This is a genomic window from Pseudarthrobacter sp. PS3-L1, assembly GCF_030063285.1.
GTDB lineage: Bacteria > Actinomycetota > Actinomycetes > Actinomycetales > Micrococcaceae > Arthrobacter.
On the sequence record NZ_JASISU010000003.1, the window covers coordinates 691,063 to 733,966 of the forward strand.

At 62.4% G+C, this 42,904-nt stretch carries 43 protein-coding genes and 1 riboswitch (1 of these 44 cut by a window edge); of the genes, 25 read left to right on the plus strand and 18 right to left on the minus strand.

Features of this window, described 5'->3' with window-relative positions:
* The 3 genes from QMG79_RS11105 to QMG79_RS11115 form a co-directional block, all read right to left on the minus strand.
* Positions 1-397 carry the 5' portion of a hypothetical protein gene (locus QMG79_RS11105; RefSeq protein WP_283538646.1) on the minus strand. It extends 251 nt beyond the left edge of the window, so 397 of the gene's 648 nt are visible here — the first part of the coding sequence; the start codon lies at positions 395-397; the stop codon falls past the left edge of the window.
* On the minus strand, positions 394-1,878 hold the full coding sequence (locus QMG79_RS11110; protein ID WP_283538647.1) for a WXG100 family type VII secretion target: 1,485 nt from the start codon (positions 1,876-1,878) through the stop codon (positions 394-396). Before QMG79_RS11110 ends, QMG79_RS11105 begins: the two co-directional genes overlap by 4 nt.
* 120 nt (positions 1,879-1,998) lie before the next feature.
* Complete coding sequence (locus QMG79_RS11115; protein WP_283538648.1) at positions 1,999-2,457, minus strand: Lrp/AsnC family transcriptional regulator; 459 nt, start codon at positions 2,455-2,457, stop codon at positions 1,999-2,001.
* A gap of 395 nt (positions 2,458-2,852) precedes the next feature.
* Between QMG79_RS11115 and QMG79_RS11120 the strand changes: the two genes are divergently transcribed.
* The 6 genes from QMG79_RS11120 to QMG79_RS11145 all read left to right on the plus strand — a co-directional run bounded on the left by QMG79_RS11120 (position 2,853) and on the right by QMG79_RS11145 (position 8,541).
* Positions 2,853-3,206, plus strand: coding sequence for an iron chaperone (locus QMG79_RS11120; protein WP_283538649.1), 354 nt, complete (start codon positions 2,853-2,855; stop codon positions 3,204-3,206).
* A 100-nt stretch (positions 3,207-3,306) separates the two neighbouring features.
* A riboswitch (SAM riboswitch) is annotated at positions 3,307-3,420 on the plus strand.
* Between the two features lie 39 nt (positions 3,421-3,459).
* Entirely contained in the window at positions 3,460-4,104 is a 645-nt protein-coding gene (locus QMG79_RS11125; protein ID WP_283538650.1) for an AmiS/UreI family transporter, read from the plus strand.
* Between the two features lie 64 nt (positions 4,105-4,168).
* Complete coding sequence (locus QMG79_RS11130; protein WP_283538651.1) at positions 4,169-5,416, plus strand: acyl-CoA dehydrogenase family protein; 1,248 nt, start codon at positions 4,169-4,171, stop codon at positions 5,414-5,416.
* Between the two features lie 54 nt (positions 5,417-5,470).
* A complete protein-coding gene (gluQRS, locus tag QMG79_RS11135) occupies positions 5,471-6,349 on the plus strand; it encodes a tRNA glutamyl-Q(34) synthetase GluQRS (protein ID WP_283538652.1) in 879 nt (292 codons plus the stop codon).
* A gap of 10 nt (positions 6,350-6,359) precedes the next feature.
* Positions 6,360-6,974 (plus strand): HD domain-containing protein, encoded by a 615-nt coding sequence (locus QMG79_RS11140; RefSeq protein ID WP_283538653.1) that lies wholly within the window; start codon positions 6,360-6,362, stop codon positions 6,972-6,974.
* Between the two features lie 187 nt (positions 6,975-7,161).
* Positions 7,162-8,541 carry an NAD-dependent succinate-semialdehyde dehydrogenase gene (locus QMG79_RS11145; protein WP_283538654.1) on the plus strand — a complete coding sequence of 460 codons (1,380 nt, stop codon included), beginning with the start codon at positions 7,162-7,164 and terminating at the stop codon, positions 8,539-8,541.
* 123 nt (positions 8,542-8,664) lie between these two features.
* Here QMG79_RS11145 and QMG79_RS11150 read toward each other — a convergent pair whose 3' ends face one another.
* The 5 genes from QMG79_RS11150 to QMG79_RS11170 form a co-directional block, all read right to left on the minus strand.
* Positions 8,665-10,149 carry an amino acid permease gene (locus QMG79_RS11150; protein WP_283538655.1) on the minus strand — a complete coding sequence of 495 codons (1,485 nt, stop codon included), beginning with the start codon at positions 10,147-10,149 and terminating at the stop codon, positions 8,665-8,667.
* A gap of 86 nt (positions 10,150-10,235) precedes the next feature.
* Positions 10,236-11,669 carry an aspartate ammonia-lyase gene (locus QMG79_RS11155; RefSeq protein ID WP_283538656.1) on the minus strand — a complete coding sequence of 478 codons (1,434 nt, stop codon included), beginning with the start codon at positions 11,667-11,669 and terminating at the stop codon, positions 10,236-10,238.
* Positions 11,670-11,677: 8 nt separating this feature from the next.
* Positions 11,678-12,709, minus strand: a complete 1,032-nt coding sequence (locus QMG79_RS11160; RefSeq protein WP_283538657.1) for an asparaginase — start codon at positions 12,707-12,709, stop codon at positions 11,678-11,680.
* Between the two features lie 73 nt (positions 12,710-12,782).
* Positions 12,783-13,502 (minus strand): FadR/GntR family transcriptional regulator, encoded by a 720-nt coding sequence (locus tag QMG79_RS11165; RefSeq protein ID WP_283538716.1) that lies wholly within the window; start codon positions 13,500-13,502, stop codon positions 12,783-12,785.
* A 142-nt stretch (positions 13,503-13,644) separates the two neighbouring features.
* Positions 13,645-14,775, minus strand: coding sequence for a zinc-binding alcohol dehydrogenase family protein (locus QMG79_RS11170; protein ID WP_283538658.1), 1,131 nt, complete (start codon positions 14,773-14,775; stop codon positions 13,645-13,647).
* Positions 14,776-14,850: 75 nt separating this feature from the next.
* On the opposite strand from QMG79_RS11170, the gene QMG79_RS11175 reads away from it, so the two are divergent.
* Positions 14,851-15,417 (plus strand): TetR/AcrR family transcriptional regulator, encoded by a 567-nt coding sequence (locus QMG79_RS11175; RefSeq protein ID WP_283538659.1) that lies wholly within the window; start codon positions 14,851-14,853, stop codon positions 15,415-15,417.
* Between the two features lie 155 nt (positions 15,418-15,572).
* Here QMG79_RS11175 and QMG79_RS11180 read toward each other — a convergent pair whose 3' ends face one another.
* Together QMG79_RS11180 and QMG79_RS11185 are read right to left on the minus strand one after the other, a co-directional pair.
* A complete protein-coding gene (locus QMG79_RS11180) occupies positions 15,573-16,604 on the minus strand; it encodes an aldo/keto reductase (protein WP_283538660.1) in 1,032 nt (343 codons plus the stop codon).
* Positions 16,605-16,670: 66 nt separating this feature from the next.
* On the minus strand, positions 16,671-17,516 hold the full coding sequence (locus QMG79_RS11185; RefSeq protein WP_283538661.1) for an NAD-dependent epimerase/dehydratase family protein: 846 nt from the start codon (positions 17,514-17,516) through the stop codon (positions 16,671-16,673).
* Positions 17,517-17,725: 209 nt separating this feature from the next.
* On the opposite strand from QMG79_RS11185, the gene QMG79_RS11190 reads away from it, so the two are divergent.
* Positions 17,726-18,634 carry a helix-turn-helix transcriptional regulator gene (locus tag QMG79_RS11190; protein WP_283538662.1) on the plus strand — a complete coding sequence of 303 codons (909 nt, stop codon included), beginning with the start codon at positions 17,726-17,728 and terminating at the stop codon, positions 18,632-18,634.
* A gap of 7 nt (positions 18,635-18,641) precedes the next feature.
* On the opposite strand, the gene nhaA is transcribed toward QMG79_RS11190, so the two are convergent.
* The gene (gene nhaA, locus QMG79_RS11195; RefSeq protein WP_283538663.1) at positions 18,642-19,973 is read right to left on the minus strand and encodes a Na+/H+ antiporter NhaA; all 1,332 of its coding nucleotides are present in this window, start codon (positions 19,971-19,973) and stop codon (positions 18,642-18,644) included.
* Positions 19,974-20,275: 302 nt separating this feature from the next.
* On the opposite strand from nhaA, the gene QMG79_RS11200 reads away from it, so the two are divergent.
* On the plus strand, positions 20,276-20,752 hold the full coding sequence (locus QMG79_RS11200; RefSeq protein WP_349357261.1) for a LacI family DNA-binding transcriptional regulator: 477 nt from the start codon (positions 20,276-20,278) through the stop codon (positions 20,750-20,752).
* A gap of 39 nt (positions 20,753-20,791) precedes the next feature.
* Here the strand turns inward: QMG79_RS11200 and QMG79_RS11205 are convergent, their stop codons facing one another.
* Positions 20,792-21,409: a uracil-DNA glycosylase family protein gene (locus QMG79_RS11205; RefSeq protein ID WP_283538664.1), complete on the minus strand. Its 618-nt coding sequence runs from the start codon at positions 21,407-21,409 to the stop codon at positions 20,792-20,794.
* 132 nt (positions 21,410-21,541) lie between these two features.
* Between QMG79_RS11205 and QMG79_RS11210 the strand changes: the two genes are divergently transcribed.
* A complete protein-coding gene (locus QMG79_RS11210) occupies positions 21,542-22,081 on the plus strand; it encodes a hypothetical protein (RefSeq protein ID WP_283538665.1) in 540 nt (179 codons plus the stop codon).
* 69 nt (positions 22,082-22,150) lie between these two features.
* On the opposite strand, the gene QMG79_RS11215 is transcribed toward QMG79_RS11210, so the two are convergent.
* The 5 genes from QMG79_RS11215 to QMG79_RS11235 form a co-directional block, all read right to left on the minus strand.
* The gene (locus QMG79_RS11215; protein ID WP_283538666.1) at positions 22,151-22,534 is read right to left on the minus strand and encodes an RNA-binding S4 domain-containing protein; all 384 of its coding nucleotides are present in this window, start codon (positions 22,532-22,534) and stop codon (positions 22,151-22,153) included.
* 61 nt (positions 22,535-22,595) lie between these two features.
* The gene (locus QMG79_RS11220) at positions 22,596-23,009 is read right to left on the minus strand and encodes a DUF4282 domain-containing protein (RefSeq protein ID WP_283538667.1); all 414 of its coding nucleotides are present in this window, start codon (positions 23,007-23,009) and stop codon (positions 22,596-22,598) included.
* A gap of 188 nt (positions 23,010-23,197) precedes the next feature.
* Entirely contained in the window at positions 23,198-24,049 is an 852-nt protein-coding gene (locus QMG79_RS11225) for an SDR family oxidoreductase (RefSeq protein ID WP_283538668.1), read from the minus strand.
* 2 nt (positions 24,050-24,051) lie between these two features.
* Entirely contained in the window at positions 24,052-25,053 is a 1,002-nt protein-coding gene (locus QMG79_RS11230) for an aldo/keto reductase family protein (RefSeq protein WP_283538669.1), read from the minus strand.
* An 83-nt stretch (positions 25,054-25,136) separates the two neighbouring features.
* A complete protein-coding gene (locus QMG79_RS11235) occupies positions 25,137-26,285 on the minus strand; it encodes a hypothetical protein (RefSeq protein ID WP_283538670.1) in 1,149 nt (382 codons plus the stop codon).
* A 251-nt stretch (positions 26,286-26,536) separates the two neighbouring features.
* Here QMG79_RS11235 and QMG79_RS11240 point away from each other — a divergent pair, with 251 nt between their 5' ends.
* Positions 26,537-26,971 carry a YchJ family protein gene (locus tag QMG79_RS11240; protein WP_502934729.1) on the plus strand — a complete coding sequence of 145 codons (435 nt, stop codon included), beginning with the start codon at positions 26,537-26,539 and terminating at the stop codon, positions 26,969-26,971.
* A 4-nt stretch (positions 26,972-26,975) separates the two neighbouring features.
* Here QMG79_RS11240 and QMG79_RS11245 read toward each other — a convergent pair whose 3' ends face one another.
* Positions 26,976-27,278, minus strand: coding sequence for a hypothetical protein (locus tag QMG79_RS11245; protein WP_283538671.1), 303 nt, complete (start codon positions 27,276-27,278; stop codon positions 26,976-26,978).
* A 345-nt stretch (positions 27,279-27,623) separates the two neighbouring features.
* Here QMG79_RS11245 and QMG79_RS11250 point away from each other — a divergent pair, with 345 nt between their 5' ends.
* From QMG79_RS11250 to rpsN, 14 genes are all read left to right on the plus strand, one after another.
* Positions 27,624-29,075, plus strand: coding sequence for a DUF3375 family protein (locus tag QMG79_RS11250; protein WP_283538672.1), 1,452 nt, complete (start codon positions 27,624-27,626; stop codon positions 29,073-29,075).
* Positions 29,072-29,968 (plus strand): DUF4194 domain-containing protein, encoded by an 897-nt coding sequence (locus QMG79_RS11255; RefSeq protein ID WP_283538673.1) that lies wholly within the window; start codon positions 29,072-29,074, stop codon positions 29,966-29,968. The genes QMG79_RS11250 and QMG79_RS11255 overlap by 4 nt, the downstream gene beginning before the upstream one ends.
* Positions 29,965-33,489 carry an ATP-binding protein gene (locus QMG79_RS11260; RefSeq protein ID WP_283538674.1) on the plus strand — a complete coding sequence of 1,175 codons (3,525 nt, stop codon included), beginning with the start codon at positions 29,965-29,967 and terminating at the stop codon, positions 33,487-33,489. Before QMG79_RS11255 ends, QMG79_RS11260 begins: the two co-directional genes overlap by 4 nt.
* A 134-nt stretch (positions 33,490-33,623) precedes the next feature.
* On the plus strand, positions 33,624-34,709 hold the full coding sequence (locus tag QMG79_RS11265; protein WP_283538675.1) for an iron-siderophore ABC transporter substrate-binding protein: 1,086 nt from the start codon (positions 33,624-33,626) through the stop codon (positions 34,707-34,709).
* An 11-nt stretch (positions 34,710-34,720) separates the two neighbouring features.
* Entirely contained in the window at positions 34,721-35,812 is a 1,092-nt protein-coding gene (locus tag QMG79_RS11270) for a FecCD family ABC transporter permease (RefSeq protein WP_283538676.1), read from the plus strand.
* 152 nt (positions 35,813-35,964) lie between these two features.
* A complete protein-coding gene (locus QMG79_RS11275; RefSeq protein WP_283538718.1) occupies positions 35,965-36,987 on the plus strand; it encodes a FecCD family ABC transporter permease in 1,023 nt (340 codons plus the stop codon).
* A 1-nt stretch (position 36,988) separates the two neighbouring features.
* Positions 36,989-37,840 (plus strand): ABC transporter ATP-binding protein, encoded by an 852-nt coding sequence (locus tag QMG79_RS11280; RefSeq protein ID WP_283538677.1) that lies wholly within the window; start codon positions 36,989-36,991, stop codon positions 37,838-37,840.
* Positions 37,841-37,911: 71 nt separating this feature from the next.
* Positions 37,912-38,916, plus strand: a complete 1,005-nt coding sequence (locus QMG79_RS11285) for a siderophore-interacting protein (RefSeq protein WP_283538719.1) — start codon at positions 37,912-37,914, stop codon at positions 38,914-38,916.
* 72 nt (positions 38,917-38,988) lie between these two features.
* A complete protein-coding gene (locus tag QMG79_RS11290; RefSeq protein ID WP_283538678.1) occupies positions 38,989-39,825 on the plus strand; it encodes an SGNH/GDSL hydrolase family protein in 837 nt (278 codons plus the stop codon).
* Between the two features lie 150 nt (positions 39,826-39,975).
* Positions 39,976-40,461 carry a MarR family winged helix-turn-helix transcriptional regulator gene (locus QMG79_RS11295; RefSeq protein ID WP_283538679.1) on the plus strand — a complete coding sequence of 162 codons (486 nt, stop codon included), beginning with the start codon at positions 39,976-39,978 and terminating at the stop codon, positions 40,459-40,461.
* 67 nt (positions 40,462-40,528) lie between these two features.
* Complete coding sequence (locus QMG79_RS11300) at positions 40,529-41,290, plus strand: SGNH/GDSL hydrolase family protein (protein ID WP_283538680.1); 762 nt, start codon at positions 40,529-40,531, stop codon at positions 41,288-41,290.
* Positions 41,291-41,541: 251 nt separating this feature from the next.
* Complete coding sequence (gene rpmB / locus QMG79_RS11305; RefSeq protein ID WP_283538681.1) at positions 41,542-41,778, plus strand: 50S ribosomal protein L28; 237 nt, start codon at positions 41,542-41,544, stop codon at positions 41,776-41,778.
* Positions 41,778-41,945, plus strand: coding sequence for a 50S ribosomal protein L33 (rpmG, locus tag QMG79_RS11310; RefSeq protein ID WP_013602737.1), 168 nt, complete (start codon positions 41,778-41,780; stop codon positions 41,943-41,945). The genes rpmB and rpmG overlap by 1 nt, the downstream gene beginning before the upstream one ends.
* A gap of 5 nt (positions 41,946-41,950) precedes the next feature.
* On the plus strand, positions 41,951-42,256 hold the full coding sequence (gene rpsN, locus QMG79_RS11315; RefSeq protein ID WP_283538682.1) for a 30S ribosomal protein S14: 306 nt from the start codon (positions 41,951-41,953) through the stop codon (positions 42,254-42,256).
* Positions 42,257-42,904: the final 648 nt, after the last annotated feature.

Below are 42,904 nucleotides of genomic sequence, written 5' to 3' on the forward strand. Positions count from 1 at the left end.
TCACCTCGCTGAAATCAGGCCGTGCGTCAGTGGTGTTAAAGCGGATACGGCCTGTATCTCCGGTGATCACGCCGTCGGGCCCTTTGATGGTGAGGTCGATCTTCCCTGCGTTACGGGCATTGATTTCCGGCCCGTAACTTTCCTCGGCTACCCCGACGTCAGCTTTGGCCAGGGCGCCGGAGCTCATGTCCAGTGTGGCTGTGCTGGTTGCGAGGATCTGGTCCACACCGGCTGCGTCGAGGGTGGAGAATTCGCTGGTGTTCACAGTACTGCTTCCTTGGGATGCTGGTTCGGGTGGTGTGGGGCGCTCGCTCTGGCACCCGGTCAGTGCCAAGCTGGCAAGCAGTGCGGCAAGTGCCAGGGCTGCAGGCTGGCGGAGGCGAACTGGATGCTTCACTGATGTACCTCCGCGTCGAAGCCGGACACAAAGCGGTCCATGATGCCAGGAATGTTGTTGGTGGGGCGGTACTGCTCCACCCGGCCGTTGAAGTCTGAACCGATGATCTCACGGGCCTGGTCAGGATCAGTCGCCAACAGGTTCTGGTAGACCGGCAGTGTGTCCTGCTTGATGAGTGCCCACCGTTCGTCTGCGTTGGCAATGTTGCCTGCAGGGAATCCCGTGGTGAAGTCCGTGCGGAATTGGGTGGGGTTGTCCCAGTTGGTGAATGGCACGTGGTCCGGCCCCGGACTTTCCATGCTGAAGGTGTAGGGAAAGACTTCGGGGTAGCTCTTGGCCCCCGGGATGGAGGGTTCGCCGGCAAGTGTCACCAAGTAGGTGACAGCTTCACCGCCAGGGTGTTCCCGCATGGCGTTGTAGTCATCAGCGATGATCTCGTTCTGCTCCCGGTACAGGAGCGACGTATTACCTTCCTGGACCTGTGCCGGGTCGCCAGAATCGATGAGGGCCCAGGATCGCGCCGTACCAGGGTCAAGGGCGCCGGAGTCGCGAAGCCGGTTGATCTCCTCCAGGCCACCTGTCAGGTATGCCTGGTGCTGCCGGGCCTGATCGAGGAAGATCTCCTTGTTCATGTCCAGCATGCTGGTCTCGTAGAACGTGATTTCCTCGTCTGTCATGGTGGCGAGGTCTCTGATCTGGTCCAGGAGGGGGAGGGGAATATCTGACACAGGGTTATCGGAGATCTGTTGTGCGATGTCCCGGAGCATGGCCATGTCCCTAAAGCCACCCGCAAACGACGGACCAATCATGTTGGCCATACCAGCCCACTGCAGGTCAGGGTTGGCAAGGTATGCCTCGCCGTAAAAATCGTAGACCTTCTTGATGGTTTCCCAGTTGTACTCGGTGCCCTTGCTGGTATCCCACGCCGAGGGGTCGATTCCCATGTCGCGCATTGCCTGCTGATTCCAGAAATCGTTCAGGAAGTCTTTGTACTCCGGTGAGTTCTTGGCGATCAGCCCCGAGTCTGCGGCAGCATCCATTGCCGCTTTGGCAGCCTCGGGGTTCATGCGGGCCCACTGCCTGAATTCTTCGCTTGCCAGGTATCCGGAACGTTCCGCGGAAGTCATGCCATTGAGCTTTTCCGTGAGTTCGCGCTGGGCTGCATCGGCAGAAGGGCTGCCAGCTGTGCCGGTCACACCTGGCCCACTGTTCCGAGCGCTCGCCCTGTCCTGCTCATCTGCGTCGCGCAGGGCAGTGCGGGACGCCTTTTCCATCCCGGCGGCTGCGGCTTTCAGCACGCGAAGGTGCTGTGAGCTCCAGTCGCTTCGGAACCTGTCGGCGTCGGTGCCTTTCCACGGGCTGGATGCAACGGCCCTGCTCAACTGCTGGCCCAGGTCGCTCAAGCGGGTAGAGCCCGCTGCGAGTTCCTTGGCGAGCTGACGCAACTGCGCAACGTCCGCGCCGTAAAAGTTACCCGCCACTACTGTGTCCCTTGGTTCGATGTGGTGCGTGCCGCCGTCGTGCGCGGCCCGTGAATCCTCTTTGTGAGACTAGCCGTGATGGAGCGCGACGGCGATGGGCAGAACTCCCCGCCTCCCGCTTCAGTCGCTGAGCAGACGCGTGGTCCGGTACGGGATGACCTCGCGGAGGAACATGCTGGTGGAGGTTCGCACGATCCCGGGGCAGAGCCGGATTTCCTCTGAGACCCGGTACAGATCGTCTGGACTGGTGGCCACCACACGGATCAGCAGGTCGGTATCGCCCGCCGGAGCATGGCACTCAAGGACCTCGGGGATCTGTTCAAGCGCCGCGATGGCCTCGTCGAGGTGGCTCTGGTCCAGTTCTGCGCTGACGGCTGCCGCAACTCCGCGGCCCAGGGCGGCAGGGACGACCCGGCTGCTGTTCGGACGCAGGGCACCCGACGCCGTCATCCGCTCAAGCCGCGACTGGACAGTCCCGCGCGCAATCCCCAGCCGTTGCGCCAGCACCATGATGGGAAGCCGAGGGTCCCCATCCATGGCAGCGAGAATTTTCCGGTCCAATGCATCAAGAATCTGCAATCTGACCACTTCCTGTCTGCTGAACTGTTGAGGATTAGTCAGATCGACCAATCCCACGCATCGCTGTTGTGCCAACTGTAGGACAACTGATCAAATGGTGACAACGGAGCAGGAAACTACAGTTTCCCAAACCAACGGCTACGGTCCACCGGTACACCACCCGGCACCTGATCTGACTTCCCCCAAGGAAGTTGCCGCAGGCGAATTCTTGTTCACACTTTGATCGCCAGCACCACTGTCCGTTCCGCGAATCCGTTTGCGGCCCGGCAGAGGCCCCTGAGCCACCGAGTCTCGCCTGGAGCGCAGATCCGGAGGTTGAGGGGCCTCTTTTGTTTTCCACCACCTCGTGCGTAAGCGTTCGTGACGGGGTGGGCACGGCACCGGGAGGAACAGCAGTGGAATCGACACCAGCCACAGTCCATGACTACATTGCCGCGCAGCCAGCGCACGTGCAGGGCCTGTTGACCAGCGTCCGGGCAGCCATGCTTCGAGGCGCCCCGCTCGCCACGGAAACCATCCGCTATGGAATGCCGGCCGTCATGTTTGCGGGCCGCTACGGACTGCACTTTGCCAGCTGGAAGAAGCACCTTGGGCTCTATCCCGTGGAGCGGCTCGACGAAGAACTTGAGTCCCGCGTGGCGCCTTACCGCACACACAAGGACACCCTGGCGTTCCCTTACGCCACACCTGTCCCTCTTGAGTTGATCGAGGACATCACCCGGGCGCTCGCCGTGCGCCATTCCGGCTGAGCGCCAGTGCTGGCCGCAAACTGTCCAGTAGCTTCCATCGCTTCATGTGGCGTCAATTTTCTTGTGCCGCTGATCTGCGCACCATAGTGTCCTAATCACAGATCAAGAGTTCCAGCAGATAGCCCTGGCTTGTTGGACGGCAACCCTCTTCGTGGTGGGGTGCCCCAGGTGAAGATCCGGCCGGTGCGCATAAGCGCGTCGGCAAGCATCGAGCCTCGCTCTGGCGTGGCATCCTCCCGAATGGAACTCCTCCATGTCCTATATCTGCCTGATCCTCTCCGGAGCCGCGCTCCTCATCAACGGGCTTGGCCTCCTGGGCCGGGTCTCCGCGCGTGACAGTGGGATCTTCAACGTGATCGTTGGAACCCTCCAACTGATCCTTGCCGGGTCCCTTGCTGTTTCCGCTGGTAGTGACGGTGGGCTGCTGCTCGGCGCCCTCGGCATAGTCCTGTTCGGCATTACCTACCTTTACGTGGGGCTCAACTCCCTCCTGAACCTCGGATCCACGGGTGTGGGCTGGTTCTGCGCGCTGGTGGCACTAATCGCCGTTTTCTACACCGCCGACAACATCGGCCGGGACCCCTTCCTCGCGGTCCTATGGCTGAGCTGGGCGGTCCTGTGGTCGCTGTTCGCCCTGATTCTGGCTGGCGGGAAGTCTTCGCTCTCACCTTTCACCGGATGGGCTGTTGTCCTGACCAGCCAGCTCACGACGACGGTACCCGCACTCGCGGGCCTTTCCGGTGCGTGGCCTGCGGGGCCGTTCCCCGCAAGCCTTACCGCTGTGGTCATCGCCGCCCTGTTTGGCGCCGCCCTCCTGATCAGCCGGGCCCGCCGGACCCCTGTGGTGGCCACCACTGGCCACGGTGCAGCGCCGGTGGCCGAACCGGTCTCCGCGTAACCCTGCACCACCACTGATCCAGCCCATCAAAACCCCTCCCACACGCGTGACGAAAGGCCATCCGATGACTGCAGTAACCATCACCATCCCTGAGATCGACTACGAGATTCTCGCCAACCGGTTCCGTCCCATTTTTGACCGCATAGCTGCCCGTGCCAGCGCCCGTGAGCAGGACCACGAGCTTCCCTTCGAGCAGATCCGGGAGCTTACTGCTGCAGGATTCGGCGCCCTGCGTGTTCCCGTACCTGATGGCGGACTGGGTGCCACCCTGCCCCAACTCTTCCGGCTGCTCACCGAGCTCGCTGCCGCAGACTCCAACATCCCGCAGGCCCTGCGAGGTCACTTCGCCTTCGTCGAGGACCGTCTCATTTCCACAGGAGCCCAGCGTGCCGTGTGGCTGGCCCGGTTCGTCGAAGGCCAGATTGTGGGTAATTCCTGGACTGAAGTGGGTACCGTCACGATCGGTGACGTGAACACGAAAGTCAGCCCGGACCCGGGCAGCACTACGGGCCAGTTCCGCATCAGTGGCACCAAGTACTACTCCACCGGCAGCATTTTCGCGGACTGGATCGATACGTTCTCCCAGCGCACGGACAATGGGGTCAAGGTCATTTCTGTTGTTGATGCCCACCAGCCGGGCGTGACCCACACCGACGACTGGGACGGCTTTGGGCAGCGCACCACGGGCTCGGGTACCAGCACCTTTACCGACGCGGTTGTCGAAGCCGGAAACGTCATCGACTTTGACACGCGCTTCAAGTACCAGACGGCGTTCTACCAGGCTGTCCTCCTGGCCGTCCTGGCTGGCAGTATCAGGGCCGCGGAACGGGAGATCGCCCTTGAGGTCCGCAATCGCACCCGGATTTTCTCACACGGCAACGCCGATTCCTTCGGCGCGGACCCCCAGATCCTCCAGGTGGTTGGCCAGGTATCAGCCCGCGCCTACGCTGCGGCAGCCACCCTTGAGAGCGCAGCGCGTGCCCTGCAGGGGGCCTATGATGGCGCATTCCTGGGTAACGTTGAGGAAGAAGAACGCCGCAATGACCTGGCCGAACTCGAAACCGCCCAGGCGCAGGTCATCATTACCGAACTGGCCACCCGCGCCACCTCGGATATCTTCGACGCCCTGGCCGCCTCCGGTACCAGTACCAAGAAGAACCTGGACCGGCACTGGCGCAACGCCCGCACTGCGGCCAGCCACAATCCCTGGGTCTTCAAGGCCCGCATAGTGGGGGACTATGCAGTCAACGGAACCAACCCGCCCCGGGTGTGGGCCATTGGCGCAGGGCCCAAAGGGGGCGCTGCCGAATAGGGCCGCGACTGTCACAGGCCTGGCCCACGCCCTCCCCGGCATAGTCTTGTCTGCATGAGACCTGCCGGCCGTTTTGCCCCCAGTCCCTCCGGCGAGCTGCATGTGGGCAATCTTCGCACCGCCATCCTGGCCTGGCTTTTTGCGCGCTCCACAGGACGGGACTTCCTGCTCCGGGTGGAGGACCTGGACCGCGCTCGTGCCGGAGCGGAAGAGGAGCAGGTGCGGGACCTGGCGGCCATTGGGCTGGACTGGGACGGGCCAGTGGTGCGGCAGACCAGCCGCCAGGATCTCTACCTGGATGCCCTTGCCCGGCTGGGATCCGGCGGCCTGAGCTACGAATGCTTCTGCACCCGCCGGGAGATCCTCGAGGCACCCTCCGCACCGCATGCGCCACAGGGCGCATACCCGGGGACCTGCCGTTCCTTGACCCCAGCGGAAGTTGAGGCGCGGCGCACCGTCCGGCCCCCGGCAGTGCGGCTTCGTGCCGCGGTCGCAGAATGGTCCGTCACCGATGCGCTCCACGGCGAGTTCACCGGCGTCGTTGATGACTTTGTGCTGCGCCGCAACGACGGCGTGATCGCGTACAACCTGGCTGTTGTTGTTGACGATGCAGCCCAGGGTATCGACCAGGTGGTCCGTGGCGATGACCTGTTGCCCTCAACGCCACGGCAGTCGTACCTGGCCACACTGCTGGATGTACCGGTTCCGCAGTATGCTCATGTGCCGATGGTTCTCAACGCCGACGGCGCACGGCTGGCCAAGCGCGATGGCGCGGTGACGCTGCGGGACCTGGCGGCAGCCGGCGTCGGGCCTGCCGCGGTGCGGGGAAAGATCCTCGAATCGCTGGGCCTGTCTGGCGAATCCCTTACGGCAGCGCTGGCGGACTTCGCTCCGGGGCAGCTGCCACGGGGGCCCTGGACCTGGCTCGGATAGGGTGGAACGCATGTCTGATACTCCCGAAGGTTCGACCGGTTTCACGCCAGAGACAGCCCGCATTCTTGCCGAGGTTGCCCACAACCGCCAAAAGGACAAGCTCAAGCGGCCTTACAAGGATCACGTGCTGGCCGTGGGGGACGCACTGGCGGACTTCGACGATGACATCCGGATTGCTGGCTATCTCCACGACATCGCCGAGGACACCCCCATGACCCGGCAGGCCCTCTTGGACATGGGCATCTCGGACCGGGCCGTGACCATCATTGAACGGGTGACCCGGCGGCTGCACGATGATCCGGATGACTACCAGGCTGGCATTCGCTTTGTGGCCGAGGACCACGATGCCACGCTGGTCAAGATCGCTGACAACGCGCACAACTCTCTGCCCGAACGGGTCAGGGCGCTCGCCGAAAAGTGGCCGGACAAGCCGCCTGTCACCCGCTATGACGAGGCCCGCCCGGTGCTGTATGCCGCCGTCGACGTTGAAGAGATCCGCCTGATCCTGGCCCGCGTGAACCCGTGGTTGCTGGAGGAGCTCAACGACCGCCTGGACGAAGAGGACGACACGGACTACGAAAACCTGACGTACGATCTTGATCCCGGTGCGGATACTCCACGCTGATGGAATAGGGCTCATGGAATAGACAGGGGCACCTTCCGGTTAGCGCCTAATGGGACCTGTGCTTCCTGACAAGGACAGCCTGGGCCCAAGCACGGGGCGGGAACCACCGCCGGCGCCTGATCTGGCGCCCCCGGCGGCTTTCGCCCGACCCGGCTCAAACCCAGCTAGAAACGGAGATGGTGGACCAATGACTGCCTACAAGACAGTGAACCCCGCGACCGGAGAAACACTTAAGGAATACCCCCTTGCCACGGCAGGGGAGATGGAACAGTCGCTGGCGGCCTCGCACGCCGCGTACCGGGACTGGAGCAGCACTGCTGTCGACGAGCGCGCCAAGGTGATCGGGCGCGTTGCCGAAATTTACACGGAGCGCACCGACGAACTGGCACGCCTGATTGCCACTGAGATGGGCAAGCCCCTGACGCAGGCAAAGGGCGAGGTCAAGCTTGTCGCCAGTATCTTCTCCTACTACGCCACCGAGGGCCCCGGCTTCCTCGCCGATGAACCGCTCGATGTTGCCGGTGGAGGCGACGCCTTCGTCCGGACCGCCCCGATCGGCACCCTGCTCGGCATCATGCCGTGGAACTACCCCTACTACCAGGTCGCCCGTTTCGCTGCCCCGAACCTCCTGCTGGGCAACACGATCATGCTCAAGCACGCTGGGAACTGCCCGCAGTCGGCTGTTGCGATCGAGCAGATCTTCAAGGATGCCGGGCTGCCCGATGGTGCCTACATCAACATCTTCTTGGACAACGACCAGGTTGCCGAAGTCATTGCCGATCCCCGCGTCCAGGGTGTTTCACTCACCGGAAGTGAGCGCGCCGGCGCCGCTGTTGGCGAGGTCGCAGGCCGGAACCTGAAGAAGTTTGTCCTCGAACTTGGCGGCAGCGATCCCTTTATCGTCCTCGATGCCGATGATCTGGACGCAACAGTCAAGGCTGCTGTCAACGGCCGGATCACAAATGGTGGCCAGGCGTGCACCGCGTCCAAGCGCTTCATCATCGTTGAGGACCTCTACGAGTCGTTTGTGGAGAAGTTCACCGCCGGGATGGCCGGCGTTACCCCTGGCGACCCCCTGCTGGCCGAAACCAAGCTCGGCCCGCTGTCTTCCCAGCGGGCCGTGGATGACCTGATCGAACAGATCCAGGACGCGGTGGACAAGGGTGCAACCCTACGCACCGGCGGTCACCAGGTCGAAGGCCCCGGTTCCTTCATGGAGCCGACCGTCCTGACCGATGTCACCCCCGACATGCGCGCGTTCTCCGAGGAGCTTTTCGGCCCCGCAGCAGTTGTCTACAAGGTCGCCGACGCCAAGGAAGCGATCGACCTCGCCAATGGTTCCCCCTACGGCCTCGGCGGCTCGGTGTTCAGCGCCGACGTCCAGAAGGCACAGGACACAGCTGACCAGCTGGAGACCGGCATGGTATTCATCAACTCTGTTGCCCAGACGCAGGCAGACCTGCCGTTCGGTGGCGTCAAGCGCTCTGGCGTCGGCCGTGAACTGGCCCGCTTCGGCATGGATGAGTTCGTGAACAAGAAACTGATCCGTACCCCGCGCAAAGCGTGAGTCACAGTGTAGTTAGCTGAGCTACAAAAAAGACCTCCGGGTGGAGTTGGCTTGTCTGAAGCCGGGTCCACCCGGAGGTCTTCCTGCGTGGAACTGCAGGTCAAAAATCGCTCATCCCGGCGTTCAGTGCTGGCGGGCGTCAGCTGCAGCAGCGTTGGCTTCCGTGGCGGCGATCTCGCGGATCTGATTGCGGCACAGGCGCCAGCCCACAGCCATCATGATGCACGCAACGATCGTGACAACCAGCGTCAGCGGCGACTCAATGAAGATCATCACGAGCACCGCCAGCAGGAACACCAGGGACAGGTATCCGGTGTACGGGGCCCCGATCATCCGAAATGACGGACGCTTGACCCAACCTCTGTCCGCCCAGCGCTTGAGTTGCATCTGGCAGAGGACAATGGTCGCCCAGGAAGCGATGATGCCGACGGAGGCGACGTTGAGAACGATTTCGAACGCCTCAGCCGGGACCAGGTAGTTCAGGGGGACGCCCAAGAGGGAAACTCCGGCGGTGAGCAGGATGCCGCCATACGGGACGCCGGACTTGTTCATCCGTTGGGCGAACCTGGGCGCCGATCCGGACATGGACATTGACCGCAGGATCCTGCCGGTGGAGTAGAGGCCAGCGTTCAGCGAGGACAGGGCAGCGGTGAGGACCACAAGGTTCATGATGACGTCCACGCCCTCAACGCCGATGGAGCCGAAGAACGTGACAAAGGGGCTCACGCCGTCTTCGTAGGCTGTGTAGGGCAGCAGCAGTGCCAGCAGGACAATCGAGCCTACGTAGAACACCGCAATGCGGAAGACCACCGAGTTGATGGCCCGCGGCATGATCTTTTCTGGATTCTTGGTTTCCCCGGCAGCTGTTCCCACCAGCTCAATGGAGGCATAGGCGAACAGCACACCCTGCATCAGGATGATCATCGGCAGCAATCCGTTGGGGAAGATGCCACCGTTGTCGCTGATGAGGCTGAAACCGACCTGCTGACCATCCACCGGCGTGCCAAAGATGACAAAGAATGTTCCCACCAGCAGGAACGCCACCAGCGCGGCAACTTTGATCAGAGCAAACCAGAACTCCATCTCGCCAAAGACCTTCACGGAGACCAGGTTCAGGGCCAGGACAACGATCAGGGCCGTCAATGCCCACAGCCATTGCGGCACATCGGCCATCCACGGGACATAGTTGCCGAAGAAGTTCATGTAGAGCGCGGCTGCGGTGATATCAACAATGGTGGTGGTGGCCCAGTTGATCCAGTAGAACCAGCCGGACACAAATGCTGCCTTCTCGCCAAAGAACTCCCGTGCGTAGGAGACAAAGGAGCCCGACGTCGGCCGGTGGAGGACCAGTTCGCCCAGCGCCCGCAGAATCAGGAAGGCGAAAAAGCCGCAGACGGCGTAGGCAATCACCAGGGAGGGGCCAGCTTGCGCCAGCCGGCCGCCGGCGCCGAGGAAGAGCCCTGTTCCGATGGCGCCACCAATGGCGATCATCTGGATCTGCCGCGGCTTCAGGTCCTTGTGGTAGCCGGCATCCTCTGTGTGGAGGGAGTGCTCAGTGGCATGGGACTGCGTTGGAACCGTGTGGTCCGTGATGGGGTTGTTGCTCATGCAGTAAGTCCTTTGGGGGATGTCCGGGCACGGCGTTGTGCGCGCGGTCGGGGTCAGAGCGGTGAAGCGGGCCTGGAAGGGAACGGTCAGGGGCTGACCTGAGCAACGGTTTCTTTGCTCAGGTTGGCGAGGCGCTCGGGGCTCAGGAGGCTCCGGAGCTGGTCATCGGTGAGGAGCCCATGCTCAAGCACAAGTTCTGCCACACCCTTGCCGGTTGCCAAGGCTTCCTGGGCGATGGCCGTCGCTGTTGCGTAGCCGAGGTGCGGGTTTAGTGCGGTGACCAGGCCGATCGAGCGCTCGACCGTATGCCGGAGGTGCTCGGTATTGGCTGTGATGCCAACAATGCACCGCGCAGTAAGGGTCCGGCAGGCGGCTTCGAGGTGCGAGATGCTCTTGTGGAGGCTGTGCACAATGATGGGCTCGAAGGCGTTGAGCTGGAGTTGGCCGGCTTCTGCGGCCATGGTGATGGTGACGTCGTTGCCGATCACCTCGTAGGCTACCTGGCTGACTACCTCGGGGATGACCGGGTTGATCTTGCCAGGCATGATCGAGGAGCCCGACTGGACTGCCGGCAGGTTGATCTCACCGAAGCCGGCACGGGGACCCGAGGAGAGCAGGCGGAGGTCATTGCAGATTTTGGAGAGCTTCACGGCGACGCGTTTCAGCACGCCGGAGAGGTGGACAAAGGCACCCACATCCTGGGTTGCCTCGATCAGGTCGACGGCGGTTACCAGCGGCAGGCCGGTGATCTCGGCCAGGTGCAGGCAGGCTGCTTCGGCGTAGCCTACCGGGGCGTTGAGCCCGGTGCCGATTGCTGTGGCACCGAGGTTGATCTCGTGGATCAACAGGTCCGCTTCGGCAAGGCGCAGCCGGTCCTCACCAATGGTGACGGCGTAGGTGCCGAACTCCTGGCCCAGGGTCATGGGCACGGCGTCTTGCAGCTGTGTGCGCCCCATCTTGACCACGGTGCGGAATTCGATCGCTTTGGCGGCACAGGCGTCTTCGAGTTCAGTCAGTGCCGCCAGGAGTTCGCGGGCGGCAAAGATGGTACCCAGCTTCACCGCCGTGGGGTAGACGTCATTGGTGGACTGGCTGAGGTTGACGTGGTCGTTGGGGTGCAGCCGGGCATAGTCGCCTTTGCCGTGGCCCAGGATTTCCAGTGCGCGGTTGGCAATGACCTCGTTGGCGTTCATGTTCGAGGAGGTGCCGGCACCACCCTGGATGACGTCCACCACAAACTGGTCGCTGAGCTGTCCGTCGAGGATGTCCAGGCAGGCCTGTTCGATGGCTCCAGCGCGTTCTGCGTCGAGCAGTCCAAGCTCGGCGTTGGTCCTGGCTGCTGCGAGTTTGACGGCGGCCAGGCCGCGGACCAGGTGCATGTTGGACGAGAGCGGTTGGCCGGTGATGGGGAAATTCTCCACCGCGCGCAGGGTGTGGACACCCCAGTAGGCGTCCGCCGGGATATCCCGGTAGCCCAGCAGATCGTGTTCGGAGCGGGTGGCATCAAGGGTGGTGGTCATGGGATTCCTCAGGAAATAGTGGCGGCGGTCAAGGGAAAGGCGATGGCATGGAAGCTTCCTACCGGGCGGCCGCCACCCAGCACTACGGAGGAAGCGATGTCATCCAGGCGGGACGTGTCAACGCCGAGGGCTTCCATAACGCGGACTGCAACGGGCATGCGGGCCCTGTCGCCGCCATCGGAAATCTTGACCGCCACAGCGCGGCCATCCGGCAGGCCCACCAGCTGGACGCCCTCAAAACCGTCCTTCGCCACCACGGTGGGCAGCTGGCGCATCAGTGCCGTGACGTCGCGGCGCTCGCCAGCCACCATGTGCGGGTGACGTTGCATGGCACGGCCGACGGCGGCTTCCGCACCGGATGCGCCGGACTCGCCGGGTTCTCCGGCTGCCGCCTGTGCGATGGCACCGAACGCGGTGGCCATTCCACGCAGCGTCAGGGCAAAGAGGGGGGTGCCGCAGCCATCCGTGGTGCTGGCTGCCGGCATTTCCCCGGTGAGTTCTTGGACCGTAGTGGCGACCAGGTGCTGCAGCGGGTGTTCGGGATGAAGGTAGCCAGCCACAGGCCAGCCGTTGATCTGGCAGGTCGCAGCCATGGCCGCATGTTTACCGGAGCAGTTTTGGGTGAGCGCAGTGGCCGTACCGCCCTGCCGCAGCCAGTCCTCGCGCTCTGCAACACCGTAGGGCAGGTCGGTGCTGTTTTCCATGTCATCCGGGGTGAGTCCGTGCAGTTCCAGGATGCGGCGGGCGCCGTCACGGTGGATTGCTGCGCCGGAATGGCTCGCAGCCGAAAGTGCCAGGAGATCCTCGGGGAGGTCGAGGCCGGCGCGGACCATCGCCACGGCCTGCAGTGGCTTGAGTGCTGAGCGCGGGTAAAACGGCGCCAGGGGATCCCCGGCCTGGAGCAGGATGTTTCCTCCCGGCCCGGTGGCGACAACGGAGCCGAAGTGGATGCTCTCTGCGACACCGCCCCGGGTAGCAACGGCCAGCGGAACGTGCTGCGGCAGCGGCAGGTGCGGATTATTCGCGGCGGCGGAGTGCATGGTGTCCTTTGCTTGTGCTGAAACGGTGGCGTGCCTGGGCGCGCCAGAACGTGGTTTGGGCCGAACGGGGGCTTTAGCGGTTGAGGATCGAATCAAGGGCGGCGCCGACGGCGTCCAGATGAGCCGCCATGGCCGCGCCAGCTTCCTCGGCGGCACCGGATTCGATGGCGGCCAGGATGCTGTGGTGTTCAGTGTCGGACGCCGCCTGCCGGTCCGCGACGATGTTCAGTGTCTCCGACTGGTGGGCCAACGCGCCGCGGATCTCCGCGACGACACTGGCAAAAACGTTGTTGCCACTGGCTCTGGCGATGGTTGCATGGAAGGTGGAGTCGAGGGTGACCCAGGCTTCGGGATCGGTTTCCCTGGCCATTTCCGCAACGATCTGGCGGAGCATGTCCAACTCTTCCTCGCTGCGGCGCAGGGCGGCCAGCGCCGCTGCTGGCACTTCAATGTGCGGCCTGGCCTCGGTCAGGTCCCGTGCCGAGTAGTGGCCCAGCGTGAGGTCGTTACCGACTTTATTGGCCACCACAAAGGTACCCTTGCCGGTTTTGGTGACTGTCAGGCCCAAGGCGGTGCAGGAGCGGAGTGCTTCGCGAATGACGGAGCGGCTCACTCCATACTGCGCGGCCAACGTGGCCTCGGAGCTCAGTCTTGCACCCACGGCAACGGTGGCAGATTCAATGTCCTGGCGAATGGCGTTGAACACCGCTTCGGCGGCACTGAGGCGGGCGAGTGGAGCAGAACTCTGCGGTAGTGCAGGCTGTCCTGCTGTCTGGCTGTCTGACAGGTTCACCATGAAAATATGGCACGGGTCACAGGTGTGTGTCAATCAGGAGCGGGCGGCGGCACAGTGTGACAGCGCTCCATCTGCGGCCCAACCCGTTGGCGTGGTGCCCTGGTGGCCATCACGCCAGCGGTGGTGCACGCTCGGATGCTCAGTCTGTTTGCGGCAGGGTGACTACGAGTTTCTCGGCGGAAACTCCGTCTCGGAGCGCATCGACTGCGCTTTGGATCAGGTCCAGGCCTTCGCCGATGACACGCGGGGCGGGCGCAAACGCGTGCCGCCCCTCGGCTACGGCGGACGGAAGGTACCCTGCCCAGATCGCCGGCCCCACTGCGCTGGTCGCGATGGAACTGCCCCACACGTACCGAGCCCGGATCCGACGGAAGGCGCACCGGACGTGAAGGGTGGCATTTTTCCAGATGAGTTGGCGAAAGAGTGAGATCCGCTGTGCCGAGAGCCTGCCGTTCCGGGGCTGATCGTAGAAGGAAACAGGTGGGCTGGCGAGGGCAACGCGTGTGGCACCCGTCTTGGCTGCGATCGTGATGCACGGATCGGCTGAGCCCACGGCGATGGCGAAAATTCCCGCGACCCGAGAACCCCCGGCCGCGGCGCATACAGCGGCGATTACTCCGGGGTCCCTGTAGTCAAAGACCTCTTCCGCGCCAAGGGTGCGCAGCAGTGTGTGGTTGGACGGTGAGGCTGTGGCAATGACGCGGTACCCTGCGGCGCGGGCAAGCTGGACAGCGTTCATTCCCACGCTTGTGGCGCCTCCCCAGATCACAACAACCTCGTTTCGCGTCCTGCTTCCGTCCAGTGTCGCAAAATCCAGGGCAAGTTGATTTTGCTCGAATAGGCCGGCAGCTGCAGTTGAGAGGGCCAGTGGCAAGACCGCGGCATCAGAAGCAGATGCAGTCCCAGGAATTGGTGCAGTCATGCTCTCCTCGACAACAACGTACTGCTGGAATCCACCCTCGCTGATATGGTCCCGGCCCTTCTCCAGCCCAAGCGCGTAGGCGAAAACACGGTCGCCGGCAGCGAAGCGCTCCACTCCGGGGCCAACATCGACGATTTCACCAGCGACATCCTCACCCATGACGGCCGGGTACTTCAGCCAGCCATACATGAACCGACCATTGGACTGGATGATCGCATCGAGTGGGTTCACGGCGACCGCTTCCACCCTGATGACCAGTTGGCCAGCGGCCGCGTGCGGGTAGGGAGAAGGGCGGACAGAAAGCTCGGCGTAGGGCGAATCAATCCAGGCTGCGGTGTTGTTGACCATGGGTCCTCGATGCTAGTGATGACATTACGTGTCATCAGGGTACCCGTCGATGGCATCTCGTGTCATCATTAAGCCATGACTCGATGGTCCCCTGATGCGGCACTTCGCCTCGAAGAAGCAGCACTGCTGCTCTTTGAACGTCAGGGATTCAGCGGCACCACCGTGCCGCAGATCGCCCAATCCGCCGGGCTGACTACCCGAACCTTTTTTCGGCATTTTGTCGACAAGCGTGATGTCCTGTTCCTCCGGGACCGCGAATTTCCTGATGTCGTGGGGGCTGCGTTGACCGGAGCGCCAGAAAATCTCACAGGAATCGAGCTTGTGAAGGCGGGACTCCTCAACGCTGCTGTTGAGCTGGAGGCATGGCGTGAGCCAATACTCACACGACAGAAAATCATCGCATCAGACGAGCAACTGCGGGAGCGGGAGCTGCTCAAGCGCGAACACCTGGCGGAGGCTGTAGGGAAGGCGCTTCGGCACAGGGGCATCAACGCCGGCGACTGCGACCTGTTGGCGCACACCGGCACTGTTATTTTCGACCTGTCCCTCAAACGATGGCTTTACGCACCGGACTCACCGTCGCTGCCCCAGGTGATGACCATGGCATGGGCTGATCTTGAACGGCTCCTTGAAGGCCCTTAGGGACAGCACAAAAAGGACGGCCAGCACCACATGCAAGGGACACCAGCTTTTTGCTGTGTGCCGCCTGCCGTGAGCTGACCGTCCTGCACGGCGGACAGCCGCCGCCGTGACCGGAGCTGCCCTAGTGCCTGGATTCAGGGGATGCCGCTGGCGCGCTACCGGCCGCCTTCGATGTTCCGGTAGCGCTGCTCCTGGGCCATCGGACCGTAGGGATAGACGCCGACGCGAGGCTGGCTGACAACACTGAGTCGGTCCGTCTCTGCCCCAGTGAGCTGCAGATCCGCTGCCGCGAGGTTGTCGGCGAGTTGCCCAACAGTCCTGACGCCCAGAATGACGGACGTTACCGCTGGGCGGTCAGCGAGCCAAGCCAGCGCGACCTGCGAGGCGCTTGCCCCGTGGTTGTCGGCAGTTTCCTGAACCTCGGCCAGGATTTCCCAGGTACGGGGATCAGCGTTGCGGGCCTCCCACGCCTCCATTCCCCGGCTCGGGTTTTCGCCCAGGCGGGTGGTGCCGGTGGGGGACGTGTCGCGTGTGTACTTGCCGGACAGCCAGCCACCACCCAAGGGTGACCAGGGCAGCAGCCCAATGTTTGCGTCGAGTGAAGCGGGGACAATTTCGGCTTCGATCTCACGGACCAGCAGGCTGTACTGAGGCTGCAGCGTTACCGGGGCACTCCAGCCGTGGGATTTCGCCATGTGGACGGCTTTGGTCAGCTGCCAACCCAAAAAGTTCGAGAAGCCGTAGTACCCAATCTTGCCGCTAGTGACGGCGTCCTGCAGGAAGCGGAGGGTCTCTTCCAGGGGTGTGATCGGATCCCATGCGTGCATCTGATAGAGGTCAATGTGGTCTACGCCGAGCCGGCGCAGTGAATCATCGAGGGCCCTGACCAGGTGACGGCGGGAGGTCCCGACGTCGTTGGGGGCATCTCCCATGGGGAAGCGGCCCTTGGTTGCCACCACAGCGCGGTCGCGGACCTCCGGCCGGGCGGACAGCCAGCGGCCAATGATTTCCTCGGAGACGCCCGCGCTGTAGACATCGGCGGTATCAATGAAGTTGCCGCCTGCGGCGAAGTACTCATCAAGAATGGCGTGGGACTGTTCTTCGGTAGCCTCGGCTCCGAAGGTCATGGTGCCGAGTGCATAGGTGGAAACAACGGCTCCGCTGTTGCCCAGGGTGCGGTACTGCATGGAACTCCTTAGGGGTGGATCGAAAGGGACGGTGGCGCGGCAGTCTCCTGCCTGCACCGTCAGGGTCTACTGGTGGTGGCGCCAGCTGTGTTCTGGGGCGTAGCCCAGGAGTCTTTTGGCTTTGTCAATGGAGAGCAGGGTCTCGTGCTCACCGAGGTCCTTGACGACCCTGACATCAGGGAATACCTCCGCAGCAAGGTCCCTACTGGGCTTGTTCATCACCGTGTCCTCACCAGCGATGATGAAAGCCTCAAAACCCGGGACGGACCTCTCCAGGGCCTTCGCAACCGCCTGGGCACCATCACGGCCATCAATGTAACCCCAAAGATTCCACTTACGCAGCGTTGCATCACCCTGAAAATCAGCAAAACCCTCATAATCCTCCGGATCCATCACATTGGAAAACCGCAAGGCCGTGATACTCAAGGCCGGATCCCACCTGACCAACTCCCTGGCCATGGTCTCCTCAAGATGCTTCACCAGAGAGTACGTACTCTCCGGCCGCGCCGGATACTCCTCATCCACCGGAATATAGGGCGGATCAACATCAAACGGCAGCCCCAGCACCGTCTCACTCGAAGCATAAACAACGTTCTTGACCCCAGCCCTGCGCGCAGCCTGGAACACGTTATAGGTCGACAGGATATTGTTCTCAAACGTCGCAGCATCAGCCATGATCCCCGGCGCAGGGATCGCACCCAGATGCACCACCGCATCAAAACCACTATGCCTATCATCCAGGCCCAACATCACATCCACCACCTGCCCATAATCACGCAGATCCACCTGGGTAAAACCAGGACCACGCTCCCCGGCCCGGTCCAGGCCCGTCACCTGATGCCCATCCTCACGCAGCCGACGCACAACACTACGACCCAGCTTCCCACTCGCCCCGGTAACAGCAATCCTCATTGATACTCCTTCGGTGTGGCCCGGCCTTTCGGCCGAAGTTCTTGCCCGTGCCTGATCCAAGGCGCCCATGACAGGCTTCCTATCGCTGGCTCTGACAATTCCACCCTAGGGCCAGGGACGCGCTGTGCGCGTGGCCCTCTGAGTCCTAGGTTCGCCAGACACCCGCTTTGCGCGGAAAGTACTGGGGCCTTCGGGGCAGAATGGAGTGCATGGGTCAAAGCGCTGAGTTTGGAAAGTTTCTGAAGGCTATGCGGTCACGCTTGACGCCGGACAGGGCTGGCATCACCGCGGGCTCCAGCGGGCGGCGGGTTCCGGGACTCCGCCGCGAGGAGATCGCGCGCTTGGCTGATGTAAGTACTGACTACTACACCCGCCTGGAACAGGGCCGGAACATCCACCCGTCCCGGGCTGTGCTGGATTCTGTGGCCAAGGCCCTGCAGCTTGATTCCGGTGAACGAGCCCACATGATCGACCTCCTGGAGAACTGCGCCCCGTCGCACGGTTCGGGCGCTCCAGTACAGGCAGTGCGGCCGGAGCTGCGCCAGCTTCTGGATGCCGTGGGCACCGTGCCTGCAGTGGTTCTGGGACGCCGTACCGACGTCTTGGCTGGAAACCGATTGGCTTTTTTGTTGCTGGCTGATTTCCCGGCCATGCCGGTGACTGAGCGGAACCTGATCCGGTGGATCATCCTGGACCCAGCTGCCCGCGGGCTTTTTCGCGATTGGCCGGCTGTCGCGTCCGAGACCGTCGGTGCCCTGCGCACGGATATTGGACGGCACCCTGACGATCCAAGGGCCAATCAGCTTGTTGGCGAACTTGCGGTCCACAGCGAGGACTTCCGGCAATGGTGGGCCGGGCACCGGGTCTCAGCGGCTTCTGCTGGCAGTGTTGCGTTCCACCATCCGATTGTTGGTGACCTTGTACTGAATGTTGAAGATCTGACCCTGCCTGAAGATCCGGATCAGGTGTTACGGATGTTTTCGGCGAAGCCAGGCTCGGCATCTGCGGATTCCCTCGCATTGCTGGGCAGCTTCGGTGCCTCAGCGGCTTTCGCCGATGAGGCACCGGGTGCGGGGCCGGCACGTCCCGCACCTCAGCATCAGCAAGAACTGTCCTGACTGCTCCTCAGGGACGCTTTTCCTCGTAGACGTCAGGAACGCCGTCGTTGTTTTCGTCAGCTGATTCTTCGACCTCGATAGCCCGGTAGTGCCTGTTACGCCGTCCCAGGATGAACGAGGCAAGGACTGCTGCCAGCAGCGACGCCGTGAGGATCCCGACTTTGGCGAAGTCGTCGTACAGGCTTCCCTGTCCGAAGCTGAGTTCGGCGATCAATAGCGACACGGTGAAGCCAATTCCGGCAAGGAGGGAAACGCCAATGACGTCGATCCACTTCAGCGAGCGGTCAAGGTTCGCGCGGGTGATCGTCGTGACAATCCATGCGAACAGGACAATACCCAGCGGCTTGCCCAGGACCAGGGCAAGGATGATGCCAAGGGCAACGGGGCTCGTCAGTGCCGCACCCAGTCCTTCCCAGCCGCCAACTGCGACGCCGGCAGAAAAGAAGGCAAAAACAGGTACCGCAAACCCTGCTGACAGTGGCCGGAACCGGTGCTCGAATATCTCCGCGAGCCCTTTGCCTGCTGCGCCCTTGGAACGGAGGACCGGAACCGCGAAGCCAAGCAGGACCCCTGCCACGGTGGCGTGGATTCCAGAAGCGTGGACCAGAGCCCAGACGGCAAAGCCCAAAGGCAGAAGGATAACCCAGGCAGCAGTTGCCTTGGTTCCAAAGAAAGTCCGGTATTTCTGGGCCAGGAATGTATACAGGGCCAGGGGAACCAGCGCCAGCAATAACGGGCTGACCTGGAAGTCGTCCGTGTAGAAGATGGCAATGATGCTGATTGCCAGCAGGTCATCCACCACGGCCAGGGTCAGCAGGAAGATGCGAAGTGCGCTGGGCAGGTGCGAGCCGATAATCGCCAGGACGGCCACGGCAAAGGCAATATCTGTTGCCGTTGGAATGGCCCACCCGCGCAGGGACTCTGGATCGACCAGATTCACCATGGCGTAGATGAGTGCGGGGACAATGACGCCACCTATTGCCGCCGCGACAGGCACTATCGATGTACTGATCTGGCGGAGGTCTCCGGCCACGAATTCGCGTTTGAGCTCCAGGCCAACCAGGAAGAAGAAAACTGCCAGCAGGCCATCTGCGGCCCAGGCGCCCAGGCTCAACTCCAGGTGCCATGGCTCGTAGCCGAAGCGGAAATCCCGCAGGGCAAAATAGGAATCAGAGATGGGGGAGTTTGCCCAGATCAAGGCGATGACTGCGGCCGAGACCAGCAAGACTCCGCCGATTGTTTCTTTCCGCAGGATGTCCCCGATCCGCAAAGATTCGGGATAGCTGCCGCGGCCTAAGACGGTGCGGCGCTGCCTAGATGGTGGTGAGTGCTGGTTCATGGGGTGTCCTAAAAGTGAGTCGACAAAATTACTGCCGACCAGACTTCCCGGCTCACCTGCAGTCAATTCTACCGGGAAACGGCCCCCGCGGCACTTCCGTCCGGGAAGGGGATGCTGTTCGCTCCGTTGGCATACCGCAAGACACAGCACGCCGACGGCGGAAGGTGACCTCCCGCCGTCTGCGTCTGGGATTTCTTCGCTGGCGGTGATGCTGGCCTTGTCGCTGGCCTTACCAAGGGGCCTCATTCTTGGGAAATCCAAAAAGATCGGCTCCGCGCACCGTCCGCTCGACCTTTCCTTCGGTGAAGCTGACGTTGTCGATGCTGGCCCAGGCCCCGGAACCGGTTGTACTGACCGAAATGGTGCATTTGCCGGCCACATTCCGCCTCCGCGCGTATCGGGAAGAGTCGGGCACGGAGGCGGACGAGGCGCTGATTGCCCAGGGCGACTATAGCCGGGAAAGCGGCGCCCGCGGCATGCGGGAGTTGCTGGAGCGGGTGCCGGATTTGGACGCCGTGTTTGCCGCGAACGATGTGATGGCCTTGGGTGCCCTGGACGTTCTGCGGGAAGCCGGACGTCGTATGCTGGAGGATGTTGCAGTGGCCGGTTTCGACGATATTGCGCCATCAGCGCTCACGGAACCCACGCTGACTACAGTGCACCAGCCCTTTGGCCGGATCAGCGAGGAAATGGTACGGCTGCTGCTCGGCGTCATTGGTGGCGAAAAACCGGCCGCCATGACACTCCCCGCCGAACTGGTGGTCCGGGCCTCAACCTGAGGGTCGTCGTCGGCCCCTCAGCTGCCGGGAGGGTGCTCCCTAAAGGTGCTGGAGGCCACCGCGCTGCATCGCATCGCGGTAGATTTCCACTGACTTGGTCAGGAGTTCTTCCTGCTTGGTCTCCGAGACTGCAAAAGCACGCCCACCCAGTGCGCTGGCCTTGTAGACCTTGATGCCACTGTTCTTCAGTGAGGAGTGGTAGGTCTTTTCAAAAAGCGTCAGGAACGCGGAGGCGTCGGTGCCGTGGGCGATGATGGCCGACACGCGGGAGTTGATTTTCAGGAACTGGCGGAAGGGCCGGAGTCCATCAGTCTTTTCCTGCACGTTCAACGCGGTTGGAAGCTCCGGGTCCCGCACCCAAGGATAGGCGTTCCACGGCATCACATAACGGGGATCAAGCTTGGCAAGTTCGTAGATGCTGGTGGACCGACGGGCAGCGTCATCATCGTTGAAATGTGAAACGAATCCTGAGGCGGTACCGCGTCCCGGGCTGACCTGCAACGTGACAATCCTGCACTCGTCCTCGTCATGGATGGGGTCGATGTAGGGAACCACGGAACCTGGCTTCTTGGCCATCAGCTCATCACAGAGCGCGGTCACCGCCGCGATGTTTGGCTCCTGCAGCAGGGCCTTCTTTTCATCCCAGTCAATAGTCACGTTTTCTCCCTCGGCAGCACGGGCGTCCAGATTCAGGCGTCACCTGCAACTCTACGCTTTTGCAGGCAGTAGCGCAGAGGCACAGTGTTGGTGGGCGTGGATCTGCATGCTGCGAGCATCATGCGTTAATGGATGTTCAACAGTTTTGACCCGAACGGACATGTAGTGACATTGACGCGTAAGACCCTCCGGACCGAAGGCTTTGCCGGGTTTCGGCCCATGGGGGAGCTGGATATCATGCGGGTACCCCAGTCAACAGGGATCTTTGCAATTGTTGCGCCAGATAAGTTCCACGCCCAGTTCCTCAAGAAGAGCACGGCCGGAGTCTTCAAGAAGAAAGATCCCACCTTGCCTGCGGCCACGCTCGAAAAGGAGTGGGTGCCCGATTCGGACGTGCTCTACATTGGCAAAGCTGGCCCCGGCAGTAAGGCCAACCGAGGTCTGCGCCGGCAGATCAAGGAGTTCATCGATTTCGGTGAGGGCAAGCCGCCGGGCCACTGGGATGGCCGGCTGATCTGGCAGGTCGCACAGGCGCGGCACCTGATGGTCGCCTGGCTGGAGCTGCCGGCCGAGGCTGTCGTTCCCGCGGAGGCTTATTATCACACGCGTTTTATCGAGAGCTATGAGCGATTGCCGTTCGCCAACCTGGTGCAGTCGCGCACCAAAAGCTGACAACGCGCCACACCAGCGCACGGCTTCACGGAATGCCCTGGCGGCGTCGTGAGCCTCGTTCCCTTCGGCTTACTGTTCGCCGCGAATCCGGTCCATGTCACGGCGGTCCTTTTTGGTGGGCCGGCCGGTGCCACGGTCCCGCTGCGGAAGTCCCAGCGCTGGGGTAACAGGGCGTGGCGGAGTGTGGTCCGTGAAGCAGTGGGAAGCAGCCTCAGCGCCCACCCTCTTGTTGATGAGGCGTCGCACCTCAAGGATGCGTTCAAAACCCGACATCCTTACCGTGACGGTCTCGCCCGTCACCAGGGTTGCCGATGCCTTCGCTGGTGTCCCATTGAGCCGTACATGTCCGGCGCGGCACGCAGCAGTTGCCGCGGAACGTGTTTTGTAGGCACGGATGGCCCACAGCCAGGCATCGATCCGGACTGTCGCTGGGGAGGAAGGCAGTGATGTCATAGGTGGGAACGAGTATACGGGCTGGCCACGCCGCGCCAGCGTGCGGCCAGCCCGGGACGGACTAGCTGCTGGGTGTGGTTGGCGGCTCGTAGCCCTTGGGCGGCGTGTAGCCGTAAGGCTGTGGAGCCTGCGGTGCCCGGCCGTACGGGTCCTGCGGACCAACGGTGGGGTAGCCCTGTCCGCCAGCGGAGATGCCGCCCTGAAGCCTGACCAGCTCGGCAGTGTTCTCAGCGGTCCGGATACCGGCAATCAGCGATTCAAGGCCAATGCGGGCGAGGGCCAGGTAGATCAGGACAAACAGAGGCCCGATCACAATAAGCACCAGGAATCCCAGGACCGGTTGCCTTGAGGCAAAGGCGGCAACAACAAAGATGATGTACATCAGGCCCAGCCCGATCATGATCAGGATGTAGACCACTTTGGCGATGGCGGGCGATACAAACTTTGTAAATGACAGGTCGAAAAGATTCTGCACGGTTCCCCCGTTGAGAGAGCGCCTGCGAGTGACAGGCGGGTCAATGATGAAGCCAGCTTAACTGGAGCCTGCACATAAAGCGCCAAACAACGCCCATGGATTTTTTCACGCCATCCGCTGCTGACCTCACCACACAGAATCCGGTGCAGGCGTTGGCCTGCACCGGATCTCCGATACTGCTGTTCCTTCTAGAGTGCGTTCTGCCTGAGGAGCTCTGCCAGGCCTATCGGGTCGTTCCCTGTCAGACCATGGACATCGGATGAAACCCCGGCCATCTCACCGGCTGCCATGGCTGTATATGTACTGACCCACGCCTCCACTTGCCACGGAGGTGCGCCATAGGAGGCACGTGATGCGTGCGCCTCCGCCAGCGTCTCGGCGTGGTACCTGACGTCGCGTCCCGTACTGGCGCTCATGATCGCCGCCGCTTGGTCCAGCGTGATCTCTTCGGGCCCCGTCAGGTTGTAGGTGGCACCTGCATGGACCGCCGGATCGTCCAGAACGGCAACGGCGCAACGGGCCACGTCTTCCCTGGCGACCGCGGACAGGAGCCCCTCCCCGGCAGGTCCACGGATTACGCCATCCTCACCGGCCAGGAGGGGTAGGAAATTGAGGTAGAAATTGTCCCGCAGGAACGTGAAACCCATGCCCGAGTCCCGCAGTCGCTGTTCCGTCGCGAAGTGGTCCCTGGCCAAGGTAAAGGTCGCGTCCAAAGCTGCGCCATAGAAGGAGGTGTAAACCACATGCCGCACGCCGGCTGCGGCAGCGGCATCGATGAAGCTGAAGTGCTGCTGCAGCCGGTCCTCCGCCTCCGCCGCCGAGACCATGAAAAGGGTATCGACACCGGCGAGTGCGGCGGCTGCCGCACCCGCGTCCCCGTAGCTGCACACAGCGGTTGCTGAATGCTTCAGCTGGGGTGCGCGGCCGGCGTCGCGCACCACCAGGCGCTGGGCTTTGCCAGCCTGTGAAAGATGCGCGGCAACCAGGCCACCGAGGGCTCCGGTGGAGCCGGTAACGGCAAGTCCTGGCAGGTCACTCATGGCTACTCCCTCGTGGCCGGCGACTTGGTCTGGGCGGGATCACGTTCAGCAAGCGAGCCGATTGCGTCGTCGATCTTCATCATGATGCCCTGATCCAGCGTCACGCCAGCAGCCGCAACGTTTCCTGCAATCTGTTCCGGCCGTGAAGCACCCATGATTGCCGATGCCACGTTCTTGTTCTGCAGAACCCAGGCAATGGCCAGCTGCGGCATGGTGAGGCCAGCTTCGTCAGCAATGGGTTTCAGCTTCTGGACGCCGTCCAAGACGTCATCCTTCATCCAGCGGCTGATCATGGTGGCGCCGCCCTTGTCATCGGTGGCGCGGCTACCCTCGGGGGCGGGCTGCCCAGGCAGGTACTTGCCGCTCAGGACGCCCTGCGCCATAGGGGACCAGACAATCTGGGAAAGCCCAAGTTCCTCTGAGGCGGGGACAACCTGGTCCTCAATCACTCGCCACAGCATGGAGTACTGCGGTTGGTTGGAGATGAGCTGGAAGCCGAGTTCCTTGGAGAGCGCGTGGCCCTCGCGGATCTGCTCAGCAGTCCATTCGCTGACGCCAATGTAGAGTGCCTTGCCCTGCCGGACAATATCCGCAAATGCCTGCATGGTCTCTTCGAGCGGCGTCTCAAAGTCGAAGCGGTGGGCCTGGTAAAGGTCCACGTAGTCAGTCTGGAGCCGCGTGAGGGAGCCATTGATGGACTCCATGATGTGCTTCCGGGAGAGGCCTTGGTCATTGTGTCCCTTGGGCCCAGTGCCGCCGAAGACCTTTGTGAAAATTTCGATCGATTCGCGACGTTCGTCCTTGAGCGCCTCGCCTAGGACTGTCTCCGCGACAGTGTTGGCGTACACATCGGCGGTATCGAAAGTGCTGATCCCCGCATCAAGTGCTGCCCGTACGCACTGTGTAGCAACGTCGTTCTCCACCTGCGAGCCATGGGTCAGCCAGTTGCCGAACGTGATTTCCGAGATTTTGAAGCCGCTGTTTCCGAGATATCTGAATTCCATGTCTTCCACGCTAGTGCAGATGGTTGCTCAGGGTAAGTGCCTTCGCGCTCCCACCGGCAAAAGCGCTGGCCAATCCGGCGGGCTTAGCCCTTGTTGGCGCGCTGCTTCTTCGAAGGCCCATTGCCGGACAGCGGCTTCGGTCCAGGTCCCGTCTCTGCGGTGCGCGGTTTGCCGGCACCAGGCGACGTGGTTGGGGTAGGCGGGGCCGAGGGACGCTTTGGCTGAGGCTTGGCAGGCGCTGCGGGGCCGGTGTCCTTCGTGGCTGCTCCCGCCTCATTCACCGCCGAAGGGCGCGCTGTCCCCGGCGCAGAGGACGGCTTGGGAGGTGATGCTGGCTGTGCGGCCCGCGGAGATTCCGGCTCTGCCCCTGGTGGGGACGCCGGTGCCGGAGCTGCCGCAGGTGTGATGTCGGCGGGCTTCGCCGACGCCGGCTTCCTGGTGGGCGATGTGCCAAGGGGTGCTGACGATGCACGAGGCGCGGGGGGCCTCTTGACAGTTCGCACGGGCGGGGCCTTCGCTTCCGTGGAGTCCCTGTCTCCCTGTGCTGTCCTGGAATCATCAGCGGTGCTTGTCCCGGGGGTCTCTGCGCGCCCATCCGCAGGATTCCGAGAGACTTTGGGCAAAGTGGGTGTGCTCTGTTGCGGCTGTTCGGACCGTGCGGCCTCCCTTGCTTTGGCAGCCTCGACAGCAGCGGCCCAATCGCTTGCCAGCGCTGGTTCTTCGCGTTTGATGGAGGCTGCTGCCGGGAGTTTGCCGATGGTGTCACTCACCCGGGCCCAGGCGCTGCGTGCCTTGGTGGTAAGAGGGCGTAGGGCTGGTCCCGGCGTAGTTGTTCCCCGGTCCGTGGACGCGCCGCCCGTGGGAGCAGGCGTGACACTGGGAGGCTTGGCGCGGCTCGGCATTGCGGGCGCCGACGAGGATGACGGTGTCTTCTGGGTGGGTACAACCCGCTCCGTCGGTGCTGGGGCCGTGACGCCTGATGAGGGGCCAGCGCTACTTTGGTCCCGGAACCGAGTGCTGGAGGCCGACGAAGGCACCAGCCGAACCAAAGGGACGGTTTCCTCGCGGCGGAGCCGACCGAAAAGAGCCAGGACCAGGATCACTGTGAGCCGGCCAGCACCAACCAGCAGGAGGGTGACCACGGAAAGAATAAACAGGCACAGGAACATGAGCAGCCCCAACCCGAGAGTACCCAGATAGGTCAGGTTGATCACCAGAGTTGTTGAATCCATGAGATGCCCTTCCTTCTATCAGCCGGCAGCGCGGGTCAGTGTTGATCTCGCTCGCTGCGGTTAACAGCCCCACGTCAACCTTACGGATAATCCGGACAAACGCGTGCCTCACAGAAAGGGTGGCCGCGTGTTGTGTCGAACCTGTTACCCGAAATGACAAGACGGGTTGCCACCTGCAATTGTGGGACCTGTTCTGTGCCCGCCGCGACCTGGCGGAGAAGGCTTGTGTGGGGGGCGCCCAGAGCCCAGCGATGAGCAGAAGCAACCGGATTGGAACACCTGACATGCCCCAAAACCTTGTTCTTGACGCCGCCTGCATCTGCCTCTCCGGAGAGACCTACGCGGCATGCTGTGGCAGATTTCACACAGGCCAGTCGTGGGCCGCCACGGCAGAGGAGCTGATGAGGTCCAGATACTCTGCATTCGCTGCGCATTATCAGTCATACCTCCTGCAGACGTGGCACCCGCAAACCCGTCCGGCGGAAGTGGGGTTCGACGACGACCTGCAGTGGCGGCGGTTGGATATTCTCAGGACGGACCACGGTGGCCCACTGGATACCGCAGGCACGGTGCGCTTTATGGCCCATTACCGGAGTGCCGGACAGCGCGGTTTTCAGGAAGAGACCAGCTCATTCATGCGCATTGACCATCGCTGGTTTTACGTGGACGGCGTACAGCACAACTGAAGTGTCAGTGACCGTTGATCATGACGCGGGGGAATGTCCCGGTGGCGGCGGGCTGCTGTGGCACAAAATCTGAGGGAAGCTCCACTGTAGAAGCGTGACGAACCAGGCGGTCCCAGCCTCGGTTGATGGCGTTCACCACAAATGAAAGCCCGGCTGACAGGAGGAACCAGGCAAGTTTTCCCACTCCGACTGCCGTTAATGCCGCCAGCCCAGCAGAGATCACAAAGGCGGCTAGGGCCACGGCAAAAACGAGTGTTCCGATGAAGACCAAGGTGGCGGTGTCCAAGGCGGCGAAGTCGACCAACATGTTTTTCCCTGCTTAGAACGAGCCGCACATATGTCCGGCATTTTCCTCTTTCTGAGAGCTCGAGACTAAGGGTGGCCGCTGGCACGAAGCTAACGGAACGGCCCGCGTCGCCGGGCTTGATGCGGGATCGAGACACTACCCACCGGTAGGTCACGGACATATTGCGGGAACCCCCTTTCCGAGATGCCCGCCTGTGCGAATGTGCAGCCTGGTGATGCGTCAGGAAACGTGGGCGGGACGCCTGAGTTAACCTTGTAGTTGGCCAATTCTGTCCCAGCGGGCTCTGCCCCAGCCGACAATGGCTCATCAGCAGTAGCTGCCATCCACCAGCCAAGGAGAAAGTGCGTGCCACGCCCCGCCAGGTCATCCGCCGATGCCATCAGCGACAGGCTCCGCGACCTGGAACTGCTCACGCGCGGCCCCGCCTGGGCGTTGACGCGCTCGGCTCCCTGGGTGATCGCCGTCCTCCAGGCTTCTTTCACCCGCACCCGGCCGCAGGTTCCGCTGGAAGAATTCCATGCCGACGTCGATTCTTTCCTCGAGCGGCTCCGCAGGGATGATGCGTCGCTGGGTGGCAGCACCAATGGGAAGGCATTTGGCGATGAATGGACTCGACGACTGTTCCTGGCCCGTCGGAACCAGTCTGGGCAGATAGTTTATGAGGTAACAGAGCCAGCAGCGCGTGTCCTGGCCTTTCTTGAGAGCCTCGCCAGTGACAGGTCCACCCTCAACGGGTCCCGGCTCGGAACGTTACTGGGCGATGTGGAGAAACTCGCCCACGAGACCAACCCGGACCAGACCGCGCGGCTGGAATCTCTGGAAGATGAAATCGATGAGCGTCGGCAGCTGATCCAGGATATTTCCACCGGTGAGGTGGAAGGCATCCTGGACGATGAAGAGGCTGTGGAGGCTGCGGGAAATATCCTAGACCTCGCGGGAAGCCTGCCTGCGGACTACAAGAAAATGCGCGACCGTATCGAGGAACTGGTGGGAGGGCTGCGAAACCAGATCATTGAGGAATCCCTGACCAAGGGTGCCACTATGGCCCAGGTCCTTGAAGCGGATCGTCGACTGCGGCAGAGCCCGGAGGGCCGCACGTTCCGTTCTTTCGCAGCATTCCTGGAAGATCCCGCCCAGCAGGTACGCTTTCGCTCCGCGATCGGGGAAGTCCTGAGCCGGGAGTTTGCGGACGACCTCTCGGCCGAGGACAGGGAGACGCTCAAGAACCTGGTCGCCGAACTCCGGCACCAGCACAGCCAGATCCAGCGCATCTATGGCAAGCTCAGTGAAAGCCTGAACACTTACGTGCAGAGCGATGACTACCGTCAGTCTGTCCGGTTGCGAACCGTTCTGCGCGAGGCCGAGTCTGCTCTCCGCTCCCTGCCATATGAGCGGGACAGGCCCGCCCTGGTACCGGGCCCGGAGCTGTTCAATGCAGGATTCGAGTCGTTGGCAATGGTGAAACTCTTTGACCCGGACGAATTTGCCGTTCCACCCCGGCTGGCCGATCCCATTGCGTTCAGCGACGAGGACCGCGCAAGGTCCCCGCGCACTGGCAAGGCAAGGTCCGACGTCGTCCGGAACGCCATGGCGGGAGCCGCGACTGTGACGGAGGCCTGGCAGAACCTGCCGCCCAGCGAACGCCATATCAACTCCATCCGCGAACTTCTCTCCCAGGCCCTGCACTCCGGAGGCGGGTTTGACCGTGCCGCCTGGGAGACCCTTGAATTCGACCAGATCGACGGGTCAACACGTACTGCCTATGTGCCGGCCGTGACCCTTACGAAGGACTCATGATGACTGAGATTTCAGGCCCGGTGACCACTGACGCGGCAGAAGCCGTTGACGCTGGCGATGGCTGGGAGGTCGCGCCGCTGGCAACGCCCCCGCACGGTAGCGAAGATCCGCTACTTGTGAAGCCTCGGGACACGTTTGTTGATGGCGCGGCTCTGTTCCCCGGTGATTCCGGTGTGCTACCCATGAAAGTTCGCCAGGCGTTAGTGAAACTCCTCAAAGGCCCCTACATTGACGGGGGGCGCGAGGAAAAACTGTGGACCACCCTCTTAGACAACCAACTCATCCTCCGCAGCAGGCTGGCCGAGCTGTTTCTGACGTTGGAACTCGACCATGAGCGTAAGGTCGCCGTCCTGAGGCCTGTGGATCCCGAGGCAATTGGCGGGAACACCCGGTCGAGCATCCTGCGGCAGCAGCGGACCCTCAGCAGGGTAGAGACGATCGTGCTCCTCCGGCTGCGCCTCCTGCTGGACCGCCACGTCACAGCACAGACCGATCCCACGGTGACCCGCGAGGAAATCACCGAGCTAGTAGCCCACTACCAGCCAGCCGGACTACAGGATGCCCTCCGGGACGCCGACGTGGTGACGCGCACCATCACCAAACTGCTCGCCCGCCAACTCCTCCTGCCTACCGGGCTGGAAGAGACCTACACAATCTCCAATGCGCTGCCGCTGGCCTTGCCGTTCGAGAACATTGGTGACATTCCGGACCACATCAGGGCCCTTGTTGCTGCTGGCACCGATCAGGCCGGCACCGAACCCCTGCTGGACTTCGATGCTGCCGAAGGATCCGAAGAAGGATCCGAAGAAGTATCCGACGACGTGGAGCCCGACGACGCCACTCTGGGTGGCCATGAGGGCGCCGCCGACCAAAGAACTGAGGATGCCTCATGAGTATCGCTGCGATGCTTCCCCTGGGGGAGGAAACCAACCCGGGCCAGATGCGCCTGGCACAGGTCCAGGTGGTCAACTGGGGAACGTTCCATGGAGCGCACACCATGCACGTGGACCGTAACGGTACGCTCCTGACTGGAAACTCCGGGGTCGGAAAGTCCACGTTGTTCGACGCGATGCTGAGGGTTTTTGATGCCCGGCCTCGCTCCAATGAGGCGGCTGCCCAGCGATCCGGTGGTGCGGTGGAGGACAAGAGAACAACTTTCACCTACATGCGCGGAAAAGTGGGAGACAAGGCTGTGGGCGAGGGCTCCGCCAGCGCCTTCCAGCGCCCGGGTGCCACCTGGTCAGCCATCGCTCTGACCTTCGATAACGCAGCCGGTAGCCGCGTCTGTGTCTCGGCGCTGTTTGACCTGCCCAAAAATGGCACCGAATCGAGTGTTGGCCGGTTCTATCTGATTGGCAATGCGCCGCTGGACCTTCAGGTACTGGAAAATATTGCGGACAAGCGCTTCAGTCGGAGCACCTTGGAAGCCGTCCTGCCCGAGCTCCAGGTTTTTGATGTGCACAAGGCGTTTGCGGAGCGCTTCCGCCGCCTCCTGGGCATCAGTTCTGATCAGGCATTGCCGCTGCTGCGGGTCATCCAGGCGGGTAAGGGCCTTGGCGGTAGCGTGAACACGTTTTTCCGCGACCAGGTCCTGGATGCGCCTGCCACCCTTGCGGCCGCTGATGACGTGGTGGAGGAATTCAGCAATCTGATGTCTATCAGGCAGCGGCTTGAGGATGTTCGGCAGCAGCGTGACCAGTTGGCGCCGGTGCCCGGGCTCAATATGGCCTACGCGCAGTCGTTGCTGGAAGCCAACAGGCTGCGGAACCTCTCCGGTGAGGAATTTGAGTCCTACCGGAATTATCTGGGCGTGGAGGTCCACACGCGCACTTTGGCGCGGTTCCGGGACCTTGCCCAGGTCAAGGCAAAAGAACTTGCAGCTGAGCGGAGCGTTAGGGACGGGCTTTCCAGTGAATTGCGCCAGCTCGAAACGGATTACAACAACCAGGGCGGCAACGCCATCTCAGCAATTGAGCAGTCGCTGGAGAACGCCAGGGTGGCCCTGCGGCTTCGCGAGCAGGTTGAAGAATCAGCCCGGCAAGGACTCAGGGACGCGGGCCTGGCCCTGGAATGGAACGCAGCCGGGTGGGAGCAGGCGCACACACAGGCTGCAGAACGGACAGCGTCGCTGCACGAAGACTCGGAGGAACTCAAGGAGCTCCGCTTTGACGCCTTTGATGCCCATGCCACCAGGAAGCGTGAGCTGGTGGCGGCGGAGCAGGAGCTGCGCTCGCTGCAGACCCGCACGTCCCTGCTGCCGCCGTCGAGCATTGAAAACCGGTCCGCCATCTCCGCCGCCACCGGCATCCCCGAGGAGCAGATGCCCTTTGCCGGTGAGCTCATCGACCTGGCCATCGAGCAGGAGCGGTGGCGGCCAGCAGCAGAGCGGGCGCTGCGCGGGCTCGCCACTACCCTCCTGGTTCCCGGAACCACGTTCCCTGCCGTCACCCGCTACCTCAATGACAATTCCATCCGTGGTGCCCTGCGTGCCGTGGATATTTCCAAACCCCTTACCGGTGGCGCGCTTGCGGTCGAGGACGTGAACGACGGCGACCTGCTAACCAAGCTGGACGTCCTCACCACAGGTGTCCATGCGGATGCCGGCGCCTGGGTCCGGGAACGGATTGCCCTGGATTTCGCCTATCCCTGCGTGGAGGACCCCGCAGAACTGGCCGGGATGGACAGGGGCCTCAGCTTGGGCGGCGTGGTCAAGCGCAACCGCCACACGGTGGAAAAGGACGACAGGTTCGCCGGGCGCCATGACTACGTGCTCGGCTTCGACAATGCCGCCAAGCGAGAACTCGTGGAACAGCAGGTCCAGGCACTGGTTGCGTCACTGGCCGAGGCATCCCAGCTCGCCCAGAGTCGCGAGGAATCCCACCAGGGCATGGCGCGGCAGCTGGACGCCTTGCGCCGCGTGGTGGAGGACCACCGGCCCTGGGAACAGGTATCAACAGATGGTCCAGCGCAAGAGCTGGGCAGGATTGGCCAGCGCCTCAAGGACGCCCTCGCTGCCCAAGCGGACCTTGAGCCTCTCCGCGCCGCCATCGAGGCGACCCGGCAGAAGCAGGAATCGAGCACCGGAGCCGCAGCAGTGCTGCAGAGCGAGTACAAAGCGCTGGATCAACAGCTCATGGCTGCCAATTCCCTCCTTGAAGCCGGGCGCGCCCGGCTGGCTGCCTCATCGCCCTCGGATGCAACGTCCAAGGCGCTGGAACCGTACTTCGAGGAATGTGGCGAGGTTACCGAACTCCACGAGTTGGACAACCTGGCCCACCGCGTACGGACCGCGCTGTTGGCGGAACTCCACGTCGCAGAAAGCGGCGCCCAGGCCACAGCGGAGCGCCTGACGCGGCTCTTTGAAGGATTTGTGCGGGATTGGGGGACGTCCATCTCTGCAGACCATGGCACCTCGATCGGTGCGGCAGGAGACTTCGAATCGCGCTACCACGCCATCGTCAGCGATGGACTACCTGCTCAGGAAGCGGAATTCCGGGAGTTCTTCAACCAGCGCACGCACGAATCTTTCAGTACCCTGCTCCACCTGCTCGACGAGGAACGGCGCTCCATCACCAGTAGGATCCTGCCCTTGAACGGCATCCTGGCCCACGTGGACTTCCACGAGGGTAGTTACCTGGAACTGGACATCAAACAGACGCTGCCTCCCGCTGCCCGGCAGTTCAAGGAGGCCATTGCTGCAGCTCTGAAAGCCCGGCATGCAAGGCCAGCAAGGGCTGCCAGGCCGGTCAGTCTAGGCAGCGCGGCACCTGGTGCTGCCGATCCAGCTGCTGCTGGGCCTGTGTCTGCCGCCGCGCCCGATGAGGACGCCGAACTGACCCTGCGGTACCGGTCCCTGGAAGCGCTTGTCAAGAGGCTGGGTTCGCAGGCTCCCGAAGACAGGCGCTGGCGCTCTGAAGTTCTCGATGTCAGGGGCCACCTTTTCATCCAATGCAAGGAGCACCGGTCCGCCGCAGCAGCGGGCAAGACCGTGGGTGGCGCGGAGGCTGCTGATGAAGTGTTCATGCATGCTGATACGGGCTCCATGTCCGGTGGCGAGCGGCAGCGCTTCACGGCCTTCATCATGGCTGCGGCCCTGAGCTACCAACTGGGGATCGCTGAGCAGGGATTCACCACGTATGGCACGGTCATGATGGATGAGGCCTTTGTCCTGGCCTCGGAGGAGTTTGCTGGTGCTGGCATCAAGGCGTTGCACGACTTTGGATTCCAACTCCTGCTTGCCGCCCCGGAGAACGTGATTGACCTGTCCCGGCACCTTGGCTCAGTCACCGAAATCCTGCGCGACAAACGCACCAACCGCTCTGGTGTGCTCACAACGCCCGTCATCACCAGCCAGTCTTCGGGGCACAACGCGTGGCGGTCCGAAGCCAACCCGGTGGACATTGTGCTGCGCTGACCTGGACGCACTTGGTAGCACGGGAAGGGTGTGGCCTTCATCACGTAGGTGTAATAGGGCACGCAAAGGTTGCGTAATGCAGGCAAGGGTAGGTTAGCCTTACTTAGGTTCGCATCATTCACCTAAGGAGATCCGTGTCTTCCCCTCTCTTCCCCAGCACCACCCGCCGCGGTCTGTTCAAGACTGCTGGCAAGGCATCGGCAGTCTTCGCCGCGGCTGCACTGACGCTGACCGCCTGCGCCACCGGCCCCGCCGCGACTTCCGCGGACTCGAGCAGCTCAACGGAGTCCAGCTCGGCATTCCCGGTCACCCTGAAGCACGCCTTTGGTGAGACCACCATCGAGTCCGAGCCCAAGCGCGTGGTCACGATCTCCTGGGTCAACGATGACGTAGCCCTGGCCCTGGGGGTTGTTCCCGTGGGCGTTCCCACCAACGTCTACGGTGGCAACGAGGCTGGTTCCACGCCGTGGAAGGACACCAAGCTGGCGGAATTGGATGCCAGCATCGGCTCCGAGAAGGCGCCCGCGCAGTTCTCCGAGGCTGACGGCATCAACTTCACTGAAATTGCCAAGCTGACCCCCGACGTTATCCTTGGCGCGTATTCCGGCCTGAGCGAAGAGGACTACAAGAAGCTCAGCGAAATTGCTCCCGTGGTGGCATACCCGGAACTGGCCTACGGAACGTCCTGGCAGGATTCCACCACCATTATCGGCAAGGCGCTCGGCAAGGAAGCCGAGGCCACCAAGCTGGTTGCGGACACCGAAAAGACAATCGCCGACAAAGTTGCCGGGTACCCGCAGCTGACCGGCAAGTCCTTCATCTACGGCAACCTTGAACCTGGTTCTGCTGAAGGCATCAGCATCTACACCGCCAATGACAACCGCCCACGCTTCCTGAGCGAGATCGGCATGACGCTGGCACCGATCGTGGCGGAAAACTCGAAGGGCTCCAAGGAATTCTTCATTCCGTGGTCCACCGAGAAGGCCAACGAGCTCGAGTCCGATGTTTTTGTTACCTGGGTGGCTGACGACGCTGCCGCGGAGGCCATCAAGACCGATCCGCTCCTGAGCCAGATTCCGGCAGTGAAGACCGGAGCGCTGGTTGCCGATTCAGATGAAAGCCTCACGCTGTCCGTATCGGCGTCCTCGCCGCTGAGCCTGCCATGGTCGCTGGATAAGTTCTTGCCGCAGCTCGCCTCCGCCGTCGACGCGGCCAAGTAGGCAGTACCTTCATGACAGCCAGGACGACGACGGCGCCCCACGGGGGACGGAAAGGCTCGCCTCCGGTGCAGCCGCGGGTCACCCCCGCCCGGCCGCGTGGGGGACGAAGCCTTGCGGGACGTTCCGCGTGGCTGCTCGCCGCCGTCGTCGTCCTGGTACTCATGGCAGCAGCCTCCCTGGCAGTGGGCGCCAGGGACCTTTCCCTGAGCGTTGTCTGGCAGGCGCTGAGCGCTTTTGATCCAACCAACGGTGACCACGCCGTGGTCCAGGCCCGGATTCCCCGCACAGTGCTTGCCGTCCTGGTCGGTGGTGCACTGGGTCTTGCTGGCGCCGCGATGCAGGGTGTTGCCCGCAATCCGCTGGCAGATCCAGGGATCATCGGCATCAACGCCGGAGCGGCCCTGGCGGTCGTCACGGGAATCTATGTCTTCGGAGTGTCTACGTTCTCTGGCTACATCTGGTTCGCCTTTGTGGGCTCGGCCGGCGCCGCACTGCTGGTCTACCTCGTGGCCTCCATGGGCCGGGACGGCGCCACCCCTGTCAAGCTTGCCCTGGCGGGGGCTGCACTCAGCGCGGGCCTGTACTCCCTGATGAACGTCATCCTGGTCTCCAGCCAGGACACGCTGGATCGCTTTCGGTTCTGGCAAGTAGGCGGCGTGGCCGGCCGGGACTGGTCCATCATCCTTCCCGGTCTTCCATTCCTTGCCGTCGGAGCCTTGATTGTCCTGTGTACCGGGCGCATCCTCAACAGCTTGGCCCTGGGTGACGATGTTGCGCGGGGCCTGGGCCAACGCGTCGGCGTTGCCCGAGCCGTGACAGCCGTGGGCATAGTGCTCCTCTGTGGCACGGCCACTGCCCTGGCTGGTCCCATCGGCTTCATCGGACTCGTCATACCCCACGCCGTCCGGTTCCTTACCGGGCCCGACTACCGGTGGATCCTGCCGTTCTCCGTGATCTTGGCTCCCGTCCTGCTGCTTGGCGCAGACATGATTGGCCGCGTTATCCTGCTCCCCGGCGAGATCCCCGCCGGCATCATGACAGCCCTGGTGGGCGCCCCTGTTTTTGTTTGGCTGATCCGCCGTGGGAAGGGGGCAGGGCTGTGAAGACCGTTACGCACCTGAATGGAGCTGCCACGTCCGCCACCGGCGCGTCGGCTGGAATCGGTGACACCGAACCTGAACGCGCGTTGCCGGCAGGAGTACCACCCAAGGACTCCCGGTCGCAGCGGTCGAAAACACGGAAAAGGGGCTTCCGGATCAACCGGACAGCTGTCCTGGCCACTGCTGTGGTGCTGCTCTTTGCCGCCAGTATCCTGCTGGGCAGCTACACGGTGACAATCCCCGATTTCTTCAGGATTGTCTCCGCCCATCTGACGGGCGGGGAGAAGATCCCAGGCGCCAGCTTCATCGTCATGGAAAACAAGCTACCCCGGGCCATAGTGGGAATCATGATTGGCGCTGCCTTCGGACTCTCCGGTGCGCTCTTTCAGACCATGCTTCGTAACCCACTGGCCAGTCCCGATGTGATCGGTATCAGCTCAGGAGCCAGTGCGGCTGCCGTCTTCTCCATCGTCATTTTCGGTGCCACGGGTGTGTTGGTCTCGGGGGCGGCACTTGGCGGCGCGCTCGCTGTAGCGGCGCTCATCTACTTCATCAGCCGCAGCGGCGCGCTCGGCTCCGGTGGCGGCACGGGCACTTCGGCTGCAGGCACCAGGCTCATCCTGGCCGGCGTCGGAATCGCTGCAGCGCTGCAGGCTGTTGTCAGTTTCCTCATGACCCGCACGGATATCCGGACTGCTGCGGAGGCGCTGATCTGGCTGAACGGGTCCCTGAACTCTGCCAACTGGGAGCGCGTCAGTATCCTCTCTGTCGCCTTGCTCATCCTGGTTCCACTGGTGGCCCTGCTGGCTGGGCCGCTACGCATCCTGGAACTGGGCTACGACGCAGCGGCAGGACTAGGAATCCGGGTGGCCTTCGCCAGGCTCGCCGTGGTGATTGTTGCGGTCGCGCTCGCAGCTGTTGCCACTGCGGCCGCGGGGCCGGTGTCCTTTGTTGCTTTTTTGGCCGGTCCCATCGCCCGGCGGTTCACCGGGTCCGGCAGCCTTCCCGCAGCGGCGTTGGTGGGCTCCGCCATCGTGCTCGCTGCGGACTACTTTGCTGCGAACATCGCACCCCTCCTGCTCAACGGTGCCGTCCTTCCTGTTGGCGTTGTCACAGGTGCGCTGGGCGCCCCATTCCTCCTGTGGCTCCTGGTCACGGCCAACCGGAAGGAAGCCTGACATGGCCTTTCTGCATGCCAAGGACCTCACGCTGCAATACGATCAGCGGCGCGTGGTGGAAGGACTCACCACGGAAATCCCAGAGGGCAAGGTGACAATGATCGTAGGCGCCAATGCCTGCGGCAAGTCCACCCTACTGCGTGGTCTTTCGCGCCTCCTCAAACCGTCAGGCGGCACAATCACCCTGGACGGCAAGGACATTCATTCCTTTCCAGCCAAGGAACTCGCCCGCACCCTCGGGCTTCTTCCGCAGCACCCCACCGCCCCGGACGGCATTACCGTGCGCGACCTGGTGGGCCGGGGGCGTTACCCGCACCAGGGATTCTTCCGTAGCTGGAGCGACGCTGATGAAGTCGCCGTCAACCACGCACTCGAAACCACCGAGACCTTGGAACTGGCAGCGCGGAATGTTGACGAGCTCTCCGGAGGCCAGCGCCAGCGGGTCTGGATTGCGATGGCCCTGGCACAGGAAACCGGGGTCCTGCTGCTTGATGAACCCACGACCTACCTCGATCTTGCGCATCAGGTAGAGGTCCTCGACCTCATTACAGACCTCAACCGCAGCCGCGGCACCACGGTAGCGATTGTCCTGCATGACCTCAACCTCGCAGCCCGCTATGCGGACCACGTGATCGCCATGAAGGGTGGCCGCATCGTTGCTGAAGGTTCCTCTGCCGCCGTCGTCACCGAGGACCTTGTCCGCGACGTTTTTGGCCTGGAATCCCGGGTGGTCAAGGACCCCATATCCGGTACACCCCTGATCGTTCCGATCGGGCGCCACTACGCAGATCCGACGGCGGGGAATCCCACCCGCCCAAAAGCACCGACCGCCCCACTGGAGTTGGCATCATGACAGAGGCATTGAACCGAACCGATGGCCGCCGGGAAGGCTCCATGGTGGAAACCGAAGCAGCCACCGAGCCCATGACCTTGGCCTTTGAGGTCACTGTCTCCTCGGTCCAGGAGCTCAGTCCGAACTTCCGCCGGGTCACTTTCGGAGGCTACTGCCTGCGCGACTTTGGCCTCAACGAAGACACGCTCGACCTGCGCATCAAGCTGATGATTCCGTCCCTGGCGCCTGACGGTTCCGCACTACCGCTTCCGGCCTTCGCCATGGAATCAGAGGGCTGGTACCGCGAATGGCTTGCGATGGACCCAACCCTTCGCGGTTCCATGCGTACCTACACGGTGCGGCAGACCCGGCTCGATGCCGTCTACCCGGAAATTGACGTGGACTTCGTCATGCACTTTGACGAGCACGGCAGGGGCGGTCCCGCCGCGAACTGGGCCCTGAACGCCACACCGGGTGATGCCCTCACCCTCATTGGCCCCAACAATCGGGCAGACCGTCCCCAGGGTGGTGGCTACGGTGGCATCGAATGGCGCCCAGGAATGGCACAGCGCGTACTCCTTGCTGGTGACGAAACAGCAGTGCCAGCCATTGCGGCAATCCTTGAGAGCCTGCCGAGCTACATGACGGGTCAGGCGTTCCTGGAAGTCCCCGAGGCTGGCGACTTCCTTGAGATCAGTTCACCCGCCAACATCCAGATCACCTGGCTGGCCCGCGGCGCAGCGATTGGCCGCTCGCGCCCGCAGGGCGAACTCCTGCAGGATGCTGTCCGCCGGGCCATCCGGGTTCCGGGCTGGGTCGGCATCAAGGCCAGCGACGAAGGCCCCGGCAAAGAACCCGAAGACATCAACGTGGACAAGGACATTCTCTGGGACACTCCCGGCCGTCTTGATGCCCGCGCTATCGAGGGAAGCCGGAACCCAGACAAGCCCTCCGGTGCCCTTCCGTTTTACGCGTGGATTGCCGGCGAGGCCGCGGTCATCAAGGAGTTGCGCCGGTACCTGGTCCGTGACGTTGGGATCGACCGCAAGCAGGTGGCGTTCATGGGCTACTGGCGCCAGGGCAAGGCCGAAGGCTAAAGCTCAGATTTCGAGGCGCACTGTTCATGTGCCTGTTCCCTGCTCGCCTTGTCGCCTCGCTAGTGTGGTGGGATGCGAGGGGAACGGATACTGCCCCAGGCTGGGCGCCGCCTGTATGTGGCCCTGGGAGACTCCTTCACGGAAGGTGTAGGCGATGTCTCCCGAAAGCGGCCCAATGGGGTCAGGGGCTGGGCGGACCGCGTCGCCGAAAAGCTGGCCAAGGACTCGCCCGGGTGGGAGTATGCCAATCTGGCCATCCGAAGCAAGCGACTCCGGCACATCATTGACGAACAACTCCAACCTGCACTGGAGCTGCGACCTACGCTCATCAGCCTCTACGCCGGCGGAAATGACATCCTTGATTTCGGTACCGAAATGGATGCCCTGATGGCCCGGTATGAGGAATTGGTGGCCACCCTTGCTGGCACCGGGGCGACGCTGGTTCTCTTCACCGGCTTTGACGTGAAGGTTTCTGCGCTGTTGGAGCCGTTTCGTAGACGCAATGCCGCCTACAACACACGGGTCCGTGAGATAGCCGCCCGTCACGGCGCTGTCCTGGTGGACTACTGGTGTCTTGATGCGTTCCATGACCCCCGAATGTGGTCTTCGGACAGGCTTCACATGTCCAAGGCAGGCCACAGGTACCTCGCTGACCAGGTGCTGGACCACCTGGGTGTGCCCCACACGGTTCGCACCCAGGACTGGGACCCCCTGGGAAAGGGAACCGTCAGGGATTGGGAACGGAAGCAGCGCGAATGGGTCAGGGACTGGGTGGTGCCGCTGTTCGGCCGAAAGATCCGTGGCGTCACCCTAGGCGATACGCTGCGTCCCCGGTGGCCAGTTCCTGTGGTGGTCCCCGCCAGGGGCGGGCTGAAAAAGCTGCTGGAGTCCGCGGCGTCGGACGCCTGAGTCCGGCAAGGCTTCTGGGAGCGTCGAGGCGGAAAGTCCGGTGCACGACGGCGGCCCGTCCCGCCTTCGGTCAGCTCGCGATTGCGGCGGGTCCGGGCGTTGCAGAAATTAACTTGAATGATCAATGTTAATTTCTTCTAGAATGGGAAAATGACTGAACCACGCTGGCTGACCGCCGACGAGCGGCGGGCTTGGCTGGCCCTGATGAGCCTCACCACGCTTCTTCCGGCTGCCCTCGATGCACAGCTCCACACCGCCGGCAAGCTTTCACTTTTTGATTACCACGTCATGGCCATGCTTTCCGAAGCAGACGGGCGCATGCTTCCCATGAGCGCCCTCGCTGGACGCACCAGCGCGTCTCTTTCGAGGCTCTCCCACGTTGTGAGCAAGCTTGAGAGGCGGGAGTGGGTGGAACGCCAGCCGCACCCCAAGGATGCCCGTGTCACAGTCACCCGCCTCACTGACGAAGGTCTGAGGCACCTGGAGGCACTGGCGCCGGCACATGTGGAAGCTGTACGGTCTAATTTCCTTGACGGACTGACGGAGGAGGACGTCGAGGACCTCGCTAGAATTGGGCGAAAGGTGGTTGCTCGGATGAAAAGTGACCACTGGATCCTGAATGAGGGTCAGGATTGACGCTGGTGGACCGCACTGTGCATGAGCCCGCTTGGTTGCCCGCGGCAACCGGTGGCAGACTCGAGGCATGGAATTTTCTACCCGTTATGTAGCGCTAGGGGATTCGTTTACCGAGGGTGTGGGTGACGAGGACCTTTCCCGGCCCAACGGCGTCAGAGGCTGGGCTGACAGGGTGGCCGAGCAGCTTGGAGCTGCCAACCCTTCGTTCGGCTATGCCAATCTCGCAATCCGTGGCCGGAAGCTTCGTCAGATAGTCGCCGAGCAGGTTGATCAGGCGCTCGAGCTCAAGCCCACGATCGTCAGCATTTACGCGGGTGCCAATGACATCATGCGGCCGCGGGTGGATATCGATGATCTTCTGGTTGAGTACAACGACGCAGTCACGCGGTTGAGTGCCGCAGGTGCCACAGTCGTCATGTTTACAGGTTTTGATGCGCGCGGATCCAAGGTGTTCAGCACCATGCGCGGCAGGACCGCCATCTACAACGAGTTGGTGCGTGGAATTGCCGGTGACCATCATGCGCTCCTGGTGGACTACTGGCGTTTCAGCGAGTTCTACGATTGGGGGATGTGGGCCACGGACAGGATGCATATGTCTGCCGCGGGTCACGCAACAATGGCGAAGCGCTTTTTGACAGTGCTGGAGCATGAGCACTCAATTGATGTCCCGCCGATGACTCCCGTGCCGGAGCTCAGCCCCGCGGAGGCCATTCGTGCCAACGCCCGGTGGGTCCGGGAGTATGCCGCTCCCTGGGTTGTTCGGCGCGTTACGGGCACCTCGTCCGGCGACGGACTGCAGCCCAAATATCCGGACTATATCCACCTCTAGCGCCATGGGGGGATATCCACCCTGCAACCCTGGATTCGCCTTTAATAGCGCGAACTCGTAGACTTGGCAAGCGCTAAGTGCGCGGAGCGTGCGCAATTGCTCCGGTGGCCCATGGTTTCCTGCGGCAGCCGGTAGTTAGGGGCTCAAGTTGCGTGACTGACCGTTCGCCCACAGATCTTTCGGGTCGCACTTAGAAGCATGACCCAGCAGCAGATATGCGGGTCATTACTTTCAATTCTTGAGGAGAAGTCATGGCAGCACACTGCCAAGTGACCGGAGCCGAGCCGGGCTTTGGGCACAGCATTTCGCACTCGCACCGTCGCAACAAGCGTCGGTTCGATCCGAACATCCAGAAGAAGCGCTACTGGGTTCCTTCCCTGCGCCGTAACGTCACGCTGCAGGTCTCTGCACGTGGCATCAAAACCATCGACGTTCGCGGCATCGACTCTGTCGTTGCATCGATCCTGGCTCGTGGGGTGAAGCTCTAGTGGCAAAAGACAAAGATGTACGTCCGATCATCAAGCTGAAGTCCACCGCCGGCACGGGTTACACCTACGTCACGCGCAAGAACCGCCGTAACGACCCCGACCGCATGGTTCTGAAGAAGTACGATCCCAAGATCCGCCAGCACGTCGAATTCCGAGAGGAGCGCTAAAGCATATGGCTAAGAAGTCAATGATCGCCAAGAACGAACAGCGTAAAGTTATCGTTGAGCGTTACGCTGCCAAGCGCCTCGAATTGAAGAAGGCCCTGGTAGACCCCAACTCCACCGACGAAGTTCGCGAAGCAGCACGCCTCGGCCTGCAGAAGCTCCCGCGTAACGCCTCGCCGATTCGCGTTCGTAACCGCGACATCATCGATGGCCGTCCGCGTGGAACATTCCAGAAGTTCGGTATCTCCCGTGTTCGCTTCCGCGACATGGCGCACCGTGGAGAACTTCCGGGCATCACCAAGTCTTCCTGGTAATCCGCTTCTGCTGATTCCACACGCTTGAGAAGGGGCGAACAACGTAAACGTTGTTCGCCCCTTCTGTGTTTAAGCCGTTCATGCGGAATCACTCCACCGACACCTGCTGCCGTGCCAGAAGGGGTAACAGTGGGTAGGAAGCGACTCCGGGCCTATGTGGTGGAGCGCACATAAGAAATGGTCGACGCCGCGTTCGCCCTGGAGGTACCAGGAAGCCTCCCTGCCGCACCAGGTAGCGGATTTTGCGGACCCCAGGGGTGGATTTGCGGTGGGGGTGGTGTGGGTGTATTGTTTTCTAAGTCGCCGCGAGGGGAACAGCTTAGAGCTTGTTACCGCGGGTGGCCAATCCCCTTTATTTCAAGCCATTTTCTGGTTGTGCTTTGTGGTGCTTCTGGTGGTGTGGGGTGTTCTTGGTTCTTGTGTGTTGCTGGTCCTGGTGGATTTGCTTCGGGTGAGAATTTAGGGTAAGTTTGAAAAGTTGCTCCGGAGCGATCCTGAACGTTTGTTTGGGTGGTGCCGGGTGTGTCTGTTGTTTGAGAACTCAATAGTGTGCCAAGTTTATTGATACCAATTTTTTATATGAATTGGTTGAATTATGCCAGGTTGTGCCGCCCCTGTGGTGCGGTCTGGTTATTTTTTGGCTGGTTT

Bases quoted from the DNA above. Each gene is read 5' to 3' on its own strand.
- QMG79_RS11125 (WP_283538650.1), top strand. From the start codon at position 3,460: ATGTCCTATATCTGCCTGATCCTCTCCGGAGCCGCGCTCCTCATCAAC.
- QMG79_RS11130 (WP_283538651.1), top strand. From the start codon at position 4,169: ATGACTGCAGTAACCATCACCATCCCTGAGATCGACTACGAGATTCTC.
- gluQRS (WP_283538652.1), top strand. From the start codon at position 5,471: ATGAGACCTGCCGGCCGTTTTGCCCCCAGTCCCTCCGGCGAGCTGCAT.
- QMG79_RS11140 (WP_283538653.1), top strand. From the start codon at position 6,360: ATGTCTGATACTCCCGAAGGTTCGACCGGTTTCACGCCAGAGACAGCC.
- QMG79_RS11145 (WP_283538654.1), top strand. From the start codon at position 7,162: ATGACTGCCTACAAGACAGTGAACCCCGCGACCGGAGAAACACTTAAG.
- QMG79_RS11150 (WP_283538655.1), bottom strand. From the start codon at position 10,149: ATGAGCAACAACCCCATCACGGACCACACGGTTCCAACGCAGTCCCAT.
- QMG79_RS11155 (WP_283538656.1), bottom strand. From the start codon at position 11,669: ATGACCACCACCCTTGATGCCACCCGCTCCGAACACGATCTGCTGGGC.
- QMG79_RS11160 (WP_283538657.1), bottom strand. From the start codon at position 12,709: ATGCACTCCGCCGCCGCGAATAATCCGCACCTGCCGCTGCCGCAGCAC.
- QMG79_RS11170 (WP_283538658.1), bottom strand. From the start codon at position 14,775: ATGGTCAACAACACCGCAGCCTGGATTGATTCGCCCTACGCCGAGCTT.
- QMG79_RS11175 (WP_283538659.1), top strand. From the start codon at position 14,851: ATGACTCGATGGTCCCCTGATGCGGCACTTCGCCTCGAAGAAGCAGCA.
- QMG79_RS11180 (WP_283538660.1), bottom strand. From the start codon at position 16,604: ATGCAGTACCGCACCCTGGGCAACAGCGGAGCCGTTGTTTCCACCTAT.
- QMG79_RS11185 (WP_283538661.1), bottom strand. From the start codon at position 17,516: ATGAGGATTGCTGTTACCGGGGCGAGTGGGAAGCTGGGTCGTAGTGTT.
- QMG79_RS11190 (WP_283538662.1), top strand. From the start codon at position 17,726: ATGGGTCAAAGCGCTGAGTTTGGAAAGTTTCTGAAGGCTATGCGGTCA.
- nhaA (WP_283538663.1), bottom strand. From the start codon at position 19,973: ATGAACCAGCACTCACCACCATCTAGGCAGCGCCGCACCGTCTTAGGC.
- QMG79_RS11210 (WP_283538665.1), top strand. From the start codon at position 21,542: ATGTTCAACAGTTTTGACCCGAACGGACATGTAGTGACATTGACGCGT.
- QMG79_RS11215 (WP_283538666.1), bottom strand. From the start codon at position 22,534: ATGACATCACTGCCTTCCTCCCCAGCGACAGTCCGGATCGATGCCTGG.
- QMG79_RS11225 (WP_283538668.1), bottom strand. From the start codon at position 24,049: ATGAGTGACCTGCCAGGACTTGCCGTTACCGGCTCCACCGGAGCCCTC.
- QMG79_RS11230 (WP_283538669.1), bottom strand. From the start codon at position 25,053: ATGGAATTCAGATATCTCGGAAACAGCGGCTTCAAAATCTCGGAAATC.
- QMG79_RS11235 (WP_283538670.1), bottom strand. From the start codon at position 26,285: ATGGATTCAACAACTCTGGTGATCAACCTGACCTATCTGGGTACTCTC.
- QMG79_RS11240 (WP_502934729.1), top strand. From the start codon at position 26,537: ATGAGCAGAAGCAACCGGATTGGAACACCTGACATGCCCCAAAACCTT.
- QMG79_RS11245 (WP_283538671.1), bottom strand. From the start codon at position 27,278: ATGTTGGTCGACTTCGCCGCCTTGGACACCGCCACCTTGGTCTTCATC.
- QMG79_RS11255 (WP_283538673.1), top strand. From the start codon at position 29,072: ATGATGACTGAGATTTCAGGCCCGGTGACCACTGACGCGGCAGAAGCC.
- QMG79_RS11260 (WP_283538674.1), top strand. From the start codon at position 29,965: ATGAGTATCGCTGCGATGCTTCCCCTGGGGGAGGAAACCAACCCGGGC.
- QMG79_RS11270 (WP_283538676.1), top strand. From the start codon at position 34,721: ATGACAGCCAGGACGACGACGGCGCCCCACGGGGGACGGAAAGGCTCG.
- QMG79_RS11280 (WP_283538677.1), top strand. From the start codon at position 36,989: ATGGCCTTTCTGCATGCCAAGGACCTCACGCTGCAATACGATCAGCGG.
- QMG79_RS11285 (WP_283538719.1), top strand. From the start codon at position 37,912: ATGACCTTGGCCTTTGAGGTCACTGTCTCCTCGGTCCAGGAGCTCAGT.
- QMG79_RS11290 (WP_283538678.1), top strand. From the start codon at position 38,989: ATGCGAGGGGAACGGATACTGCCCCAGGCTGGGCGCCGCCTGTATGTG.
- QMG79_RS11295 (WP_283538679.1), top strand. From the start codon at position 39,976: ATGACTGAACCACGCTGGCTGACCGCCGACGAGCGGCGGGCTTGGCTG.
- QMG79_RS11300 (WP_283538680.1), top strand. From the start codon at position 40,529: ATGGAATTTTCTACCCGTTATGTAGCGCTAGGGGATTCGTTTACCGAG.
- rpmB (WP_283538681.1), top strand. From the start codon at position 41,542: ATGGCAGCACACTGCCAAGTGACCGGAGCCGAGCCGGGCTTTGGGCAC.
- rpsN (WP_283538682.1), top strand. From the start codon at position 41,951: ATGGCTAAGAAGTCAATGATCGCCAAGAACGAACAGCGTAAAGTTATC.